The 56,807-nt window shown below is 70.5% G+C and carries 50 protein-coding genes, 1 pseudogene and 1 riboswitch (1 of these 52 running past the window's edge); of the genes and pseudogenes, 39 read left to right on the top strand and 12 right to left on the bottom strand.

Annotated features, from left to right (window positions below; all coding sequences use genetic code 11):
• The 8 genes from lepB to ACIQCZ_RS29100 form a co-directional block, all read left to right on the top strand.
• A protein-coding gene (gene lepB / locus ACIQCZ_RS29135; RefSeq protein ID WP_402286334.1) for a signal peptidase I crosses the window boundary here: on the top strand, positions 1 to 504 show its 3' portion. It extends 243 nt beyond the left edge of the window; 504 of the gene's 747 nt are visible here — the last part of the coding sequence; its start codon lies beyond the left edge, outside the window; it ends in the stop codon at positions 502 to 504.
• Positions 494 to 982, top strand: coding sequence for an NUDIX hydrolase (locus ACIQCZ_RS29130; RefSeq protein ID WP_402286333.1), 489 nt, complete (start codon positions 494 to 496; stop codon positions 980 to 982). The genes lepB and ACIQCZ_RS29130 overlap by 11 nt, the downstream gene beginning before the upstream one ends.
• Before the next feature lie 64 nt (positions 983 to 1,046).
• Positions 1,047 to 1,355 carry a DUF2469 domain-containing protein gene (locus tag ACIQCZ_RS29125; protein ID WP_003965949.1) on the top strand — a complete coding sequence of 103 codons (309 nt, stop codon included), beginning with the start codon at positions 1,047 to 1,049 and terminating at the stop codon, positions 1,353 to 1,355.
• Between the two features lie 127 nt (positions 1,356 to 1,482).
• The gene (locus ACIQCZ_RS29120; RefSeq protein ID WP_365691389.1) at positions 1,483 to 1,842 is read left to right on the top strand and encodes a YraN family protein; all 360 of its coding nucleotides are present in this window, start codon (positions 1,483 to 1,485) and stop codon (positions 1,840 to 1,842) included.
• Positions 1,842 to 3,467 carry a YifB family Mg chelatase-like AAA ATPase gene (locus ACIQCZ_RS29115; protein ID WP_402286332.1) on the top strand — a complete coding sequence of 542 codons (1,626 nt, stop codon included), beginning with the start codon at positions 1,842 to 1,844 and terminating at the stop codon, positions 3,465 to 3,467. Before ACIQCZ_RS29120 ends, ACIQCZ_RS29115 begins: the two co-directional genes overlap by 1 nt.
• A gap of 149 nt (positions 3,468 to 3,616) precedes the next feature.
• Entirely contained in the window at positions 3,617 to 4,726 is a 1,110-nt protein-coding gene (dprA, locus tag ACIQCZ_RS29110; protein ID WP_402286709.1) for a DNA-processing protein DprA, read from the top strand.
• 242 nt (positions 4,727 to 4,968) lie between these two features.
• A complete protein-coding gene (gene whiG, locus ACIQCZ_RS29105) occupies positions 4,969 to 5,805 on the top strand; it encodes an RNA polymerase sigma factor WhiG (RefSeq protein ID WP_402286330.1) in 837 nt (278 codons plus the stop codon).
• 117 nt (positions 5,806 to 5,922) lie between these two features.
• Complete coding sequence (locus tag ACIQCZ_RS29100) at positions 5,923 to 6,489, top strand: TetR/AcrR family transcriptional regulator (RefSeq protein WP_402286706.1); 567 nt, start codon at positions 5,923 to 5,925, stop codon at positions 6,487 to 6,489.
• An 80-nt stretch (positions 6,490 to 6,569) separates the two neighbouring features.
• On the opposite strand, the pseudogene ACIQCZ_RS29095 reads toward ACIQCZ_RS29100, so the two are convergent.
• Positions 6,570 to 7,211, bottom strand: a pseudogene (locus tag ACIQCZ_RS29095) (peptidoglycan DD-metalloendopeptidase family protein); the annotation flags it as partial.
• A gap of 277 nt (positions 7,212 to 7,488) precedes the next feature.
• Between ACIQCZ_RS29095 and rpsB the strand changes: the two are divergent.
• From rpsB to ACIQCZ_RS29045, 10 genes are all read left to right on the top strand, one after another.
• Positions 7,489 to 8,379: a 30S ribosomal protein S2 gene (gene rpsB / locus ACIQCZ_RS29090; protein ID WP_376216917.1), complete on the top strand. Its 891-nt coding sequence runs from the start codon at positions 7,489 to 7,491 to the stop codon at positions 8,377 to 8,379.
• 99 nt (positions 8,380 to 8,478) lie between these two features.
• Positions 8,479 to 9,315, top strand: coding sequence for a translation elongation factor Ts (tsf, locus tag ACIQCZ_RS29085; protein WP_351083129.1), 837 nt, complete (start codon positions 8,479 to 8,481; stop codon positions 9,313 to 9,315).
• 159 nt (positions 9,316 to 9,474) lie between these two features.
• Positions 9,475 to 10,251 carry a UMP kinase gene (gene pyrH, locus ACIQCZ_RS29080; RefSeq protein ID WP_351083131.1) on the top strand — a complete coding sequence of 259 codons (777 nt, stop codon included), beginning with the start codon at positions 9,475 to 9,477 and terminating at the stop codon, positions 10,249 to 10,251.
• A 179-nt stretch (positions 10,252 to 10,430) separates the two neighbouring features.
• Positions 10,431 to 10,988, top strand: a complete 558-nt coding sequence (gene frr / locus ACIQCZ_RS29075; RefSeq protein WP_351083133.1) for a ribosome recycling factor — start codon at positions 10,431 to 10,433, stop codon at positions 10,986 to 10,988.
• Positions 10,988 to 12,073, top strand: a complete 1,086-nt coding sequence (locus tag ACIQCZ_RS29070; protein ID WP_402286327.1) for a phosphatidate cytidylyltransferase — start codon at positions 10,988 to 10,990, stop codon at positions 12,071 to 12,073. The genes frr and ACIQCZ_RS29070 overlap by 1 nt, the downstream gene beginning before the upstream one ends.
• A 101-nt stretch (positions 12,074 to 12,174) precedes the next feature.
• Positions 12,175 to 13,281: a 23S rRNA (adenine(2503)-C(2))-methyltransferase RlmN gene (gene rlmN / locus ACIQCZ_RS29065; protein ID WP_351083138.1), complete on the top strand. Its 1,107-nt coding sequence runs from the start codon at positions 12,175 to 12,177 to the stop codon at positions 13,279 to 13,281.
• A gap of 41 nt (positions 13,282 to 13,322) precedes the next feature.
• A riboswitch (TPP riboswitch) is annotated at positions 13,323 to 13,439 on the top strand.
• Positions 13,440 to 13,512: 73 nt separating this feature from the next.
• Positions 13,513 to 14,625: a thiamine ABC transporter substrate binding subunit gene (locus ACIQCZ_RS29060; RefSeq protein WP_402286326.1), complete on the top strand. Its 1,113-nt coding sequence runs from the start codon at positions 13,513 to 13,515 to the stop codon at positions 14,623 to 14,625.
• Positions 14,626 to 14,780: 155 nt separating this feature from the next.
• Complete coding sequence (locus tag ACIQCZ_RS29055; protein WP_402286704.1) at positions 14,781 to 16,394, top strand: ABC transporter permease; 1,614 nt, start codon at positions 14,781 to 14,783, stop codon at positions 16,392 to 16,394.
• Positions 16,395 to 16,396: 2 nt separating this feature from the next.
• The gene (locus ACIQCZ_RS29050; protein WP_402286324.1) at positions 16,397 to 17,422 is read left to right on the top strand and encodes an ABC transporter ATP-binding protein; all 1,026 of its coding nucleotides are present in this window, start codon (positions 16,397 to 16,399) and stop codon (positions 17,420 to 17,422) included.
• Positions 17,423 to 17,625: 203 nt separating this feature from the next.
• Entirely contained in the window at positions 17,626 to 18,078 is a 453-nt protein-coding gene (locus ACIQCZ_RS29045; RefSeq protein WP_402286323.1) for an SRPBCC domain-containing protein, read from the top strand.
• Between the two features lie 221 nt (positions 18,079 to 18,299).
• Here ACIQCZ_RS29045 and ACIQCZ_RS29040 read toward each other — a convergent pair whose 3' ends face one another.
• From ACIQCZ_RS29040 to ACIQCZ_RS29025, 4 genes are all read right to left on the bottom strand, one after another.
• Entirely contained in the window at positions 18,300 to 19,487 is a 1,188-nt protein-coding gene (locus ACIQCZ_RS29040) for a hypothetical protein (RefSeq protein ID WP_402286322.1), read from the bottom strand.
• Positions 19,469 to 20,206: an ABC transporter ATP-binding protein gene (locus tag ACIQCZ_RS29035; RefSeq protein ID WP_402286319.1), complete on the bottom strand. Its 738-nt coding sequence runs from the start codon at positions 20,204 to 20,206 to the stop codon at positions 19,469 to 19,471. The genes ACIQCZ_RS29040 and ACIQCZ_RS29035 overlap by 19 nt, the downstream gene beginning before the upstream one ends.
• Before the next feature lie 332 nt (positions 20,207 to 20,538).
• Complete coding sequence (locus ACIQCZ_RS29030) at positions 20,539 to 21,918, bottom strand: aspartate aminotransferase family protein (protein ID WP_402286317.1); 1,380 nt, start codon at positions 21,916 to 21,918, stop codon at positions 20,539 to 20,541.
• On the bottom strand, positions 21,903 to 22,394 hold the full coding sequence (locus ACIQCZ_RS29025; protein WP_176740396.1) for an Lrp/AsnC family transcriptional regulator: 492 nt from the start codon (positions 22,392 to 22,394) through the stop codon (positions 21,903 to 21,905). The genes ACIQCZ_RS29030 and ACIQCZ_RS29025 overlap by 16 nt, the downstream gene beginning before the upstream one ends.
• Before the next feature lie 178 nt (positions 22,395 to 22,572).
• Here ACIQCZ_RS29025 and ACIQCZ_RS29020 point away from each other — a divergent pair, with 178 nt between their 5' ends.
• The 3 genes from ACIQCZ_RS29020 (at position 22,573) to ACIQCZ_RS29010 (ending at position 25,955) form a co-directional block, all read left to right on the top strand.
• Positions 22,573 to 24,012: a gamma-aminobutyraldehyde dehydrogenase gene (locus ACIQCZ_RS29020; RefSeq protein ID WP_351083796.1), complete on the top strand. Its 1,440-nt coding sequence runs from the start codon at positions 22,573 to 22,575 to the stop codon at positions 24,010 to 24,012.
• 182 nt (positions 24,013 to 24,194) lie between these two features.
• Positions 24,195 to 25,358 (top strand): PotD/PotF family extracellular solute-binding protein, encoded by a 1,164-nt coding sequence (locus ACIQCZ_RS29015; RefSeq protein ID WP_376463514.1) that lies wholly within the window; start codon positions 24,195 to 24,197, stop codon positions 25,356 to 25,358.
• Positions 25,359 to 25,409: 51 nt separating this feature from the next.
• On the top strand, positions 25,410 to 25,955 hold the full coding sequence (locus ACIQCZ_RS29010; protein ID WP_402286315.1) for a hypothetical protein: 546 nt from the start codon (positions 25,410 to 25,412) through the stop codon (positions 25,953 to 25,955).
• A 1-nt stretch (position 25,956) separates the two neighbouring features.
• Here the strand turns inward: ACIQCZ_RS29010 and ACIQCZ_RS29005 are convergent, their stop codons facing one another.
• The 4 genes from ACIQCZ_RS29005 to ACIQCZ_RS28990 form a co-directional block, all read right to left on the bottom strand.
• Positions 25,957 to 26,130: a hypothetical protein gene (locus ACIQCZ_RS29005; RefSeq protein WP_402286313.1), complete on the bottom strand. Its 174-nt coding sequence runs from the start codon at positions 26,128 to 26,130 to the stop codon at positions 25,957 to 25,959.
• Between the two features lie 145 nt (positions 26,131 to 26,275).
• On the bottom strand, positions 26,276 to 27,109 hold the full coding sequence (locus ACIQCZ_RS29000; protein WP_402286311.1) for an SAM-dependent methyltransferase: 834 nt from the start codon (positions 27,107 to 27,109) through the stop codon (positions 26,276 to 26,278).
• A 37-nt stretch (positions 27,110 to 27,146) separates the two neighbouring features.
• Positions 27,147 to 27,851 carry a glycerophosphodiester phosphodiesterase gene (locus tag ACIQCZ_RS28995; RefSeq protein WP_402286309.1) on the bottom strand — a complete coding sequence of 235 codons (705 nt, stop codon included), beginning with the start codon at positions 27,849 to 27,851 and terminating at the stop codon, positions 27,147 to 27,149.
• 22 nt (positions 27,852 to 27,873) lie between these two features.
• Entirely contained in the window at positions 27,874 to 28,908 is a 1,035-nt protein-coding gene (locus ACIQCZ_RS28990; RefSeq protein WP_402286306.1) for an adenosine deaminase, read from the bottom strand.
• 132 nt (positions 28,909 to 29,040) lie between these two features.
• Here ACIQCZ_RS28990 and ACIQCZ_RS28985 point away from each other — a divergent pair, with 132 nt between their 5' ends.
• Positions 29,041 to 29,751, top strand: coding sequence for a DUF4190 domain-containing protein (locus ACIQCZ_RS28985; protein WP_402286304.1), 711 nt, complete (start codon positions 29,041 to 29,043; stop codon positions 29,749 to 29,751).
• Positions 29,752 to 29,857: 106 nt separating this feature from the next.
• On the opposite strand, the gene ACIQCZ_RS28980 is transcribed toward ACIQCZ_RS28985, so the two are convergent.
• Positions 29,858 to 30,397: an NADAR family protein gene (locus ACIQCZ_RS28980; protein ID WP_402286700.1), complete on the bottom strand. Its 540-nt coding sequence runs from the start codon at positions 30,395 to 30,397 to the stop codon at positions 29,858 to 29,860.
• Between the two features lie 215 nt (positions 30,398 to 30,612).
• Between ACIQCZ_RS28980 and ACIQCZ_RS28975 the strand changes: the two genes are divergently transcribed.
• The 8 genes from ACIQCZ_RS28975 (at position 30,613) to ACIQCZ_RS28940 (ending at position 40,583) form a co-directional block, all read left to right on the top strand.
• On the top strand, positions 30,613 to 32,127 hold the full coding sequence (locus ACIQCZ_RS28975) for a gamma-aminobutyraldehyde dehydrogenase (protein ID WP_402286301.1): 1,515 nt from the start codon (positions 30,613 to 30,615) through the stop codon (positions 32,125 to 32,127).
• Between the two features lie 43 nt (positions 32,128 to 32,170).
• On the top strand, positions 32,171 to 33,421 hold the full coding sequence (locus ACIQCZ_RS28970; protein WP_376284449.1) for a spermidine/putrescine ABC transporter substrate-binding protein: 1,251 nt from the start codon (positions 32,171 to 32,173) through the stop codon (positions 33,419 to 33,421).
• A gap of 52 nt (positions 33,422 to 33,473) precedes the next feature.
• Positions 33,474 to 34,622, top strand: coding sequence for an ABC transporter ATP-binding protein (locus ACIQCZ_RS28965; RefSeq protein ID WP_402286299.1), 1,149 nt, complete (start codon positions 33,474 to 33,476; stop codon positions 34,620 to 34,622).
• Positions 34,619 to 35,548 (top strand): ABC transporter permease, encoded by a 930-nt coding sequence (locus ACIQCZ_RS28960; RefSeq protein WP_402286296.1) that lies wholly within the window; start codon positions 34,619 to 34,621, stop codon positions 35,546 to 35,548. Before ACIQCZ_RS28965 ends, ACIQCZ_RS28960 begins: the two co-directional genes overlap by 4 nt.
• On the top strand, positions 35,548 to 36,348 hold the full coding sequence (locus tag ACIQCZ_RS28955; protein WP_093899058.1) for an ABC transporter permease: 801 nt from the start codon (positions 35,548 to 35,550) through the stop codon (positions 36,346 to 36,348). Before ACIQCZ_RS28960 ends, ACIQCZ_RS28955 begins: the two co-directional genes overlap by 1 nt.
• 186 nt (positions 36,349 to 36,534) lie before the next feature.
• Positions 36,535 to 37,950 (top strand): NAD(P)/FAD-dependent oxidoreductase, encoded by a 1,416-nt coding sequence (locus tag ACIQCZ_RS28950; protein ID WP_402286293.1) that lies wholly within the window; start codon positions 36,535 to 36,537, stop codon positions 37,948 to 37,950.
• Between the two features lie 137 nt (positions 37,951 to 38,087).
• Positions 38,088 to 38,549: a hypothetical protein gene (locus ACIQCZ_RS28945; RefSeq protein WP_402286291.1), complete on the top strand. Its 462-nt coding sequence runs from the start codon at positions 38,088 to 38,090 to the stop codon at positions 38,547 to 38,549.
• A gap of 207 nt (positions 38,550 to 38,756) precedes the next feature.
• Positions 38,757 to 40,583, top strand: coding sequence for a chitinase (locus tag ACIQCZ_RS28940; RefSeq protein ID WP_402286288.1), 1,827 nt, complete (start codon positions 38,757 to 38,759; stop codon positions 40,581 to 40,583).
• Here ACIQCZ_RS28940 and ACIQCZ_RS28935 read toward each other — a convergent pair.
• Together ACIQCZ_RS28935 and gabT are read right to left on the bottom strand one after the other, a co-directional pair.
• A complete protein-coding gene (locus ACIQCZ_RS28935) occupies positions 40,534 to 41,349 on the bottom strand; it encodes a phosphatase PAP2 family protein (RefSeq protein ID WP_402286286.1) in 816 nt (271 codons plus the stop codon). The two genes, ACIQCZ_RS28940 and ACIQCZ_RS28935, sit on opposite strands and share 50 nt — an antisense overlap.
• 148 nt (positions 41,350 to 41,497) lie before the next feature.
• Positions 41,498 to 42,838 (bottom strand): 4-aminobutyrate--2-oxoglutarate transaminase, encoded by a 1,341-nt coding sequence (gabT, locus tag ACIQCZ_RS28930; RefSeq protein WP_351083830.1) that lies wholly within the window; start codon positions 42,836 to 42,838, stop codon positions 41,498 to 41,500.
• 299 nt (positions 42,839 to 43,137) lie between these two features.
• On the opposite strand from gabT, the gene ACIQCZ_RS28925 reads away from it, so the two are divergent.
• From ACIQCZ_RS28925 to ACIQCZ_RS28885, 9 genes are all read left to right on the top strand, one after another.
• Positions 43,138 to 45,531: an ATP/GTP-binding protein gene (locus ACIQCZ_RS28925; RefSeq protein ID WP_402286284.1), complete on the top strand. Its 2,394-nt coding sequence runs from the start codon at positions 43,138 to 43,140 to the stop codon at positions 45,529 to 45,531.
• A 189-nt stretch (positions 45,532 to 45,720) separates the two neighbouring features.
• Positions 45,721 to 47,310 carry a PucR family transcriptional regulator gene (locus ACIQCZ_RS28920; protein ID WP_402286282.1) on the top strand — a complete coding sequence of 530 codons (1,590 nt, stop codon included), beginning with the start codon at positions 45,721 to 45,723 and terminating at the stop codon, positions 47,308 to 47,310.
• A gap of 205 nt (positions 47,311 to 47,515) precedes the next feature.
• On the top strand, positions 47,516 to 48,961 hold the full coding sequence (locus ACIQCZ_RS28915; protein ID WP_402286280.1) for an aldehyde dehydrogenase family protein: 1,446 nt from the start codon (positions 47,516 to 47,518) through the stop codon (positions 48,959 to 48,961).
• Between the two features lie 467 nt (positions 48,962 to 49,428).
• Complete coding sequence (locus ACIQCZ_RS28910) at positions 49,429 to 50,379, top strand: N-acetylmuramoyl-L-alanine amidase (RefSeq protein WP_376221518.1); 951 nt, start codon at positions 49,429 to 49,431, stop codon at positions 50,377 to 50,379.
• A gap of 276 nt (positions 50,380 to 50,655) precedes the next feature.
• On the top strand, positions 50,656 to 51,033 hold the full coding sequence (locus tag ACIQCZ_RS28905; protein WP_402286277.1) for a hypothetical protein: 378 nt from the start codon (positions 50,656 to 50,658) through the stop codon (positions 51,031 to 51,033).
• Positions 51,034 to 51,250: 217 nt separating this feature from the next.
• Positions 51,251 to 53,197, top strand: a complete 1,947-nt coding sequence (locus ACIQCZ_RS28900; RefSeq protein ID WP_402286276.1) for an acyl-CoA dehydrogenase family protein — start codon at positions 51,251 to 51,253, stop codon at positions 53,195 to 53,197.
• Between the two features lie 363 nt (positions 53,198 to 53,560).
• A complete protein-coding gene (gene dxr, locus ACIQCZ_RS28895; protein ID WP_402286274.1) occupies positions 53,561 to 54,814 on the top strand; it encodes a 1-deoxy-D-xylulose-5-phosphate reductoisomerase in 1,254 nt (417 codons plus the stop codon).
• Positions 54,811 to 56,121: a M50 family metallopeptidase gene (locus ACIQCZ_RS28890; RefSeq protein ID WP_402286272.1), complete on the top strand. Its 1,311-nt coding sequence runs from the start codon at positions 54,811 to 54,813 to the stop codon at positions 56,119 to 56,121. The genes dxr and ACIQCZ_RS28890 overlap by 4 nt, the downstream gene beginning before the upstream one ends.
• A 180-nt stretch (positions 56,122 to 56,301) precedes the next feature.
• The coding region (locus tag ACIQCZ_RS28885; protein ID WP_402286697.1) for a flavodoxin-dependent (E)-4-hydroxy-3-methylbut-2-enyl-diphosphate synthase at positions 56,302 to 56,807 on the top strand (506 nt) is incomplete at its 3' end.

Below are 56,807 nucleotides of genomic sequence, written 5' to 3'. Positions count from 1 at the left end.
CCGACCTGGGGCGACATGCCGATGGTGAAGCGGGTGGTGGGAATCGGCGGCGACACGATCGCCTGCTGCGACAAGGGCCGGCTCGAGGTCAACGGCAAACCCATTGAAGAACCGTATCTGCACACGAAGAACCTCGCCTCGATGACCGACTTCACGGCGGACGTGCCCAAGGGACAGCTCTTCCTGCTCGGGGACGAACGCAGCGCTTCGCTGGACTCGCGGGTCCATCTGGACGACCCGGGACAGGGATCCGTGCCGCGCAGCGCGGTGCAGGCCAGGGTGGACGCCGTCGCCTGGCCGCTGAGCGGCATGGTCGGGCGACCGCAGGCCTTCGCCTCCCTTCCCGGTGGGGTGTCGTCGCCCGGACCGCTGCGGCTGCAGCTCGGTGCCGTGGCGGTGGGTGCGGTGCTCATCCTCGGCGGAGCGGCGTACGGTCCGCTCAAGGCGTGGTCCGCGCGGTCGGCACGGAAGAAGAGTGAACGGGTGACCGCCGGTGCGCACTGAGAAACGGAAAGTCGCCCGTGTGGTGCTGCTGGACCCCGACGACCGCATTCTTCTGATGCACGGGTTCGAACCGGAGGACCCTGCAAGCACCTGGTGGTTCACCCCCGGGGGCGGCCTGGAGGGCGACGAGACCCGGGAACAGGCCGCGCTGCGCGAACTCGCCGAGGAAACCGGGATCACCGACGTCGAGCTGGGCCCGCTGCTCTGGCAACGGATGTGCTCGTTCCCGTTCGACGGCCGCCGCTGGGACCAGGACGAGTGGTACTACCTGGCACGTACGACGCAGACCGCCACCGACACGCGCGGGCTGACCGGGCTGGAGCAGCGCAGCGTCGCGGGTCTGAGGTGGTGGACCTCCGCCGAACTGTCGGCGGCGCGTGAGACGGTGTACCCGACCAGGCTCGCCGAGCTGCTGCGCACGCTGCTCGCCGAGGGGCCTCCGCGTACGCCAATGGTTCTGGCCCCCGAAATCGCCTAAGCGCCCGGGGGTGCCCGGGTCTGGCGCACAATGGGGGCACGCACGGCTGAAGGGGAACATGCCAATGAGCGCCGAGGACCTCGAAAAGTACGAGACCGAGATGGAGCTGAAGCTCTACCGGGAGTACCGAGATGTCGTCGGTCTGTTCAAATACGTGATCGAGACCGAACGGCGCTTCTACCTCACCAACGACTACGAGATGCAGGTGCACTCGGTTCAGGGCGAGGTGTTCTTCGAAGTATCCATGGCGGACGCCTGGGTCTGGGACATGTACCGGCCCGCACGCTTCGTCAAGCAGGTACGGGTATTGACGTTCAAGGACGTCAACATCGAGGAGCTCAACAAGAGCGATCTCGAACTTCCGGGCGGCTGAGCCCCGCATTCCGGTGGGGTGATTCCCACTTCCGGGTGGCGCGGTTGTCCACAATCGCGGACTTGTCCACCAAGATCCACCAGCCGGGACCGAACACGCCAGAGTCGGTCCCGGAGGTGGTGCCGATATGAACGCACGGGGGGCACTCGGGCGGTACGGCGAGGATCTGGCGGCGCGGCTGCTGACGGACGCGGGCCTGTCCGTACTGGAACGGAACTGGCGCTGTCGCGCCGGTGAGATCGACATCGTCGCGATGGACGGCGACACACTCGTGGTCTGCGAGGTGAAGACCCGGAGGGCGGGTGCCTTCGAGCATCCGATGGCGGCCGTCACACCGGTCAAGGCGGAGCGGCTGCGCAGGCTGGCTGGGATCTGGCTCCACGGACACGGCGGCCCGCCACCCGGCGGGGTGCGGATCGATCTGGTCGGCGTGCTGCTGCCCAGGCGAGGGGCGCCCGTCGCCGAGCACGCGCGCGGGGTGGCCTGATGGGGTTCGCGCGGGCGTGTTCGGTGGCGCTCGTCGGCGTCGAGGGCGTGGTGGTGGAGGTCCAGGCGGACCTGGAGGCGGGGGTGGCCGCGTTCACCCTGGTGGGGCTGCCGGACAAGAGTCTGGTGGAGAGCCGGGACCGGGTCAGGGCCGCGGTCGTGAACTCCGGGGCCGAATGGCCGCAGAAGAAGCTCACGGTGGGGCTGTCGCCCGCCTCCGTGCCGAAGAGCGGCTCCGGTTTCGATCTCGCGGTCGCCTGCGCGGTGCTGGGTGCCGCCGAGCGGATCGATCCGGCGGCCATCGCCGATGTGGTGATGATCGGTGAGCTCGGGCTCGACGGCCGGGTGCGGCCGGTGCGCGGCGTGCTGCCCGCCGTGCTCGCCGCGGCGGAGGCCGGGTACCGCCAGGTCGTCGTGGCCGAGCAGACCGCGGAGGAGGCGGCACTGGTGCCCGGGGTCTCGGTGCTCGGGGTGCGGAGCCTGCGACAACTGATCGCGGTCCTCTGCGACGAGCCGGTGCCGGACGAAGGGGTGTCCTGCGACGAGGGGCGGCCCGACGCCATGCTGGCCGGGCTGATGGTGCCCGGTGCGGGTATGGGCACCGGGCTCGCCCGGGGGGCCGGACCCGGTGCCGGCGGCCCGCCGGACCTGGCGGACGTGGCGGGGCAGGAGCGGCCGCGCAAGGCACTGGAGGTCGCCGCGGCGGGCGGTCACCACCTGTTGCTCTCCGGACCGCCGGGCGCCGGCAAGACCATGCTGGCCGAGCGGTTGTCGGCGATCCTGCCGACGCTGACCAGGAAGGAGTCGCTGGAGGTCACCGCGGTGCACTCGGTGGCGGGCATCCTGCCGCCCGGGGAACCGCTGGTCACCCGGGCGCCGTACTGCGCACCGCACCACTCGGCGACGATGCAGTCCCTGGTCGGCGGGGGCAACGGGCTGCCGCGACCCGGTGCGGTCTCGCTGGCACACCGGGGGATTCTCTTTCTGGACGAGGCGCCGGAGTTCTCCGTGCGGGCGCTCGACGCGCTGCGCCAGCCGCTGGAGTCGGGGCACGTGGTGGTGGCCCGCAGCGCCGGGGTGGTGCGGCTGCCCGCCAGGTTCCTGATGGTCCTCGCCGCCAATCCCTGCCCGTGCGGACGGCACACCCTCAGCGGCGCCGGTTGCGATTGCCCGCCCTCGACGGTCAGGCGTTACCAGGCGAGGCTCTCCGGGCCGTTGCTCGACCGGGTGGATCTCCGGGTGGGCGTCGCCCCGGTCGGACGTCGTGACCTGATGGGGCAGGGCGGCAGGGGGGAGTCGACGGCCACGGTGGCGGCCCGGGTCCGGGAGGCCAGGGCGCGGGCCGCGGACCGGCTGGCCGGCACCGCGTGGACGACCAACGGCGAGGTGCCCGGCCATGAGCTGCGCACCAGGCTGGCCGCGGCACCGGGCGCACTCATGGAGGCCGAGCGGGACATGGAGCGGGGCCTGCTCACCGCGCGCGGCCTGGACCGGGTGCTCAGGGTCGCGTGGACGGTCGCCGATCTGCGCGGTGCCGACCGTCCGGAAGCCTCCGACATCGCGTTGGCACTGGAACTGCGGACCGGGATTCCACGGGGCGCGGAGGCGAAGGCCGGGGTGTCATGACGCCCCGCGCAGACAGCGGCAGGGAGCGGGAGCCGGGAGACCTTCCTGGGCGGCGCTCGGAGCATGGCACGGTGCCGGGGCCCCCGAGCCAGCCGGGAGCGGCGGTGAGCGATCGGGAACGGGTGGCACGGGCCGCACTGACCCGCGTCATGGAACCGGGGGACGAGCGGGGCGGACGCTGGCTGCGCGAGTGCGGCGCCGTCGAACTGATGCGGCGGATCACCACCCGGGACGGGACCGCGGAGCAACTGAGCAGGATGACGCCGAAACGTCTCGACGGATACCGGTTGCGGGCCGAGAACGTCGATCCCGAACGGGACCTGGCGACGGTCGCCGCGCTCGGCGGTCGGTTCGTCTGTCCCGGCGAGCTGGAATGGCCCAGTCAGCTCGACGACCTGGGGGACGGCAGGCCGATCGGCCTCTGGGTGCGGGGGCCGCGTGATCTGCGGCTCTGGGCGCTGCGCTCGGTCGCCGTGGTCGGCGCCCGCGCCTGCACACCGTACGGCTCGCACATGGCGGCGAGTCTCGGTTCCGGGCTCGCCGAGCTGGGGTGGGTCGTCGTGTCGGGGGCGGCGTTCGGGGTGGACGGGGCCGCGCATCGTGGGGCGCTCGCGGTCGGAGGGGCGACGATGGCGGTCCTCGCCTGCGGGGTGGACGTCGCCTATCCGCGGGGACACGCCGAGCTGATCGGGCGGATGGCGGAACAGGGTCTCGTCATCGGTGAATTGCCACCATCCGATCATCCGACCCGCAGTAGATTCGTTCTTCGGAACCGGGTCATCGCCGCGTTGACGCGCGGGACGGTCGTGGTCGAGGCCCAGTACCGGAGCGGTTCTCTGGTCACCGCGCGCTGCGCGCAGCGGCTCGGCCGGTTCACCATGGGGGTGCCGGGCCCTGCCACCAGCGGTCTGTCGGCAGGGGTGCATGAGCTCCTCCGGGGGGAGGGCGTCCTGGTGACGGATGCCGCGGAAGTCGCCGAGCTGGTGGGTGACATCGGTGAGTTGGCCCCGCCCAGACACGGCCCCGTCCACCCCAGGGACCTGCTGGACGCGGTCTCCGCCAGGGTCCTCGACGCGCTGCCGTCCCGCGGCACCGCCGGCGGGCGGGACGTGGCCCGCGCCGCGGGAACCGGCGCCGACGAAGCGCTCGGCAGGCTGTACGAACTGCACTCACTGGGGTTCGTCGAACGCGATGGCGACGGATGGCGGTTGACGCCGCGACCGACATGCAATGGCGACGCGCGGCGAGGCGGTACTTGACCTGGAGCATTCGGGTGAAAAGGTGATGCCGATGACCTCGGCGGATCCTTCAGCGACGCCTCCGGGGCCGACGCGCGAGGCGGCGGTCCCGGACCCCAGTCATGTCCGACCGGCCGGGATCGCACACCGCCGATCCGCCGTCCTGCGCGGACCGCAACGCCTCAGTCACGCTACGCTCACAAGGATTCCGACTCACACACAAGTCCTCCAGCACTTCACGGCAGAACGGCTCAAGGCACCACATGCCCCAGCACACCTCCGGGTCTGACCGCGCGGCAGTACCAGCGGCTGCGCGTGGCACTGTGCGCCCCGCCGCCCCCTCCTCGCTCGACGAGTTGTGGCGTTCATACAAGTCCACGGGCGACGAGCGGCTGCGGGAGCAGTTGATCCTGCACTACTCGCCGTTGGTGAAGTACGTCGCGGGCCGGGTGAGCGTGGGCCTGCCCTCCAACGTCGAGCAGGCGGACTTCGTCTCCTCGGGGGTGTTCGGACTGATCGACGCGATCGAGAAGTTCGACATCGAGCGCGCGATCAAGTTCGAGACGTACGCGATCACCCGTATCCGGGGCGCGATGATCGACGAACTCCGTGCGCTGGACTGGATCCCGCGCTCGGTGCGCCAGAAGGCGCGGGCGGTGGAGCGCGCCTACGCCACGCTGGAGGCCCAGCTGCGGCGCACCCCTTCCGAGCCGGAGGTGGCTGCGGAGATGGGCATCGCGCTGGAGGAACTGCACGCGGTTTTCAGCCAGTTGTCGCTGGCGAACGTGGTGGCGCTGGAGGAACTGCTGCACGTCGGCGGCGAGGGCGGCGACCGGCTGAGCCTGATGGACACGCTGGAGGACACCGCCGCCGACGATCCGGTGGAGGTCGCCGAGGACCGTGAGCTCAGGCGGCTGCTCGCCCGAGCGATCAACACGCTTCCGGAACGCGAGAAGACGGTCGTCACGCTCTACTACTACGAGGGCCTCACTCTCGCCGAGATCGGCAACGTCCTCGGAGTCACCGAGAGCCGCGTGAGTCAGATCCACACCAAATCGGTGCTGCAACTGCGTGCGAAACTGGCCGACGCGGGGCGCTGAGACCGCGGGCGCCCGACGCGGGCGCGGTCCGCTTCGGCCATCGATCGGAGCCGTACGCCCCCTCGCGAACACGGGTCGCCGTAGAGTGGACGCGTGCCCAGGATTCGAGCGGCCTCGGTGGCCGAGCACCGGACCATGCAGCGCGGCGCCCTCCTGGACGCCGCCCGCTCCCTGCTGTCCGAGGGTGGTACGGAGGCGTTGACCTTCCCCGCCCTTGCCGAACGCACGGGCCTCGCCCGGTCCTCCGTCTACGAGTACTTCCGCTCCCGGGCGGCCGTCGTCGAAGAGCTCTGTGCCGTCGACTTCCCCGTCTGGGCGGCCGAGGTCGAGAGCGCGATGGAGCAGGCCACCACGCCCGAGGGCAAGATCGAGGCCTATGTGCGCCGACAGCTGGACCTCGTCGGGGACCGCCGCCATCGAGCGGTCGTCGCGATCTCGGCGAGCGAACTGGACGCGGGCGCACGCGAGAAGATCAGGGCCGCACACGGCGGGCTGATCGCCATGATCGTCGAGGCGCTCGGCGATCTCGGCCATGAACAGCCGAGGCTGGCGGCGATGCTGCTGCAGGGCTCGGTGGACGCCGCGGTCCGGCGTATCGAACTCGGCGTGGCGGAGGGGCCGGCCGTGATCGCGGACACCGCCGTGGCCATGATCCTGCGAGGCGTGCGAGGCGTGCGGGACTGACGTCGGCGCCCTGCCGCGGCGACGACGGGCAGAGCGCCGGAGACGGCGAGTCCGTTCCCGGCCCCGTCGGTGGAGGGCCGGGGCTCCGGTACGCCGAACACCGGCAGCAGCCGGGACGGCCCCCGCCGCAGCAGCGCGGGCGGCAGCAGCGAGAGCGGATCCAGATAGGTCTCACCGCGCAGCAGCCCCCAGTGCAGACAGCCCGATGTGCAGTGGAAGGGGCCCGGCTCCACGATCGCCACGACCTGCCCCGCCGTCACCCGCTCGTCCTTCGCGACCAGCGCGCGTACCGGCTCGTACGTGGTCCGCAGCGGTGGATCGCCGGTCCCGGCCACTTCGACCGCGACCACCCCGCGCCCCGCCACACGTCCTGCGAAGGAGACCCGGCCCGAGGCCGCGGCGAGCACCTGCGTGCCCGGCCCCGCGGCGAGATCGACCCCGCGGTGGCCCCGCCCATAGGTGCCGACGGGCGGCTCCCACCCCCGAACGACCGCCGGTCGCCCGGCGAGCGGCCACGACCGCGCACCGTCCGGCCGGGGCACCGGTACGGGTACGGGCGCGGGTGAGGGAGCCGGCGTCGGTGGAGGCGCTTCGGCTGCCACGACCCGCGTGCCGCACAGCACCGCGAGCAGGGCGACCACCACGAGCGCGGCCGCCGCGGCCGCACAGGAGCGCAGTCCGTGCCCGAGGCGGGGCACGGTCGGATCGGTTGTGCATCGCATGGCAGAACCGTCCCGCGCCGCACGGAATCGCGGGGATCATGAACCGGATCTGTGGACTACCGACCGGTTGTGGACAGCGCCGTCACCCGGCACCCGACCCGTCCCGTACACTTCCTATGGCGATCCGGGTCACCGGGTCGACTTCGCACGCCCCGCCACCTCCCTCTCTGCGGACGGTGGCCGCGCTCCTCGGTCCCTCGTGGCACGGCGCGTCGGGGCGTCAGGCGCGACAGCAATCCTGCGGTCGCGACAACCGAGCACCTCAAGGAGTACGGCCATGGCCGTCGTCACGATGCGGGAGCTGCTGGAAAGCGGCGTCCACTTCGGTCACCAGACCCGTCGCTGGAACCCGAAGATGAAGCGCTTCATCTTCACCGAGCGCAACGGCATCTACATCATCGACCTGCTCCAGTCGCTGTCGTACATCGACCGCGCCTACGAGTTCGTCAAGGAGACCGTCGCCCACGGCGGCTCCATCATGTTCGTCGGTACCAAGAAGCAGGCCCAGGAGGCCATCGCCGAGCAGGCGACGCGCGTCGGCATGCCGTACGTCAACCAGCGTTGGCTCGGTGGCATGCTCACCAACTTCTCCACCGTCTACAAGCGCCTTCAGCGTCTGAAGGAGCTCGAGCTCATCGACTTCGAGGACGTGGCCGCCTCCGGCCTCACCAAGAAGGAGCTCCTGGTCCTCTCCCGCGAGAAGGCCAAGCTGGAGAAGACCCTCGGTGGTATCCGCGAGATGCAGAAGGTGCCGAGCGCCGTCTGGATCGTCGACACCAAGAAGGAGCACATCGCCGTCGGTGAGGCGCGCAAGCTCCACATCCCGGTCGTCGCGATCCTCGACACCAACTGCGACCCCGACGAGGTCGACTACAAGATTCCGGGCAACGACGACGCGATCCGCTCCGTCACCCTGCTCACCCGCGTGATCGCCGACGCTGTCGCCGAGGGCCTCATCGCCCGTTCCGGTGCCGCCACCGGTGACTCGAAGCCGGGCGAGAAGGCCGCCGGTGAGCCGCTCGCCGAGTGGGAGCGCGACCTGCTCGAGGGCGACAAGAAGGCCGACGCCGAGGTGCAGTCCTCCGCCGAGACCGAGAAGGCCGCGGACGCCGAGAAGCCGGCCGAGGCCGCTGCCGAGGCCCCGGCCGCGGACGCCGAGCAGGCCTGACCTCCGTCACGGCTGATGACGGCGGGGGCCGGTGCCACAAGCACCGCCCCCGCCGTTCACCCGTAGATCTTTCAGACTTCGAGAGAGAAACACAGACTCATGGCGAACTACACCGCCGCTGACGTCAAGAAGCTCCGCGAGCTGACCGGCGCCGGCATGATGGACTGCAAGAAGGCGCTCGACGAGGCCGACGGCAACGTCGACAAGGCCGTCGAGGAGCTCCGTATCAAGGGTCAGAAGGGCGTCGCCAAGCGCGAGGGCCGTTCTGCCGAGAACGGTGCCGTCGTCTCCCTCATCTCCGAGGACAAGACCTCCGGCGTTCTGCTCGAGCTGAAGTGCGAGACGGACTTCGTCGCCAAGGGCGAGAAGTTCCAGACCGTCGCCAACACGCTCGCCGCCCACGTCGCCGCGACCTCGCCGGCCGACCTGGCCGCGCTGCTCGCCTCCGAGATCGAGGCCGGCAAGACCGTCCAGGCGTACGTCGACGAGGCCAACGCCAACCTCGGTGAGAAGATCGTTCTGGACCGCTTCGCGCAGTTCACCGGTGGTTACGTGGCTGCGTACATGCACCGCACGATGCCCGACCTCCCGCCGCAGGTCGGTGTCCTGGTCGAGCTCGACAAGGAGAACGCCGAGGTCGCCAAGGACGTCGCGCAGCACATCGCCGCCTTCGCCCCGAAGTACCTCAACCGTGACGAGGTCCCGGCCGAGACGGTCGAGAACGAGCGTCGTGTCGCCGAGGCCACCTCTCGCGAGGAGGGCAAGCCCGAGGCCGCCCTTCCGAAGATCGTCGAAGGTCGCGTCAACGGCTTCTTCAAGGAGGTCGTCGTCCTGGAGCAGGCGTTCGCCAAGGACAACAAGAAGTCCGTCCAGAAGGTTCTGGACGAGGCCGGTGTCACCCTGAAGCGCTTCTCGCGCATCAAGGTCGGCATCTGAGTCCGTCCGCGAACAACGGTGGACCCCGATAGGGTCTAGTGCAGTCGTCGGCCGCACACATGCCGTACGACCGCAGATCTGACGAGGAGGCCATTGCCGCAGGGGAACACCAGACCCACCGGCAATGGCCTTCTTCGTATGTGCACGAGGAGAATCTCCATGAACAAGGGCGCGGACGCCGCAAAAGGTGACCACAAGCGCGACGACGGCAAGGTGCCCGGACGCTTCATGCTGAAGCTGTCCGGAGAGGCGTTCGCCGGCGGCGGGGGTCTCGGTGTCGACCCCGACGTCGTGCACGCCATCGCCCGGGAAATCGCGGCAGTCGTCCGCGACGGTGCGGAAATCGCGGTCGTCATCGGCGGCGGCAACTTCTTCCGCGGTGCCGAGCTCCAGCAGCGCGGCATGGACCGGGCCCGGTCCGACTACATGGGCATGCTCGGCACGGTCATGAACTGCCTGGCTCTCCAGGACTTCCTGGAGAAGGAAGGCATCGACTCACGCGTCCAGACCGCCATCACCATGGGGCAGGTCGCGGAGCCGTACATCCCGCTGCGCGCCGTGCGCCACCTGGAGAAGGGCCGCGTCGTCATCTTCGGTGCCGGTATGGGGATGCCGTACTTCTCCACCGACACCACTGCCGCCCAGCGCGCCCTGGAGATCGACGCCCAGGGGCTGCTGATGGGCAAGAACGGGGTGGACGGGGTCTACGACTCCGACCCGAAGACCAACCCCGACGCGGTGAAGTTCGACGCGCTCGAGTACAGCGAGGTGCTCGCCCGCGATCTCAAGATCGCCGACGCCACCGCCATCACGCTCTGCCGCGACAACCAGCTGCCGATCCTCGTGTTCGAGCTGACCGCGACGGGCAATATCGCCCGTGCGGTCAAGGGTGAGAAGATCGGCACGCTCGTGAGTGACCAGGGCACCCGGACCTGAGAACCGGGGGGCCTTCCCGGGAAGCGACGGGAGGGTCCGGGGCCTGCCGGGAACACCCCGGTACAGGTCCCGAAGGATGGACAACGGCCTGCCGGTCGGACACCGTGCAGGTGAGGACGCGACGCAGGACCCGCCGGGCCCGAGCAGCCGGGCCCACTCAAGACACGCAGGAGCACGTGGTGATCGAAGAAACCCTCCTTGAGGCCGAGGAGAAGATGGAGAAGGCCGTCGTCGTCGCGAAGGAGGACTTCGCCGCGATCCGTACCGGCCGTGCGCACCCGGCGATGTTCAACAAGATCGTCGCCGACTACTACGGCGCGCTGACCCCGATCAACCAGCTCGCCTCGTTCTCGGTGCCCGAGCCGCGCATGGCCGTCGTGACGCCGTTCGACAAGAGCGCGCTGCGCAACATCGAGCAGGCCATCCGTGACTCGGACCTGGGCGTCAACCCGAGCAACGACGGCAATATCATCCGGGTCACCTTCCCGGAGCTCACCGAGGAGCGTCGTCGCGACTACATCAAGGTCGCGAAGTCGAAGGCCGAGGACTCGAAGATCTCCATCCGGGCCGTGCGCCGCAAGGCCAAGGAGACCCTCGACAAGCTGGTCAAGGACAAGGAGTCCGGCGAGGACGAGGTGCGTCGCGCGGAGAAGGAGCTCGACGACACCACCGCGAAGTACGTCGCACAGGTCGACGAGCTGCTCAAGCACAAGGAAGCCGAGCTGCTCGAAGTCTGATGAACGACTCCTCCCGGGGCGCCCCACAGGGAGCCGGTCGCTGGGGTGCGCCCGAGACGCAGGCCGCCCCGGCGGGTCCTGCATACGATGTGCATGACGCCCAGCAGACTCGGCCCATGCCCATCGTGCCGGACGTTCCCGACGCAGGTAGAGACGCTGACGACCCTGATGACCGGGGCCAGGGGGCCGCACGCCTGAGCGGTGGCCCCCTGTTCCGTGACGAGAAGCCGCAGGAGCCCATGTCCACCGCGCCACCGCCCCCGCAGAAGAAACGTGCGGGCCGTGATCTGCGAGCCGCCATAGGGGTCGGTGTGGGGCTCGGCGCCGTCATCGTCGCCTCGCTGTTCATCGTGAAGGCCGTCTTCGTCGGTGTGATCGCCGTCGCCGTCGTCGTGGGGCTCTGGGAGCTCACCTCGCGGCTGGAGGAGCGCAAGGGCATCAAGGCGCCGCTCGTTCCGCTTGCGGTCGGTGGCGCGGCGATGGTGGTGGCCGGGTACGCCCGGGGCGCCGAGGGTGCCTGGGTGGCGATGGCGCTGACCGCGCTCGCGGTGCTCGTCTGGCGGATGACCGAGCCGCCGGAGGGCTACCTCAAGGACGTCACGGCCGGGGTGTTCGCCGCGTTCTACGTGCCGTTCCTGGCGACCTTCGTCGCGATGCTCCTGACCGCGGACGACGGACCGCAGCGGGTGCTCACCTTCCTGCTGCTGACCGTGGTCAGCGACACGGGCGCGTACGCCGTCGGCTGGCGCTTCGGGAAGCACAAGCTCGCGCCGCGCATCAGCCCCGGAAAGACCCGCGAGGGGCTGTTCGGGGCCATCGCCTTCGCGATGGTCGCCGGGGCGCTGTGCATGCAGTTCCTGATCGACGGCGGTTCCTGGTGGCAGGGACTGCTGCTGGGGCTCGCGGTCGCGGTCAGCGCCACCCTCGGTGACCTGGGCGAGTCGATGATCAAGCGGGACCTCGGCATCAAGGACATGGGCACGCTGCTGCCGGGACACGGCGGCATCATGGACCGGCTGGACTCGCTGCTGCCGACCGCCCCGGTGGTCTGGCTGCTGCTGGTGCTGTTCGTGGGCTCCGGCTGATCTGCGAGATCTATGGTCCTGACCTGGGCATTCACGCGTGAGGGTCCGTCGTCCACAGGGCGGCGGGCCCTCGTCGTTGCGTCTGCGACACTGGATGGACCATGCCTAAGCCCGGAGAACTCACTTTCGTCGCGCCCCGCGGAGCCAAGAAGCCGCCGCGGCACCTCGCCGACCTCACGCCCGCCGAGCGCAAGGAAGCGGTCGCTGCGATCGGCGAGAAGCCGTTCCGCGCCCAGCAGCTCTCGCAGCACTACTTCGCGCGGTACGCGCACGACCCGGCCGAGTGGACCAACATCCCGGCCGGTTCGAGGGACAAGCTCGCCGAGGCGATGTTCCCCGACCTGATGTCCGTGGTCCGCCACATCAGCTGTGACGACGACACCACCCGTAAGACGCTGTGGAAGCTGCACGACGGGACGCTCGTCGAGTCCGTCCTGATGCGTTACCCGGAGCGGGTGACGATGTGCATCTCGTCCCAGGCGGGATGCGGGATGAACTGTCCGTTCTGCGCGACGGGACAGGCCGGTCTCGACCGCAATCTGTCGACCGCCGAGATCGTTCACCAGATCGTGGACGGCATGCGTGCCCTGCGCGACGGGGAGGTCCCCGGAGGCCCGGCACGGCTCTCCAACATCGTCTTCATGGGCATGGGCGAGCCGCTCGCCAACTACAACCGGGTGGTCGGCGCGATCCGTCGCCTGACCGACCCGGAGCCGGACGGCCTGGGGCTCTCGCAGCGCGGGATCACCGTCTCCACCGTGGGTCTGGTGCCCGCGATGCTGCGCTTCGCCGACGAGGGTTTCAAGTGCCGTCTCGCCGTATCCCTGCACGCGCCGGACGACGAACTGCGCGACACGCTCGTCCCCGTGAACACGCGGTGGAAGGTGCGCGAGGTGCTGGACGCTGCGTGGGAGTACGCGGAGAAGTCCGGCCGCCGCGTCTCCATCGAGTACGCGTTGATCCGGGACATCAACGACCAGGCGTGGCGCGGTGATCTGCTCGGCCGGCTCCTCAAGGGCAAGCGGGTGCACGTCAATCTGATCCCGTTGAACCCGACGCCCGGCTCCAAGTGGACCGCCTCGCGGCCCGAGGACGAGAAGGCCTTCGTCGAGGCGATCGCGGCCCACGGGGTGCCGGTGACGGTGCGGGACACCCGCGGCCAGGAGATCGACGGAGCCTGTGGACAGCTGGCGGCGGCCGAGCGCTGAGGCGGGGACGGTCCGTGTAACCTGGGCCTGAAATCAACTTCATATTCCGACAGGGGAGCGCCACAGCGCTGAGAGTGCGGCACCGAGGACAGGTCGTCCGCAGACCCTCTGAACCTCGCCCGGGTCATTCCGGGTAGGAAGTTCGGTCATCAACTCATGCTGTTGCGCCCTGCCCGCATTGTGCGGGCGGGGCCGCGTCTCTTCCTGGCCAAAACCCAGGAGGAATCCACAATGAGCACCACACGCAGAACCAAGCAGCTCGCGGCGACTGCCGCCGCTGCCGCGCTCGGCGTCACGGCACTGGCCGGATGCGGGAGTTCCGACAAGTCCGCCTCCGGTTCCGGCGGCACGAAGGGCTCCGGCTCGAAGACCGTGACGCTCGTCAGCCATGACTCCTTCAACGCCTCCCCGGACGTGCTGAAGGAGTTCACCAAGGAGACCGGCTACACCGTCAAGGTACTGAAGAGCGGCGACGCCGGTGTCGCGCTCAACCAGGAGATCCTGACCAAGGGTTCCCCGCGCGGCGATGTGTTCTTCGGCGTCGACAACACCCTGCTCTCCCGTGCCCTGGACAGCGGGCTCTTCACGCCGTACGAGGCGAAGGGCATCGACCGGGTGGCGGCCGACACCCAGCTGGACGGCGCCGAGCACCGGGTCACCCCGATCGACACGGGCGACATCTGCGTCAACTACGACAAGAAGTACTTCGCCGACAAGAAGCTGGCACCGCCGCGGTCCTTCGACGACCTGGCGAAGCCCGCGTACAAGAACCTCCTCGTCACCGAGAACGCCGCGACCTCCTCGCCCGGCCTCGGCTTCCTCCTCGGCACCGTCGCCACTTACGGCGACAAGGGCTACCAGGACTACTGGAAGAAGCTGAAGAGCAACGGCGTCAAGGTCGTCGACGGCTGGGAGCAGGCCTACAACGAGGAGTTCTCCGGCTCCGCGGGCGGCCGGAAGGCCAAGGCCGACCGGCCGCTGGTCGTCTCGTACGCCTCCAGCCCGCCCGTCGAGGTGCTCTACGCGAAGCCGCAGCCGGCCGAGGCGCCCACCGGCGTCGCCACCGGGACCTGCTTCCGCCAGATCGAGTTCGCCGGTCTGCTGAACGGTGCGAAGAACGAGGCGGGCGGCAAGGCCCTGCTGGACTTCCTGATCAGCAAGCGGTTCCAGGAGGACATGCCGCTCAACATGTTCGTGAACCCGGTCACCGAGGGTGCGAAACTGCCGGAGCTCTTCACGAAGTTCGGCGCGACGGTCGACAGGCCGACGACGGTCGCCCCTGATCGGATCTCCAAGAACCGTGAGCAGTGGGTCCAGTCGTGGTCCTCGCTCGTAGTGAAGTAGCGAAGACTCCCGTACGCGGATCGGACGCGGGCGGGAAGGGCGCGCCCGAGGGGGACGAGCAGCGGACGCGTGGCGAGGAGCCACGCGGCCGCTTCGGGCGCATGAACCCGTTGCGCGCGAAGGCGTGGCGCGGGAGCGCGGTGCGGCTCGGTCTGATGGCCGTGCCCGTCGCGTTCTTCGCGCTGTTCTTCGCCTACCCCGTCACCGCCATCGTCGGCCGCGGGCTGAAGGTCGACGGCGTCTGGCAGTTCGGCCGGATCGGCGAGGTGCTGACCCGGCCGGACATCCGTGACGTCCTCTGGTTCACCACCTGGCAGGCGCTGGCCTCGACCGCGCTCACCCTGCTGATCGCGCTGCCCGGCGCCTATGTCTTCGCCCGCCTCGACTTCCCCGGCAAACAACTGCTGCGGGCGGTCGTCACCGTTCCGTTCGTCCTGCCCACCGTCGTCGTCGGGACGGCCTTCCTGGCGCTGCTGGGGCGCGGCGGGTTCCTCGACCAGCTCTGGGGCGTACGGCTCGACACCACGGTCTGGGCGATTCTGCTCGCCCATGTCTTCTTCAACTACGCGGTGGTCGTACGGACCGTGGGCGGGCTGTGGTCGCAGCTCGACCCGCGGCAGGAGGAGGCCGCCCGGGTGCTGGGCGCCGGACGGTTCGCCGCCTGGCGGCGGGTCACCCTGCCCGCCCTGGCACCCGCCGTGGCCGCCGCCGCGCTGATGGTCTTCCTCTTCACCTTCACCTCCTTCGGGGTCGTGCAGATCCTCGGCGGTCCGGGGTACGCCACGCTGGAGGTGGAGATCTACCGGCAGACCGCCCAACTGCTCGCCCTGCCGACGGCCGCCGTGCTGACGCTGGTGCAGTTCGCCGCCGTCGGAGCGATCCTCGCCGTGCACGCGTGGACCGTACGGCGCAGGGAGACCGCGCTGAAGCTGGTCGACCCGGCACAGACCGCCCGCAGGCCGCGCGGCGCCGGGCAGTGGTCGCTCCTCGGCGGGGTGCTGCTGACCGTGCTGCTGCTGATACTGCTGCCGCTCGGGGTGCTGGTGGAACGCTCGCTGGACACTCCCGGGGGCCATGGCCTGGAGTTCTACCGTGCCCTGCGGTCCGTGGACGCGGGCGGTGGCACGTTCCTGGTCGCGCCGCTCGAAGCGATCTGGAACTCGATCCAGTACGCACTGGTCGCGACGGTCATCGCGCTGCTCGTCGGCGGGCTCGCCGCCGCGGCGCTGACCCGGCGCGCCGGGCGGCTCGTCCGCGGCTTCGACGCGTTGCTGATGCTGCCGCTCGGGGTCTCCGCGGTCACCGTGGGCTTCGGCTTTCTGATCACGCTGGACAAGCCGCCGCTGGACCTGCGGACTTCATGGATCCTGGTGCCGCTGGCCCAGGCGCTGGTCGGTGTGCCCTTCGTCGTACGGACGATGCTGCCGGTCCTGCGGGCGGTGGACGGCCGGCTGCGGGAGGCGGCGGCGGTGCTCGGGGCGTCCCCGCTGCGGGCCTGGCGGGAGGTCGATCTGCCCTTGGTGCGGCGGGCGTTGCTGGTCGCGGCAGGCTTCGCGTTCGCCGTGTCGCTGGGTGAGTTCGGCGCGACGGTGTTCATCGCGCGGCCCGACCGCCCGACGCTGCCGGTCGCCGTGGCCCGCCTGCTGGGGCGGGCCGGGGAGCTCAACTACGGCCAGGCGATGGCGCTGAGCACCATTTTGATGGTGGTCTGCGCCGTCTCGCTGCTGCTGCTCGAACGTATCCGTACCGACCGATCCGGGGAGTTCTAGGGATGCTGACACTGGAATCGGCCACGGTTCGCTTCGGTGAGCGGGCGGCACTCGACAGGGTGGACCTCGACGTCGCCGAGCACGAGATCGTGTGCGTGCTGGGGCCGAGCGGCAGCGGCAAGTCGACCCTGCTGCGGGTGGTCGCCGGGCTGCGTCCGCCGGACGCCGGCCGGGTGCTGCTGGACGGCGCGGACCAGGCCGGGGTGCCGGTGCACCGGCGTGGTCTCGGCCTGATGTTCCAGGACCACCAGCTGTTCCCGCACCGGGACGTCGGTGCGAATGTCGCCTTCGGGCTGCGGATGCGCGGGGTCTCGCGGCGGGACCAGGAGCTCAGGGTCGCGGAACTGCTGGGCCTGGTGGGCCTGCCCGGCGCGGAACGCCGGGCCGTCGCCGCGCTGTCCGGCGGCGAGCAGCAGCGAGTGGCCCTCGCGCGGGCCCTCGCCCCGCGACCGAAACTGCTGATGCTGGACGAGCCGCTCGGCCAGCTCGACCGCGGCCTGCGCGAGCGGCTCGTCGTCGAACTGCGGACGCTCTTCGGGCGGTTGGGCACGACGGTGCTCGCCGTCACCCATGACCAGGGCGAGGCGTTCGCCCTGGCCGACCGGGTGGTGGTGATGCGCGAAGGGCGGATCGCGCAGGTGGGCACCCCGCTGGAGGTCTGGCAGCGGCCGGCGTCCGCCTTCGTCGCCCGGTTCCTCGGTTTCGACAACGTGGTGGAGGCGACGGTGTCCGGTACGGCCGCCGACACGGTGTGGGGCAGGATCCCGGTGGCCGAGGGCTCGCCGCAGGGGGCGTGCGACCTGCTGGTGCGCCCTGCCGGGGTGCGGATCGGTGCCCCGGACGAGGGGCTGCGCTGCACGGTCGGGACGCGTACGTTCCGGGGCAACCACGTCGCCGTACGGCTGACGCCGCCGGGCGGTCCGGTCCTGGAGGCGGAGTGCGCGCTGCGGGACGCGCCGGAGGAGGGCGCGAGCGTGGGGGTCGGCTTCGACGCGGCGGAGACCGTCGTCCTGCCCGCCGTTCTCTGACCGGTCGTGCGGCCGTCGCGGGCCGCACCGCGTTCACTGGACCGGCCGAGGCGCATCCGGCGCTCCGGCCCGCCCTTTCCCGGCGCCCGGAACCGCCGGAGCGCGCCGGGGGACGGCGCGCGCCGGGTCGGCGCAGTGGTCTGCGTGCAAGCTGGGGGAGGAGACGCGCAAGGTCCGGAAGGACTCCGGGAAGGACGGGAACAATGACCGAGTCAGCACGCGAGGGCATCGACATCACCCGCGTCCTCGACGCCCCGCGGGAACTGGTCTTCGAGGCCTGGACGACCCCCGAGCACTTCGCCGCCTGGTACGGCGGGGACGCCGAGGTCCCGCTCGACCGGGTGTTGATGGACGTCCGGCCGGGCGGTGCCTGGAGCCTGGTCATCGTGGTGCCGGGTACCGAGATGCCCTTCCACGGGGTCTACCGAGAGGTGGTCGCCCCCGAGCGGCTGGTCTTCACGCTGAAGGACGCCACCGCGCCCGCCGACGTCGAGGGCGAGACCGTCACCGTCACTTTCACCGACCGCGGCGACAAGTCCACCGAAATGGTCTTCACGCAGCGCGGCGGCAACCTCACGGCCGAGCAGTACGCGGCGGCCGAGGACGGCTGGCACGCCTTCTTCGACGCGCTCGTGAACCGGTTGGCCTCGCTCTGAACCGGCCCCGGCCGCCGGTGCGCCGGGCGGGCGGTCACGGGGCCGGGCGGCCGTCGTCCCGTCCGTGACCGGCGGGGTGGACGAAGGCCCGGTGGCCCGGAACCGGCTGGACGACGGCGGTTCGAGGTCACGACTTCGCCGAACGTGGCGAGCGACTCGGTCCCGGGGCAGGGCAGTGCCGATGTCCACGTCTCCCGGCCGATGTTCCGGGAGACGTGGACTCAGGCCGTCAGCGGCAGCGCCGCCAGCTCGGCGATCAGCCAGGTCAGCGGGGCGAAGACGACCAGCAGGGCGGCGGCGCGCAGCGCCGTCGCGAACCGCAGGGCCGAGACCGGGGCGCCGAGCCGCAGCACCGCGCGCGTCGTCCGGGTGCGGTCCTGCCTCGCCTCCAGCGCCGAGGTCAGCAGCGTCGCCGTCGTACAGCCGAGGACGAGCACCGCGCCGAGCGCCGTGAGCGGACCGAAGGGGCGCGGCCCCGTTCCGTACAGCGCGTAGGCGGCGATCACGGCGGAGAGCACCGCACAGACCACCCCGAGCGGCCCGCCGATCCGGCGCGCCTCGTCCATCAGCACCCGTCCCGCCAGCAGGCGCACGGCACCGGGGTGCACCGCCTGCAGCAACCGCCCGCAGTGATACGCCAGGCCGGGGCCGGCCATGGCCAGGCCGATCGCCGTCAGCGTCCACCCCGCCAGGACTCCGGCCGGGGTGGCGTCCAGCCTGCCGGGGAGCGGGAGCAGGCTCCGGCCCTCGCCGCCGCTCATGTACGCCTCGACGGCGAGGCCGACCGCGGTCAGCGCCACCCCCCAGGGCAGTCCGGTCGGGGGCGCGGCCGGAGCGGGCGGTTCGGCCTCCGGCGGGGTCTCCGCAAAGGCGTCGTCGTCCCCGGCCGCCGTCGCGAACGGCCGGCCGCGCAGCGCCAGCCCGCTCGCCGTCGCCGCGGCCACCGGGACCAGGGCCAGCAGCACGAGCACGGCCGCGAGTGGCAGCGGGGCGTCCGCGTCGAGCATCCCGGCCGCCGCGCCGTCGAACGGCAGCCCGGACAGATCACCGCGCAGATGCAGGAAGAGCAGCAGCGCCACCATGGACCCGAGAGTGCAGGAGACGGCGGTGGAGACCGCGGCGAGCACGGTGAGCCTCACCGGTCCGAGGCCCACGGCGGACAGTCCGGTGCGCGGCCGGGTACTCGGGTCCGTACGGGCCACCGCGACCGCGAACTGCACGGTGGCGGCCAGCGGGACGAAGCACCACAGCAGTCGCAGCACGGCCCCGGTGGAGTGCGCGGGGTGCCCCGACGCGTAGCCCAGGGCGCACAGCAGCAGGAAGCCGACTCCGGCGGAGGCGGCCGCGACCAGCAGCCGCCGCATCAGGACCAGTGGGTGGGAGCCCCGGGCTAGACGGAGAGCGAGCACGCCGAGCGGCCCTCCGCATCGGATACGGCGGGCAGGGCGACGGTGGCGACGCGGCGGCCGTCCAGCAGCGGGACGGTGCGGTCGGCGAGGGTGGCGACCTCCGCGTCGTGGGTGGCCAGCACGATGGTGATGCCGTGCGAACGGGCCGCGCTGGTGAGGGTGCGCAGCACATGGGCCCGGTCGGTGCGGTGCAGGGTCGCGGTCGGCTCGTCGGCGAAGATCACCGCAGGTGAGGCGGCCAGTGCGCGGGCCACGGCGATCCGCTGGCGCTGTCCCTGGGGCAGGGTGTGCGGTCGCTGTTTGGCGCACCCGCCGATGTCCAGCCGTTCCAGCCACTCCAGGCCCGTCCGCTTCGCCTCCCGGTGCGAGGCGCCGCGCAGCAGCAGCGGAAGAGCGACGTTCTCCCAGGTGTTCAGCTCCGGCACCAGCTGGGGCTCGGGGGCGATCCAGCCGAACCTGTCGCGGCGCAGCCGCTCGCGCAGCCGGGGGCCCATGGTGTGGACGGGGACGCTGTTGAACCACACCTCGCCCTGCTGGGGCACCAGTTGACCCGAGAGGCAGTGCAGCAGGGTCGTCTTGCCGCTGCCCCGGGGGCCGGTCACGGCGAGGATCTCGCCGTCCCGGACACCCACGGAGACTCCGCCGAGCGCGGGTGAGCCGTTGTGGGAGTGCTGCAGGGAACGTGCCCAGATCACGTCGTTGTCCGGCGGGGCCACCATGGCGTACACCTCGGTTCAGATCGTAATTCCCGTCCCCCGTACGGGGGAACGAAGAGGGGGCCGATCGGTCACTCGGCACCGTAGGGATTCGAACCGCGGTGTGGGCACAGCACACGGCCCGGATGCGCCCCTTCCCACTCGAATGGGCTCATCCGGGCCGTGTGGACCGTATGGAACGACCGGCGGAGGCCGGTCATGTGGTGGTCAAGCGAGGGTCAAGCCCCGGGGGCCGTCCGGCCGGTCGCGGCCGGACGGCCCCCGTTCCGCCGACAGGCGGCCGGGCCGTCGACCGGATGCCCGATCCGTGGTCGGACAGCCGGTCGAGGCGTCGGTCAGAGCTTGGTCCACGCCTCGGTGAGGACGGTCCGCAGAATGCCCTCGATCTCGTCGAACGTCGACTGGTCCGAGACCAGCGGCGGCGCGAGCTGGACGACCGGGTCGCCGCGGTCGTCGGCCCGGCAGTACAGGCCGTTGTCGTAGAGCGCCTTGGAGAGGAAGCCGTACAGGACGCGCTCGGTCTCCTCGTCGGTGAAGGTCTCCTTGGTGACCTTGTCCTTCACCAGCTCGATGCCGTAGAAGAAGCCGTTGCCGCGGACGTCGCCGACGATGGGCAGGTCGAGCAGCTTCTGCAGCGTCGTGAAGAAGGCGTTCTCGTTGTCCAGGACGTGCTGGTTGAGGCCCTCGCGCTCGAAGATGTCGAGGTTGGCGAGGCCCACCGCCGCGGAGACCGGGTGGCCACCGAAGGTGTAGCCGTGCAGGAAGGTGTTGCCACCCTCGTAGAACGGCGCGGCGATGCGGTCCGAGACGATGCAGGCACCGATCGGGGAGTAGCCCGAGGTCATGCCCTTGGCGCAGGTGATCATGTCCGGCACGTAGCCGAACTTGTCGCAGGCGAACATCGTGCCCAGACGGCCGAAGGCACAGATGACCTCGTCGGAGACGAGCAGCACGTCGTACTTGTCGCAGATCTCGCGCACGCGCTGGAAGTATCCGGGCGGCGGCGGGAAGCAGCCACCGGCGTTCTGCACCGGCTCCAGGAAGACCGCGGCCACGGTGTCCGGGCCCTCGAAGAGGATCTGCTGCTCGATCTGGTCGGCGGCCCAGCGGCCGAAGGCCTCCGGGTCGTCGCCGTGTATCGGGGCGCGGTAGATGTTGGTGTTCGGCACCTTGTGCGCGCCGGGGACCAGCGGCTCGAAGGGGGCCTTCAGGGCCGGCAGGCCGGTGATCGACAGGGCGCCCTGCGGGGTGCCGTGGTAGGCGACCGCACGCGAGATGACCTTGTACTTGGTCGGCTTGCCCTGGAGCTTGAAGTACTGCTTGGCCAGCTTCCAGGCGGTCTCGACGGCCTCGCCGCCACCGGTGGTGAAGAAGACCTTGTTGAGGTCGCCCGGCGCGTAGTCGGCGAGGCGCTCGGCCAGCTCCACGGCCTTCGGGTGGGCGTAGGACCAGACCGGGAAGAAGCCCAGCTCCTGGCCCTGCTTGTACGCCGCCTCGGCGAGCTCGTGACGGCCGTGACCGGCGTTGACCACGAACAGGCCCGACAGGCCGTCGAGGTAGCGCTTGCCTGCGTCGTCGTAGATGTAGGTGCCCTCGCCACGCACGATGGTGGGAACGGGCGCGGTCTCGTAGTCCGACATGCGGGTGAAATGCATCCACAGGTGGTCGTACGCGGTTCGGCTGAGGTCCTTGCTCACGGCTATCGGGTTCCCCACATATAGGTCTGCTTCTTGAGCTTCAGGTACACAAAGCTCTCGGTGGAGCGCACACCGGGGATGGCCCGGATGCGTTTGTTGATCGTTTCCAGCAGGTGGTCGTCGTCCTCGCAGACGATCTCCACCATCAGGTCGAAGGAGCCCGCGGTCATCACCACGTACTCGCATTCGGCCATGGCCGACAGCGCCTCGGCGACGGGATCGAGGTCGCCGTCGACATTGATGCCCACCATCGCCTGCCGCCGGAATCCCACGGTGAGCGGGTCCGTGACGGCGACGATCTGCATCACGCCCTGGTCGAGCAGCTTCTGGACGCGCTGCCGCACGGCCGCCTCGGAGAGGCCGACGGCCTTGCCGATCGCGGCGTACGGACGACGCCCGTCCTCCTGGAGCTGCTCGATGATTGCGAGGGACACGGCATCGACCGCTGGGGACGATCCGTTCCCTGTCCTGGAGTCTGCGCTGCGACTGGCCACGCATCCACTCTGCACCGGGACTCGTCTGTCTGGCAACCCCAGATCGATGAAATTCGTTGTCTGAGGGTCTCGATATCACTGAATCCGAAGTTCGCGGCGGGTAGGCATGTCGAAAGCGACACCCGAGCGACTACGCTGGTCATCTCATCCACTGGACGTGTCGACAGGAGGGGTGGTTGTGACCACCGAGGTGCGCCGTCTGCGCAACTACATCAACGGAGAATTCCGGGACGCCGCTGACGGGCGGACCATCGACGTGGTCAACCCGGTGACGGAAGAGGTCTACGCGACCTCGCCGCTCTCCGGCCAGGCCGATGTCGATGCCGCGATGGACGCCGCCGCGGCCGCCTTCCCCGCCTGGCGGGACGCCACGCCCGCCGAGCGCCAGAAGGCCCTGCTGAAGATCGCGGACGCCTTCGAGGAGCGCGCCGAGGACCTCATCGCCGCCGAGTCGGAGAACACGGGCAAGCCGATCGAGCTGACCCGCACCGAAGAGATCCCGCCGATGGTGGACCAGATCCGCTTCTTCGCGGGCGCCGCGCGCATGCTCGAAGGCCGCTCGGCCGGTGAGTACATGGAGGGTCTCACCTCCATCATCCGCCGCGAGCCGGTCGGCGTCTGCGCGCAGGTCGCGCCGTGGAACTACCCGATGATGATGGCCGTCTGGAAGTTCGCCCCGGCGCTCGCCGCGGGCAACACCGTCGTCATCAAGCCGTCCGACACCACCCCGGCGTCGACCGTGCTGATCGCCGAGATCATCGGGCAGATCCTCCCCAAGGGCGTCTTCAACGTCATCTGCGGCGACCGCGACACCGGCCGTGCGATGGTCGAGCACGCGACCCCGGCGATGGCCTCCATCACCGGTTCGGTACGGGCCGGCATGCAGGTCGCCGAGTCCGCCGCCAAGGACGTCAAGCGGGTCCACCTGGAGCTCGGCGGCAAGGCCCCGGTCGTCGTGTTCGAGGACACCGACATCGCCAAGGCCGTCGAGGGCATCTCCGTCGCGGGCTACTTCAACGCGGGCCAGGACTGCACGGCCGCGACCCGGGTCCTGGTCCACGAGTCCATCCACGACGAGTTCGTCACCGCCCTCGCCAAGGCCGCCGCCGACACGAAGACGGGGCAGCCGGACGACGAGGACGTGCTGTACGGCCCCCTCAACAACGCCAACCAGCTGAAGCAGGTCAGCGGCTTCATCGAGCGGCTCCCCGCCCACGCCAAGGTCGAGGCGGGTGGCCACCGGGTCGGCGAGAAGGGCTACTTCTACGCCCCGACCGTCGTCTCCGGCCTCAAGCAGGACGACGAGATCATCCAGAACGAGGTCTTCGGCCCGGTCATCACCGTCCAGAAGTTCACGGACGAGGCCCAGGCCCTGGAGTACGCCAACGGCGTCGAGTACGCCCTGGCCTCCTCGGTGTGGACCAAGGACCACGCACGGGCGATGCGGATGTCCAAGAACCTCGACTTCGGCTGCGTGTGGATCAACACCCACATCCCGCTCGTCGCCGAGATGCCGCACGGCGGATTCAAGAAGTCCGGCTACGGCAAGGACCTCTCCGCGTACGGCTTCGAGGACTACACCCGCGTCAAGCACGTCATGACCTCGATCGAGGACTGACCCTCGGTCAGCTGTCGCGCACGGCCCCGGGCTCGTTCCCGGGGCCGTTCCCGTGTCCCGGAACCCGCGGCGGAATCGACAGGGTGTGCGGACGGAGCGGCTGCCGCTGGACGGTTGGTCCATTGCCCGCGACGTCGCCCGACCGGCATCCTGCGCAGGTGCGAGCAACCCCGAAGAACCCCATGTCCCGCCGGTCCCTGCTGCGCGCCTTCGGGGCCACGGCAGCCGGTGTCACGATGGCCGGCTGCGGAGTGCCCGCCGCCTACGTGGCGCCCGGTGACCGCGCCGGACGCGACACCTCCGCGAGCGACCACTCCCTGCACTTCGCGAACTGGCCCCTGTACATCGACACCGATGACAAGAACGCTTCGAAGCGGCCCACCCTCGACGCGTTCGGCAAGCGCACCGGGATCTCCGTCACCTATACCGAGGAGATCAACGACAACGACGAGTTCTTCGGGAAGATCAGCCCGGCGCTGATGAACCACCAGGAGACCGGCCGGGACCTGATCGTCATCAGCGACTGGATGGCCGCCCGGTTCGTACGGCTCGGCTGGGTGCAGGAGATGGACCGGGCCAAGCAGCCCAACGTCGCCAAGTACCTGGATCCGCAGCTGCGTTCGCCCGCCTTCGACAAGGGCCGGACGCACAGCGTGCCCTGGCAGTCCGGGATCACCGGCATCGCGTACAACCGCAAGAAGCTCGGCCGCGAGATCAAGCACCTGAGCGACCTGTGGGCGAACGACCTGCGCGGCAAGGTGACGCTGCTGTCCGGGCTCGACGAGTCCTTCGCCCTCCTGATGCAGGGCAACGGCGTCGACATCACCCGCTGGAAGCGGGACGACTTCTACCAGGTGTGCGACCAGGTGGAGAAGCTGGTGAGGACGAAGCACATCCGCCGCTTCACCGGCAACGACTACATCAAGGACCTGTCGACCGGTGATGTGCTCGCCTGCCAGGCCTACTCCGGCGACGTCATCCAGCTCCAGGCCGACAATCCGGAGATCGAGTTCGTGGTGCCCGAGGAGGGCGCGGAGCTCTGGGCGGAATCGCTCATGATTCCCAACCTCGCCCGCCACAAGCGCAATGCCGAGAAGCTCGTCGACTACTACTACGAGCCGGAGGTGGCGGCGGAGCTGGCGACCTGGGTCAACTACGTCTGCCCCGTCCCGGCCGCCCGCGAGGTGCTGGCCTCCTCCAAGGACGAGGAGACCGCCGCGCTCGCCGAGGACCCGTTGATCTTCCCCGACGACGCGATGCGGCGACGGCTGGCGATCGCCCGCGACATCACGTCCGACGAGCGCACCGAGTTCGCCAAGAAATGGAACGCCGTCGTCGGACTGTGAGCCGACCGGGGCGGCGAGAACCGCCGGTGGACACGGGCGTACGCTGCGGACATGAGCGAGCGAAGAGCCCTGCTGAGGCGCATACGCGTGTGGTTGGCCGTCTTTGTCGTGTGTCTGGCGCTGAGCGGGCTGACCGCCTTCCCGCTCGTCCATGAACTCCACTGGGCCGAGGACCTGTTGAGGTCCTCGGCCTCTCCGGTTCCCGAGCACTTCCCGGCGCTGATGGAGTGGATCACCCGGGTCCGCACCGGTCTCGACGAGGCCGACGCGAAGTATCCCTTCGTGCTGTACGGCACCGACTGGCTGGCCTTCGCGCACCTCGTCATCGCAGTCGCCTTCTACGGCCCCTACCGCGACCCGGTCCGCAACATCTGGGTCATCGAGTTCGGCATGATCGCCTGCGCGGGGATCATCCCGCTCGCCCTGATCTGCGGGCCGATCCGCGGCATCCCCTTCTGGTGGTCCGTCATCGACATGTCGTTCGGGGTCTTCGGAGTGATCCCGCTGCTCCTCGTGCGACGCATGATCAAGCGGCTGGAGGCACTGCCGCGGACGCCGGACTTGGTCGTCGGACCCGCGGCCGCGGCAGGGGTCTGATTCACCCGGCCGACGGGGCGCCGAAGGCGGCCGCCACGATGTTCATCGCTGTGGCGTTCGTGCCCTCGCCCTTCGCGTCCGTCGCCCCCCGCACCGACACATCGCGTGGTGCGCGGCCCGCCGCCGGGCCACCGGCGGCAGCACGGTCGGCGTGGTCAGACCGTACGCCGCCCACGTCGCCTCCGGCAGCTCCGGGGCGCGAGGGACGACGAACGGCATGGCCACCGCGGCCAGCACCGGCAGCGCGACGGTGAGGTCGACGGCCCGGGGACCGACGCTGCGCGGCCCCCGGGCGCGGTCCCACATCCCCCGTATGCCCACTACGGCTTCCGCGCCACCGCGCCGAACTGGGCGACCTCCGCCGCGCCGGGCTCCGCGCGCCAGCGCGCGCAGGACACGATGCCCGGCTCCACGAGTTCGAGCCCGGTCAGGAACGAGGCGAACTCGGACCGGCTGCGCGCGGTGATCGCAGGGGTGGCGTTCTCGTTCCAGAAACGCATCGCCGCCTCGTTGCCCTCGCCGCCCAGTTCCAGCGTGGGATGGGTCAGCACCAGATGGCTGCCGGACGGCATCGCGTCCATCAGCTTCCGCACGATGTCCCGTGCCTCGCCGGTGTCGAGGACGAAATTGAGGATGCCGAGCAGCATGACCGCGACCGGCTTCCTCAGGTCCAGCGTCGGCTCGACGGCCCGCAGGATCTCCTCCGGGCGGCGGGCGTCCGCGTCGATGTACTCGGTCGCGCCCTCGGGCGAGCTGGTGAGCAGCGCGCGGGCGTGCGCCAGCACGATCGGGTCGTTGTCGACGTACACGACGCGGGAGTCGGGCGCGGTGTGCTGGGCGACCTCGTGCGTGTTGTCGGCGGTCGGCAGGCCGGTGCCGATGTCCAGGAACTGGCCGATCCCGGCCTCCCCGGCCAGATACCGGACGGCCCGCCCCAGGAACGCCCGGTCGGCGCGCGCCACTTCGCCGATGCTCGGATACATGCCGGTGACCTGGTCGCCGACCGCGCGGTCCACGGGGTAGTTGTCCTTGCCGCCGAGCCAGTGGTTCCAGACCCGCGCGTTGTGGGCGATGTCGGAACGGATCCGGTCGGGGACGGGGGCGGTGCTCTCTTCGGTCACGTCTCTGCTCCTCTGGCTCCGGGCGCCTGACATCACGCAGGATGCGGCGTGGTCCATGATGCCGGACCGATCAAGAGGGGCCGGTGGCACCGGAGTTGCCGAGGAGCGCGCGCAGGGCGTCGACCCGGTTGGTGGTGATCGAGTCGACGCCCTGGCGGACGAGGCGGCGCATGGTGCGCCTGGTGTCGACGGTCCAGGCCGAGACCAGCAGCCCGTCCGTGTGGAGACGGTCCGTCAGCTCCCGGTCCACCAGGCCGAACCGGTAGTTCAGCCACCGGGGCCTCACCGCGTCGAGCAGCACGGCGCGCGGCGGCGCGAGCGTCGTCCAGGTCAGCGCGATCTCGGCGGAGGGATCGGCGGCGCGCACCCGCAGCATGGCATCGGCGCCCGCGCAGTAGTACGCGCGCTCGCCGGCCCCGCAGTCGCGCACCACACCGACGGCCCTGCGCACGGAGTCGTCGGTGGAGTCGGGCAGATCGACCATGACGCGGTGCGTTCCGGCGGCGAGCAACGCCTCGCGCAGTGTGGGCACACCGCCCCCGGTCAGCTCGTCGAGCTCCTTGTGGGTCAGCCCGTCGAGCCGCAGGTCGTGGCCCCACAGCCGCTTCAGCGTGGCGTCGTGCAACAGCACCGGCACGCCGTCGCGGGTGACCCGGACATCGACCTCGACCGCGTCCGCCCCCCGTTCGAGGGCGGAGCGGATCGAGGGGAGCGTGTTCTCGCGGACACGGTAGGGATCCCCGCGGTGGGCTACGGCGGTGACAGTGGTGGCCATGGGGCCATTGTCGCCACCGGGGTCAGCGGCCCGCGCGTTCCAGCCAGTTCGCCGTGTACGTGTCGATCTCGGCTGCCAGCGCCCGCTTGCCGGCCGCGTCGAGGTACGACGCCTCGACCGCGTTCTTCGCCAGCGCCGCGAGACCCCGCTCGTCCAGACCGAGGAGGCGGGCGGCCACGCCGTACTCGTTGTTGAGGTCCGTGCCGAACATCGGCGGGTCGTCGCTGTTGATGGTGACCAGGACCCCGGCTTGCACCATCTCCTTGACGGGGTGCCGCTCGATGTCGGTCACCGCGCGGGTCGCGATGTTCGAGGTCGGGCAGACCTCCAGCGGGATGCGGTGCTCGGCGAGGTGGGCCAACAGCCTCGGGTCCTGGACGGAGTTGGTGCCGTGGCCGATGCGCTCGGCGCGCAGATGGGTCAGGGCGTCCCAGACGGTCTGCGGCCCGGTCGTCTCCCCGGCGTGCGGCACGGAGTGCAGGCCCTCGGCGATGGCCCGGTCGAAGTAGGGCTTGAACTGCGGGCGCTCCACGCCGACCTCCGGACCGCCGAGCCCGAACGAGACGAGCCCCTCGGGCCGCAGGTCCACGGCGAGCCGGGTGGTCTCCTCGGCCGCTTCGAGCCCGGCCTCGCCGGGAATGTCGAAGCACCAGCGCAGGACGACCCCGAGCTCGGCCTCGGCGGCCTTGCGGGCGTCCTCTATCGCCTCCATGAACCCCTGCTCCGGGATGCCGCGCCGGGTCGAGCTGAACGGGGTGACGGTCAGCTCCGCGTAACGGATGTTCTGCCGGGCCATGTCACGGGCGACCTCGAAGGTCAGCAGCCGGACGTCCTCCGGGGTGCGGATCAGGTCCACGACGGAGAGGTACACGTCGATGAAGTGACCGAAGTCGGTGAAGGTGAAGTAGTCGGCCAGCGCCTCGGGGTCGGTGGGCACCTTGGAGTCGGGGTGGTGCGCGGCCAGCTCGGCGACGATGCGCGGCGAGGCCGAGCCGACATGGTGGACGTGCAGTTCGGCCTTGGGCAGCCCCGCGATGAACGGGTGCAGATCGGGCATCGGATTCTCCGGAGGCGTGGGCGGTGCGGGTGCCGGCACGGTCGGCCGGGCAGCGGACGGGGATCATCGTAGGCCGGGTCCGGCGGCGGGGGGACGGGCCGTAGCATGACGGGACCACGATGGGGGAGGCCCATGTCAGACAACACAGAGCAGCCCGCGGGCGGGGCCGCGTCGCGCGATCCATGGGCTCTGCCGGACAGCAGGGTGCCACTGGAGAAGCCGGCCGGCGATCCCCGGCCGCCCGCTGTGCACGATCAGCAGACGGTGACGTCGATGCCGGGCGTCGGGGACGGCCCCGCGCCGGCCGTGGCACCGGGATTCGGCGCACCGGAGCAGACCGGGCCGGTGCCCGGACCGGGCCCCGCGTTCGGCCCCGGAGAAGTGCCGCCACCGCCCGTCGCACCGAACGGACCGGGCCAGCCGGTCCCGCCGGCCGCGGGGCAGTACGGCTACCCGGCCGCACCGGCCGCGCAGTACGGCGGCTACCCGGGATACCCCGGCTACGGCCAGACGTCATGGGGCGGGCCGGCGCCCGCGAACGGTCTCGGCATCGCAGCGATGGTGCTCGGCATCATCGCCGTCGCCGGGTTCTGCATGTGGGGCCTGGGGCTCGTTCTCGGTGTCCTCGCGCTGATCTTCGGCATCATCGGCCGAGGCCGGGTCAGGCGGAACGAGGCGACCAACGGCGGCATGGCGCTCGCCGGAATCATCCTCGGATCGATCGGCATCGTCATCAGCGGAGCGTTCCTCGCATTCATGATCTGGGGCATAGCGAGCGGCAACTTCGAGGAGGGCGGCACGACCGGCGACCAGACCGGCTACGAGGAGCCCTTCGCGTCGTAGCCCGTCGGTGTTCCTGCACCGAACCCTGCACTGACGACAGCAGTTCCCACCCGAGGGCCGGGTGGTCCGGACTCCGGACCACCCGGCCCTCGGGCATCCGGCCGTCTCATGCGGCGCGCAGGTGTGCCCGCGCGTCCATCAACGCGAAGCCCAGCAGATTCAGCCCCCGCCAGGTCGCCGGATTCTCCGCACGCGGGTCGTCCGCCGCCAGCCCTATGCCCCAGATCCGGTCCATGGGGCTCGCCTCGACCAGGACCCGGTCCCCGGTGTTCAGCAGGAACTCCCGCAGCTGAGGGTGGTGGCCGAACTTGTGGACACTGCCGGCCACCACCAGGGCGTACCGCTCGCGCACCCACACCGCCTCGTCGAAACCCCGGACCAGCCGCCCCACCTTCTTCGCCTGGGCCGGACTCTTCGCCGACACCGCCCGCTCCTGTGACTCCGTGTCGCCGAAGAGCCGTGCCTTGGCCGCCATCATCCAGTGCTCGGCCGACGCGTACGTCACGCCGTCGACCGTGAAGGGCGCCGGCCACCACTGACTGAGGCAGCTCGCACCGATGCGGCCGTCGGGCAGCGGGCGGTGCCCCCAGAAGCGCAGGTACTTCACCTTCTCGCCGCGCCCGGTCCGTGCCAGGAGATCCTTCATGTGTTCCATGACACGCGAGTCTGGCATCCGCCACGGACACTCCGTACGGGGAATTCCGCGCCGACGCGACACATGGTCGAAGGATTCCGTCGCGTAACCAAAAGGCAACAACGGAATCACTTGTTGGGGTCGATCCCCTCTGTCAGGATCGGCACTCAAATCGAGCAGAGACTACGCCGCCCCGCACTCCGGGGAACGCGGCGGAGGAGAACGTCATGGGCAACGGCATCCAGGTGCGGGACCGCTTCGCGGACGGCGCACAGTACATCGGCGGAAGGCTGCGGTCCGGTACATCGGGACGTCACCACGACGTGGTGGACCCGGCCACGGGCGAGACCGTCTACACCTACGAGCTGGCGGGCACCGCCGACGTCGACGCGGCCGTGGCCGCCGCACGGGAGGCGTTCCCCGGCTGGTCGGGCGCGACTCCCGCCGAGCGGGCCGAGGCGATGCACCGCTTCGCCGCCATCCTCGCCGAGCAGGCCGACGACTTCGCGTACGTCGAGTCCCTCCAGTGCGGCAAGCCGATCAAGCTCTCCACCGAGTTCGACGTGCCCGGCACCGTCGACAACACCTCCTTCTTCGCGGGTGCCGCCCGTCATCTGGAGGGCAAGTCGGCCGCCGAGTACGACGGCGACCACACCTCGTACGTACGCCGTGAGGCGATCGGCGTCATCGGCTCCATCGCGCCCTGGAACTACCCGCTCCAGATGGCCGCCTGGAAGGTCCTCCCGGCCGTCGCCGCGGGCAACACGATCGTGCTGAAGCCCGCCGAGATCACCCCGCTCACCTCGCTGATGTTCGCCCAGGCGGCCACCGAGGCAGGCATTCCGGACGGTGTGATCAACATCGTCACCGGTGCGGGCAAGGACGCCGGCGAGCACCTCGTCGGCCACCCGGACGTCGTCATGACCTCGTTCACCGGCTCCACCGCCGTCGGCAAGCGCGTCGCGGAGATCGCCACCTCCACCGTCAAGCGTCTCCACCTCGAACTCGGCGGCAAGGCCCCCTTCGTGGTCTTCGACGACGCCGACCTCGAAGCCGCCGTCCACGGCGCGGTCGCCGGAGCGCTCATCAACACCGGCCAGGACTGCACCGCCGCCACCCGCGCCTACGTCCAGCGCCCGCTGTACGACGCCTTCGTGCAGGGCGTCGCCGAGCTGATGGAGACCGTCCGGCTCGGCGACCCCTTCGACCCGTCGACCGACCTCGGCCCGCTGATCAGCCACGCCCAGCGGGACCGGGTCGCCGGATTCGTCGAGCGAGCCCGCGCCTACGCCACCGTCGTGACCGGCGGCGAGGCCCCAGGCGGCGAACTGGCGAACGGTGCCTACTACCGGCCGACCCTGGTCGCCGGAGCCGCCCAGGACAGTGAGATCGTCCAGTCGGAGATCTTCGGCCCGGTCCTGGTCGTGCTGCCCTTCGACACCGACGACGAGGGCATCCGCCTCGCCAACGACACCCCGTACGGACTCGCCGCCTCCGCCTGGAGCCGCGATCTGTACCGGGCGAACCGCGCCACGCGGGAGATCAAGGCCGGCTGCGTCTGGGTCAACGACCACATTCCGATCATCAGCGAGATGCCGCACGGCGGATACAAGGCCAGCGGCTTCGGCAAGGACATGTCGTCGTACTCCTTCGAGGAGTACACGCAGATCAAGCACGTCATGTACGACAACACCGCGGTCGCCCGCAAGGACTGGCACCGCACGATCTTCGGGGACCGATAACCCGGCCGACCCCCGGCCACACCCACCCGAAAGGGCAACGCGCATGGAGCAGTACGAGCCCGAGCGCCTCTCCGCGGCCCAGCTGGCCGCGATGCGGCGCAGCCTGACCAGTGGCCGGGGCGCCTTGACCCGCCGATCGCTGCTTCGCGCCTCCGGCCTGGGGGCGCTCGCGATCGGCGGGCTGGGCACGCTGAGCGCCTGCGGCATCCCGCCCGCCAAGCGGGAGGAGGATGCCGCGGCGGCCTCGGACGACCACTCGGCCCGGGAGAAGCAGATCAACTTCTCCAACTGGACCGAGTACATGGACGTCACCGACGACGGCAAGCACCGGCCCACCCTGGAGGCGTTCACCGAGCGCACCGGGATCCAGGTCAAGTACACCGAGGACATCAACGACAACGTCGAGTTCTTCGGCAAGATCAAGCCGCAGCTCGCGGCCGGCCAGGACACCGGCCGCGACCTCATCTGCGTCACCGACTGGCTGGCCGCCCGCATCGTCCGCCTCGGCTGGGCGCAGAAGCTCGACCCCTCGAACCTGCCGCACGCCTACGCCAATCTCTCGGGCCAGTTCCGCTCCCCGGACTGGGACCCCGGCCGCGCCCACTCGTACCCCTGGGCGGGCATCCCCACCGTCATCGCCTACAACTCCAAGGCGACCGGAGGCCGCAAGGTCGATTCCGTCAGCCAGCTGCTCGACGACCCGAAGCTCAAGGGGCGGGTCAGCTTCCTCTCGGAGATGCGCGACTCCATCGGGATGACCCTGCTCGACATGGGCAAGGACCCCGGCTCCTTCACCGACGCCGACTACGACGCCGCGATCGGCCGGCTCCAGAAGGGCGTCGACAAGAACCAGATCCGGCGCTTCACCGGCAACGACTACACGGCCGACCTCGACAAGGGCGACATCGCCGCCTGTGTCGCCTGGGCGGGCGACATCATCCAGCTCCAGGCCGGCAACCCGGACATCAAGTACGCCATCCCGGCCGCCGGTTACGTCATATCCAGCGACAACCTGCTCGTCCCGGTGAAGGCCCGGCACAAGACCAACGCCGAGAAGCTCATCGACTACTACTACGAACCGCCGGTCGCCGCCAAGCTCGCCGCGTACATCAACTTCGTCTGTCCGGTCGACGGGGTCCGCGACGAACTGGCACGGATCGACCGTGCGATGGCCGACAACGTCCTGATCCTTCCGGACAAGCAGATGGCGGCCAAGTCGCGAGCCTTCCGGTCCCTGACCGCCGAGGAGGAGACGGCGTACGAAGAGAAGTTCGCCAAGCTCATCGGCGCCTGACCACCTCGCCCTTCCTCCACGACCTCCCCTGACACCACTGGGACTGCGACCCATGACACAGCAGCAGACAGGCGGCGACGTCCGCCTCACCGGGATCAGCAAGACGTACGGCTCCTTCACCGCCGTCCAGCCGCTCGATCTGACCGTTCCGCAGGGCTCCTTCTTCGCGCTGCTCGGCGCGTCGGGCTGCGGCAAGACCACCACCCTGCGGATGATCGCGGGCCTGGAGGAGGCGACCACCGGCACCGTCTCGCTCGGCGGCCAGGACATCACCGACCTGCCCCCGTACAAGCGGCCCGTCAACACGGTCTTCCAGAGCTATGCGCTCTTCCCGCACCTCGACATCAGCGAGAACGTCGCCTTCGGCCTGCGCCGACGCGGCATCAAGTCGGTGAAGAAGCAGGTCGACGAGATGCTGGAGCTCGTCCAGCTCGGAGACTTCGCCAAGCGCAAACCGCACCAGCTCTCCGGCGGCCAGCAGCAGCGCGTCGCCGTCGCCCGCGCCCTGATCAACCACCCGCAGGTGCTCCTGCTCGACGAGCCGCTCGGCGCCCTCGACCTCAAGCTGCGCCGCCAGATGCAGTTGGAGCTCAAGCGCATCCAGACCGAGGTCGGCATCACGTTCATCCACGTCACCCACGACCAGGAGGAGGCCATGACCATGGCCGACACCGTCGCGGTGATGAACGGGGGCCGGGTCGAGCAGCTGGGCGCCCCCGCCGACCTGTACGAGAACCCGAGGACGACCTTCGTCGCCAACTTCCTCGGCACGTCGAACCTGATCGAGGGCGAGATCGTCTCCGCGGACACGGACGTCGTCGTGACGGTCGGCGGCGGAAAGCTGCGGCTGCCCACCGGGCGATGTACGGCCCCGACCGCGAACGGCGGCAAGCTGCTGCTCGGCGTACGCCCCGAGAAGATCTCGCTCGCGCACGCCGACGACGCGGACGCGATAGCCGACGGCCGCAACCGGGTCACCGGCCGGATCGTCGACTCCAGCTTCATCGGTGTGTCGACGCAGTACGTGGTGGAGAGCCCGGCGGGCAAGGCGCTCCAGGTGTACGAGCAGAACATCGAGAGGGACGCCCGTCTCGTCCCCGGTGCCGAGGTCGTCCTGCACTGGAACCCGGCGCACACGTTCGGTCTGGACGCCGCCCAGGACATCGACGCCGGTGTGGAGACGGTGGAGGACGCGGCGTGACCGTCACCAAGGAGGCGCCACCCGCCGCGCCCGTCACGGAACCGAAAGTGCGCAAGGCCTCCACCCGCAAGCGCCTCGTCCCCTACTGGCTGCTGCTCCCCGGCATTCTGTGGCTCGTCGTCTTCTTCGCGCTGCCGCTGGTCTACCAGGCGTCGACCTCCGTACAGACCGGATCCCTGGAGAAGGGATTCGAGGTCACCTGGCACTTCCAGACGTACTGGGACGCGCTGAAGGACTACTACCCGCAGTTCATCCGGTCCCTGCTGTACGCGGGCACCGCCACGATCCTGTGCCTGCTGCTGGGCTACCCGCTCGCGTACCTCATCGCCTTCAAGGCCGGGCGCTGGCGCAATGTCGTCCTCGTGCTGGTCATCGCGCCGTTCTTCACCAGCTTCCTGATCCGTACGCTCGCCTGGAAGACGATCCTCGCGGACGGCGGCGCGGTCGTCGACGTACTGAACACCCTGCACATCCTGGACGTCACCAGTTGGCTGGGCTGGACCGAGTCGAACCGCGTCCTGGCCACGCCGATGGCGGTGGTCTGCGGTCTCACGTACAACTTCCTGCCGTTCATGATCCTGCCGCTCTACACCTCGCTGGAGCGGATCGACGGCAGGCTGCACGAGGCGGCCGGCGATCTGTACGCCACACCCGCCACCACCTTCCGCAAGGTGACCTTCCCGCTCTCGATGCCGGGCGTCGTCTCCGGAACGCTGCTGACGTTCATTCCGGCCAGCGGTGACTACGTCAACGCGGAACTGCTGGGCTCCACCGACACCAAGATGGTCGGCAGCGTCATCCAGACCCAGTTCCTGCGCGTCCTCGACTATCCGACGGCGGCCGCGCTCTCCTTCATCCTCATGGCGGTCGTCCTGATCATGGTCACCGTCTACATCCGCCGCTCCGGGACGGAGGACCTGGTCTGATGCCCGTACTGCGCTGGATCCGCCGGAATCTGATCGTCATCGCGGGTCTGCTGACCCTCGCCTACATGATCCTTCCGAACATCGTCGTGATGGTGTTCTCGTTCAACAAGCCGAAGGGGCGCTTCAACTACGCCTGGCAGCACTTCTCGCTGGACGCCTGGAAGGACCCCTGCGGCGTCGCCGACATGTGCGGCTCGCTCTCCCTGTCCCTGCAGATCGCCACCTGGGCCACCGTCGGCGCGACCGTCCTCGGCACGATGATCTCCTTCGCGCTGGTCCGCTACCGCTTCCGGGCGCGCGGCGCGATCAACTCGCTGATCTTCCTGCCGATGGCGATGCCCGAGGTCGTCATGGCGGCCTCGCTGCTCACGCTCTTCCTCAACATGGGCGCACAGCTGGGCTTCTGGACGATCCTCATAGCGCACATCATGTTCTGCCTGAGCTTCGTCGTGACGGCCGTCAAGGCACGGGTGATGTCGATGGACCCGCGACTGGAGGAGGCGGCCCGCGATCTGTACGCGGGCCCCGTGCAGACCTTCCTGCGGGTGACGCTGCCGATCGCCGCCCCCGGAATCGCGGCGGGAGCGCTGTTGGCCTTCGCGCTCTCCTTCGACGATTTCATCATCACCAATTTCAACGCGGGCTCCACCGTGACCTTCCCCATGTTCGTCTGGGGATCGGCACAGCGCGGCACGCCCGTGCAGATCAACGTCATCGGTACGGCGATGTTCATCATTGCGGTACTGGTGGTTGTCGTCGGCCAGCTCATCGCGAACCGGCGGAAGAACACCGCACGCTAAGGGCTGTCCCGTGATCCCCGGCGGGCATGCGACGACGGCTACGGCACCTCGCCGCGTTGTCGGAACGTCCACATACATCCAGTACGCGGACGCCCCTCCGCCTTGCGATGCACCGCATCCGACCGCGCGCTGCTCCACCGCGGATTGCGGGACAGCCCTTGGAAAGCCCTGAAGGAGTTGGAAACCATGGCCCCAGCTGCCATGCGTACTGCTGCACGATCACTCTCCGACGCCAAGCCGGTCTCGTTCTGGCTGGACGACCCCGGCAGGCCCGACGCGCTCCCCGCGCTCACCGGCGACGAGCACTGCGATCTCCTCGTCATCGGCGGCGGCTACAGCGGGCTGTGGACCGCGCTGATCGCCAAGGAACGCGACCCGGAGCGGGACGTCGTACTGATCGAGGGGCACGAGGTGGGCTGGGCCGCCTCGGGCCGCAACGGCGGATTCTGTGCCGCTTCCCTCACCCATGGTCTGCCCAATGGTCTGGAGCGCTGGCCGGACGAGATCGCGAAGCTGGAGGAGCTGGGCGAACGGAACCTCGACGCCATCGAGGCCGCCGTCGCCCGCTATTCCATCGACTGCGAATTCGAGCGGACCGGCGAAATCGATGTCGCCACCCAACCGCATCAGCTCGAAGAGCTTCAGGAATGGCACCAGGAGGCAGAAAAGCTCGGCTTCACCGGGCTGGAATTCCTGGACCGGGACGCGCTGCGCGCCGAGGTCGACTCGCCCACGTTCCTGGGCGGTCTCTGGGACCGGCGCGGGGTCGCCATGCTGCATCCCGCCAAGCTGGCCTGGGGCCTGAAGCAGGCCTGTCTCGACCTCGGGGTGCGTATGTACGAGCACACCCGGGGCCTCGAACTGGCCAGGTCCACCACCTCGATGGCGGTCCGCACGCCGTACGGGAGGGTCTTCGCGCGCCGTGTCGCGCTCGGCACGAACATCTTTCCGTCGCTGGTCAAGCGGGTACGCCCGTACACCGTGCCGGTCTACGACTACGCGCTGATGACCGAACCGCTCACCGCCGACCAACTGGCCTCGATCGGCTGGCAGAACCGGCAGGGGCTGGGCGACAGCGCCAATCAGTTCCACTACTTCCGGATGTCGGCCGACAACCGGATTCTGTGGGGCGGCTATGACGCGATCTATCCGTACGGGGGCCGGCTGAGCGCCGATCTCGATCAGCGTCCGGAGACCTTCCTCAAGCTCGCGGGCCAGTTCTTCGATTGCTTCCCGCAGCTTGCCGGGGTTCGTTTCAGTCACGCCTGGGGCGGGGCGATCGACACCTGTTCCCGCTTTTCCGCATTCTTCGGTACGGCCCATCAGGGCCGGGTCGCCTATGCCGCCGGATACACCGGGCTCGGTGTCGGAGCCACCCGTTTCGGGGCCGATGTGATGCTCGATCTGCTGGCGGGCGAGAAGAATGAGCGGACCACTCTGGAAATGGTCCGCAGCAAGCCGATGCCCTTCCCGCCGGAGCCCTTCGCCTGGGCCGGGATCGAACTCACCAAGAGGTCCCTCGCCCGGGCGGACGACAACGGCGGGCACCGCAACCTGTGGCTGCGGACGATGGACCGGCTGGGGCTCGGCTTCGACAGCTGAGCACGGACCGGCGCGACGTGACCAGGGTCACCCCGGACGGGTGGCCCGAAGTCGCGTAATAGATCATCACCACCCCTCTCTCCCGTGTGAACGCACCGGCAACGCATGGCCGGTGCACACGGGATTGGAGGCCGGTCATGGCTTGCGCGGGGGCCGAAGCAGCAGTCGAGTGGCTCGCATCGGTGGCACCGGACCCCGACGCCTGCCGGAAGGAGTGGGAGCGCGATCCCCGGGGGATCGCGCTCCTTCCCGCGGGCAGGCGCTGGGACGTACTGATTCTCCCGGGGGAGCTGGGTCATCCCACGCTCGATGTGCTCACCCGGCTCGTCGACCGGCCCGGGCCGGTCCTCTCCGATCTGAGCGAAGCCCGCATGGGCTTCTTCGTGCCCCCGGGCACCGCCGCCCGCTGGGTCGGCACAGGCGTACGGGGGGCGGGGCAGGGGACCTGGATCGTGGCGCCGTACCCCGGGCGGGAGGCCGCCGGTGCGGTGCGCTGGCTGATTCCGCCCGACGGCACGGGCACGCTCAACGACGCCATGGTCCTGGAGCTCGCGATGCATGAGGCGGCGGCCGCACGGGCCGAGATCCGCGGGGACTGACGGGCCCTGAACGAGGGACGCCGAGAGCGAGGGCGGCCGGGTCCGGCTGTGGGCGGACGCCGACGGCCGGACCCACCGCGGCCGGGGAGCGGCGACGCGGACCGGGACCCGGGTGCGGCCGGGCCACTGACAGAGGTCTTGACAACCTGATTGGTCTGGACCATGTTGTGGCCGCCGCACTCAATTCCCCCATGCACGGAGGCCGTTGTGGAACGCACGGGACCCCCCGCCCGATTTACCGGATTTCTGGCCGCCTTCTCGGCCGCCCTGCTCGCCGCGGGCGGCCTCGCCGCCACCGCACCGTCCGCCGCCGCCGCGGACTCCGATCTGATGCGCAACGGCGGCTTCGAGGCGGGCCTGGACGGCTGGAACTGCACCGGCGGCAGCGGAGCCGTCGTCAGCACGCCTGCCCACAGCGGGACTTCGGCGCTCAAGGCGACCCCGGCCGGCAGCGACAACGCCAAGTGCACCCAGTCCGTGACGGTCAAGCCGGACTCCACGTACACGCTGAGCGCCTGGGTGCAGGGCAGTTACGTCTACCTCGGCGCCGACGGCACCGGCACGACCGACGTGTCCACCTGGACGCAGTCGGCGGCCGACTGGAAACAGCTGACCACCACGTTCAGGACCGGCCCGGCCACCACCTCCGTCACCGTCCACACCCACGGCTGGTACGGCACCCCCGCCTACTACGCCGACGACGTCAGCCTGGTCGGACCGGGCGGCGACCCGGTCGCGCTCCCCGCCGTCCCCGCCGGGCTGAAGGCCGGCACGGCCACCGCCTCCTCGGTCGACCTCTCGTGGGCCGGTTCCTCGGGGGCCACCGGCTACAACGTCTACCGGGGCGGCACGAAGGTCCTCTCGGTCACCGGCACCTCCGCGACCGTCACGGGGCTGGCCGCCTCGACCGCGTACAGCTTCCAGGTCGCCGCGACCAACTCCGCCGGTGAGTCCGCCAAGTCCGCCGCGGTCTCCGTCACCACGACGGCGGGCGGGGGCGGCGGCACCGGCGGCGGCCTGCCCGCGCACGCACTCGTCGGCTACCTGCACTCCAGCTTCGCCAACGGCTCCGGCTACACGCGCATGGCGGACGTGCCCGACTCCTGGGACGTCATCGACCTCGCCTTCGGCGAACCGACCTCGGTCACCTCGGGCGACATCCGCTTCTCGCTCTGCCCGGTCACGGAGTGCCCGAACGTCGAGTCCGTGGCCGAGTTCAAGGCGGCCATCAAGGCCAAGCAGGCCGCGGGCAAGAAGGTGCTGATCTCCATCGGCGGCCAGAACGGCCAGGTGCAGCTCTCCACCACCACCGCCCGTGACACCTTCGTCTCCTCGGTCAGCAAGATCATCGACGAGTACGGTCTCGACGGCCTCGACATCGACTTCGAGGGTCACTCGCTCTCGCTGAACACCGGCGACACCGACTTCCGGAACCCCACCACTCCGGTCATCGTCAACCTGATCTCCGCGGTGAAGACGCTCAAGGCGAAGTACGGCGACAAGTTCGTCCTCACCATGGCCCCCGAGACCTTCTTCGTGCAGCTCGGCTACCAGTACTACGGCTCGGGCCCCTGGGGCGGCCAGGACCCCCGCGCCGGCGCCTACCTCCCGGTCATCCACGCACTGCGCGACGACCTGACCCTGCTGCACGTCCAGGACTACAACTCGGGCTCGATCATGGGCCTGGACAACCAGTACCACTCGATGGGCGGCGCGGACTTCCACATCGCCATGACCGACATGCTGCTCGCCGGATTCCCGGTGGCCGGGGACCGGACCAAGGTCTTCCCCGGGCTCCGACCCGACCAGGTCTCCATCGGCCTGCCGGCCTCCACCCAGGCGGGCAACGGCTACACCGCCCCCGCCGAGGTGACCAAGGCGCTGAACTGCCTGACGAAGAAGACCGACTGCGGTTCGTACGCCACCCACGGGACATGGCCCGGGCTGCGCGGACTCATGACGTGGTCGATCAACTGGGACCGCTTCAACAACGGGGAGTTCGCGAAGAACTTCGACGCCTACTTCGGCAGCTGAGGGCCCACGGCAGGAGCAGCGGGCCGCACAGGAACCAGCTGCCCAGCACGTCCAGCGGCCAGTGATAGCCGCACAGCACCAGACCGATGCCCGTCGCCGTTGTCAGCGAGACAGCGGCGACGGGCATCATCCACGGCCGGCGCACATACGGCGCGACCAGCAGCGCCGCCGTCCCGTACGCCACCGCGGCCGTCGCCGCGTGGCCGGACGGGTAGTAGCCGGTGGCGTCGGTCAGCGGTCCCGGACGGGCGATCCAGGCCTTCAGAGGGACGATCAGCAGGGGCACCGTCGCCATGGTGAGCGCCGCGCACAACGGCTCGCGGCGTGCGCCGCGCACCAGGGCCCAGACGATCGCGCAGCCCAGCACCGGGAGCGCGAGCTGCATATTGCCGAGATCGGCGAGGAGTTCGGTCAGCCGGCCGGGGCCGTGTCCGACGACGGCACGTCCGGTCCGCTCGTCCAGGCCGCGCAGCGGACCGGCGGCCGCGACCTGCCAGGTGGTGAGCGCGAAGAGAGCGAGGAAGGACGTCACCAGAGAGACGAGAAGAGCCGGCCGCCCGAGAACAGGGGGGGTGGTTCCGGGGCGGCCGGTCGGATCGGTTTGCCGCGCGCCCCGGGGGGTTTGGGGCGAGCGGCCATCCGATCGGTGAGGAGTTCCGGAGCCGAAGGCCCCAGTGGTGTGCGCGAAGGCACGGCCGGGAAGGTGCTGGGGAAGCTCCGACCCGGCGTCGCCGGCAGTCCCCTGCGGGCGGGGTGTTTCTCTCATCTGCAGAAACCGTACGTCAGCCGATGGGGGACCGACAGACGGAAACGGATCCCGCCATCGGCCCCCCACACACTCTTCACAGGCCCACACGCGGCCCCCCTGCAACCCCGACGGAACGGCTTCTGCCACCGCCGGGGGTTCGTACAGATCAGATCTGGCCGAAAGCCTGCTCGATGACGTCGAGGGCCTCGTTCAGCAGATCCTCGCCGATCACCAGCGGCGGGAGGAAGCGCAGGACGTTGCCGTACGTGCCGCAGGTGAGGACCAGCACGCCCTCCGCGTGGCAGGCCTTGGCGAGCTTGGCGGTGGCCTCCGGGTTCGGGTCCTTCGTGCCGGACTTCACCAGCTCGATCGCGATCATCGCGCCGCGGCCGCGGATGTCACCGATGACATCGCCGTTCGGCAGCTTCGCCTGCATCTCGGCGAGGCGGCCCTTCATGACCTCCTCGATGCGCTTCGCCTTCCCGTTCAGGTCCAGCTCGCGCATCGTCTCGATGGCACCGAGCGCGCCCGCGCAGGCCACCGGGTTGCCGCCGTAGGTGCCACCGAGGCCACCGGAGTGCGCGGCGTCCATGATCTCGGCGCGGCCCGTCACGGCGGAGAGCGGGAGACCGCCCGCGATGCCCTTGGCGGTGGTGATCAGGTCCGGGACGATGCCCTCGTCCTCGCAGGCGAACCACTGGCCGGTACGGCAGAAGCCGGACTGGATCTCGTCGGCGACGAAGACGATGCCGTTGTCCTTGGCGAACTGGGCGATCGCCGGGAGGAAGCCCTTGGCCGGCTCGATGAAGCCGCCCTCGCCGAGCACCGGCTCGATGATGATCGCGGCGACGTTGTCCGCGCCGATCTGCTTGGTGATCTGGTCGATGGCCTGGGCGGACGCCTCCGCACCGGCGTTCTCGGCACCGGTCGGCCAGCGGTAGCCGTACGCCACCGGCACCCGGTAGACCTCGGGCGCGAACGGCCCGAAGCCCTGCTTGTACGGCATGTTCTTGGCGGTCAGCGCCATCGTGAGGTTGGTGCGGCCGTGGTAGCCGTGGTCGAAGACGACGACCGCGGAGCGCTTGGTGTAGATGCGGGCGATCTTCACCGCGTTCTCGACGGCCTCGGCGCCCGAGTTGAACAGCGCGGACTTCTTGGCGTGGTCGCCCGGCGTCAGCTCGGCGAGCTGCTCACAGACCTCGACGTACCCCTCGTACGGCGTGACCATGAAACAGGTGTGGGTGAAGTCGGCGAGCTGCGCGGACGCACGGCGTACGACGGCCTCGGCGGAGGCGCCGACCGAGGTCACGGCGATGCCGGAACCGAGGTCGATCAGACGGTTGCCGTCCACGTCCTCGATGATCCCGCCACCGGCGCGGGCGGTGAACACCGGCAGGGTGGAGCCCACACCAGCGGCCACCGTCGAGAGGCGGCGGGCCTGCAGCTCCACCGACTTCGGGCCGGGAATGGCAGTGACGACGCGGCGCTCCTGCGGAATTGCGGTCATGAGGGGCTCCTGTGGGGTGTTTCGGACGCTTCTCTGTCTGCAGGCTATGGGCGGGGCCCGGGGTCCGGCATGTTCCGTTCGGGAGTGGTGGCCGGACGCGGTTGTCCGTCACGGACATAGCGAGGGGGTTTCGGGCCGGGCCGCGGCGGTGCGCGGACGGGACGACGGCTCCCCGGGCGCGCCGAAGACATCCCGCCGGACCGCGTCCGACGGGGTGGCACGGGGCACTAGATTGATGACTTCGGGCGCGTGCGCCCGGAGTTACCGGTCGGCGCTGGTCAGGGGACGAGGGACAGCACATGGACACCGAGGGCACGTACGACTCGCGCGGCACCCGCTCCGGTCCACCGGTGCCGCGCCCGGCCGGCCCGCCACCGCCCGAGCTGCCCCCGAGGCCGGGATACGCCCCCGCGTCCGGCCCCTCCCTGGGGGACTGGCTCCGCACCCCGAGGCCCGCCGCGGAACCCGGTGTCTGGCGGCTCGGCCACACCCCCCGGCCCGCCGAGGAGAAGGAGCGCCCCCCGGACCGCGCGCTGGTGAGCGGCGCGGTGATCTCGCTGCTGGCCTGCGTCCTCGTCTGGTCGCTCCTGCGCAACAACTACATCCCGTACTGGCGGGTTCCGCTGAAGCTCTTCACCCCCGGCGACTGGTGGGGACCGTTCGACGACCGGCCGCAGACCCGCGGAGCGGTCCGCGCGCTCGACATCTACCGCCTGCTGATCATCGGGGGCCTCGTCTACGGATTCGGCCGCCTGGGCAACTGGCCGACCGCCTTCGAACGGTGCGTTGCGGCCAGGGGCGCCGCGGCGCGGGCGGGCGGCGCGGCGATCGGCGCGCTGCTGGTCTGGATCCTCGTCTGGAACGGGACGGTGCCCGGGATGGGACTGGCCTTCGGCCTGGTTCCCGGCTCGTGGCTCGGACCCGACCGGCCGCTGTCCCCGGTGATCAGCTACGGACTGTACGTCCTGCTCACCCTGGTGATCGTGTGGCCGTTCGCCAGGCTCGGGGGCTGGGCCGAGGCATGGCGCGCCCGCGGGCCCGCGCGGTCGGCGCCGGGCCGGGAACAGCGCGACCCGTCGAAGCCGACCGCGCCCGGCGGCGCGGACGCCGTCGAGGTGGGCGGCGAGGACGACCCGGCCGAATGGCCCGACCTGCGCGCCGCAGGACAGCAGCGGGTCGCCGCCGAGCTCGCGAAGGAGACCCGTTCCGGGCGGATGAACGACGTCGACTACGTCCGCATCCGCCGCGCCTGGACCTCCGTGCGCGCCGACCACTCCCGGCTCCCCGCCTTCGCCGACACCGTGCTGCGCAACGGCTCCGCCGCCTGCGCCCACCCCTCCGGCGCACGCGACCTCCCGGTCCGCGCCGCCCGGCACGATCTGCTGGTCCAGCAGGTCAGGCTCGGCGCAGTCGAGGACGGCGAGCGCAATCCGTACGCCCGCCGAGGCAGCGGCATCGCCCTCGACCCCGGACTGCTGGGCACCTCCCTGCTCGCCGTCGGGCCGCCGGGAGCGGGCAAGAGCCGGGCACTGGTCCGGCCCGTCGTCGAGGCCCTCGCACTGCAGGCACTCGCCGGACAGGCCGCCGTCGTCGCCGTGTGCGCGGCCGGTACCCGGCTCGGCGGCGACCAGGGCTTCGACGTCGTCATCAAGATCGGCGACGCGTCCTCCGTCCACGACCTCGATCTGTACGGCGGCGCCAGCGACCCCGACGAGGCCGCGACCGTCCTGGCCGAGGGCCTGGTCGGCGACCTCCCCGAGGTGGACAGCAGGCGTGCGGCCACGGCCCTCGCCCAGCTCCTCGGCCCGTTCCGGGCGGCCCACGGACGCTTCCCCTCCGTGCCGGAACTGCGGGAACTCCTGGACGGGGTGCCCGAGGCCCTCACCGCTCTGCGGGAGGCGCTCGACGTGAGCGGTCACCCCGGCATGCTGCGCGAGCTGGATGCCCGCGCACGCCAGTCCGGGTCGACCGGCGACCCGGGCCCCGCCCTGGCCGACCGGGTGGCGCTGCTCGACCGGCCGGCCTTCGCGGAGTTCTTCGACACCACGGGCAAGTCCCGCCCCTTCTCGCCGCGGGCCCTGGAACACCCGCTGCGGGTCCGTATCGATCTGCCCGAACGCGGCCACGCCGAGGCGTCCCGGGTGCTGGCGCGCCTCGTCCTCGCCCAGTTCACGGCGAGCGCCGCGGCCCGTACCGACCGTTCCCTGTTCGCCTGTCTGGTCCTCGACGACGCGACCCACACCCTGACGCCCGACACCGTCCGCGGAATCCAGCGGCTGCGCTCCGCCCACGCCGGGGCCGTACTCACCCTGCGCACCCTCGACGACGTGCCGGAGCAGTTGCACACGGCGCTGCTCGGCGCGGTCGGCTGCCGGATGGCGTTCTCCGGGATCACGACGTGGGACGGGAAGAAGTTCGCCGAGGCCTGGGGGACGGAGTGGGTCGAGACCCGCGACGTCACCCAGCGCACGGTCTTCGCCGACCAGCCCATGACGCGGGCCATCCACGCCTTCCGCAAACTGGTCACCGGCAAGGCGGTCACCACCGACGCGGTGACCGTGCGGCAGGTCGAACGGGAACGCTGGTCGGCCTCCGAGCTGGCCCACCGGGTACCGGCCGGACACGCGGTCCTGTCCCTGACGACCGTACGGGGGGAGCACGCGCCGCCCCTGCTGGTGGACCTGAACGGCTGAGAGCCCGTCGGGTGGCCTCCGACCGGGCGGACGCGGTCCGGTCCGAGATCACCCGACAGGCTCTGAGCGGTGCGGGGGCGGGGCCCGCGGTGTGAGAGCGGTTACCCCGGACCCTGCCGCCCTGGCAGAATCGAGAGGAGTCGTTCATACGGGACGGCGAAAATCGATTTCTGAGGTCCCACGGTCCCCATGCCCCCCACTCTCGCCTCGCTCGTCCAGCATTCGGCGCTCAAACTCACGGTGCGTGCGGGGGCGGACCGGCTCGATGCGCCCGTGCGCTGGGCCCACGCCAGCGAGCTGACCGACCCCGTCCCGTACATGGAGGGCGGTGAGCTCCTGCTGGTCACCGCCACCAACCTCGACGCCGAGAATCCCGAGGCGATGCGGCGGTACGTGCGGCGGCTGGCCGGGGCCGGGGTCGTCGGTCTGGGGTTCGCCGTCGGCGTCAACTACGACGACGTGCCGCAGGCGCTCATCGACGCCGCCGAGGAAGGGGGACTGCCGCTCCTCGAAGTGCCGCGTCGCACGCCGTTCCTCGCGATCGCCAAGGCCGTGTCGTCGGCGATCGCCGCCGATCAGTACCGGGCGGTGACAGCGGGGTTCGAGGCCCAGCGGGAGCTGACGAAGGCCGCGCTCGCGGGCGACGGCCCCGGTGAACTCCTGTGTCGGCTCGCCACGCACGTCGACGGCTGGGCGGCGCTGTACGACGCCTCCGGCGCGGTCGTCGCCGTGGCCCCCGAGTGGGCCGCGCGCCGGGCCGCCCGGCTCACCCCCGACGTGGAGCGGCTGCGGGAGCGTCCCGCCCCGGCCAGCGTGGTCGTCGGCGACACCGACGACCGGGTCGAGCTCCAGTCCCTGGGCACCGGCCGCCGCGTCCGGGGCGCGCTGGCCGTCGGCACCGGCGCGGCACTGGGTACCGCCGAGCGGTACGCCGTGCACTCGGCGGTCGCCCTGCTGACCCTCACCACCGCCCGTTCCCGGTCCCTCCAGGGCGCGGAGCAGCGGCTGGGTGCGGCGGTGCTGCGCATGCTGCTCGCCGGCCAGCCCGACCACGCGCGGGCCGTCGCCGGGGATCTGTACGGGGGGCTGCTCGATGCCCCGTTCCGGCTGCTCATCGCGGAGGCGTCGGCCCCCTCGGCGACCGCGTCGCTGGGCGAGGCGATGGAAGCGGCGGCCTTCCGGACCGGAGAGGCCCTGCTGAGCGTGGACGAGGGCGAGCGGCTCGTCGTCCTGGCCGCGGACGGCGGAGCGGCGGTCGCCGCGTGCGCGGCGTACGCGCAGGCGCAGGAGGCCCGGGAGGCACGGCCCGTGCGTGAACCGGCGACGGCGGAGGAGGAGGCGCAGGTGGTCGTGGGCCTGTCGGCACCGGTGGGCCCCATCGCCGTCTCCGCCGCGTACAAGCAGGCCGAGCAGGCCTTGTCGGTGGCCCGCCGCCGGGGCAGGGCGCTGGTCGAGCACGAGGAGCTGGCGGCAGGTTCGGTGCTCCCGCTGCTCGCGGACGACGCCGTGCGGGCCTTCGCCGACGGAATGCTCCGCGCCCTGCACGAGCACGACGCCAAGGGCCGCGGCGACCTGGTGGCCTCGCTACGGGCCTGGCTCGCCCACCACGGCCAGTGGGACGCGGCCGCGGCGGACCTGGGCGTCCACCGCCACACCCTGCGCTACCGGATGCGTCGCGTGGAGGAGATCCTGGGCCGCTCACTGGACGATCCGGACGTCCGGATGGAGCTGTGGCTGGCCCTGAAGGCCACGGGCTCCCCCGCGACGCCGGAGCCGTAGCGGCCGCCCGGAGGGGCGGGCCGCCCGTCGGCTCCGATCCGTACCCGCTGCTTGCACGGCCCCGCCCCCGCGATCCCGTCGGTGCATCCGACAAAGCGGCGTGTCCCCGTCGCGCTCTGCTCCACCTCGGACAAACGCCAGGTCGGCCGCGCGGCCCTACGGTGGGGGGCAGCACACCCCACGACTTCGAAGGGCCGGACCCGCCATGACTTCCACCCACGCCTTCTGGCTCGCCGGCCGCCAGGCCACCGGCGAGGACAGCTTCGACGTCACCAACCCCTGGGACGGCCGTCTCGTCGGCACCGTCAGCGTGCCGACCGACGCGCAGATCGAGGAGGCCGTCGCGGCCGCGCACGCCGTGCGCGAGGAGTTCGCCGCGACCCCGGCGCACGTCCGGGCCGCCGCCCTCGATCACGTCGTACGGCGTCTGGTGGAGCGCACCGAGGAGATCGCCCAGCTGATCTCCGCCGAGAACGGCAAGCCCATCAAGTGGGCCCGTGGCGAGGTCGGCCGTGCCGTCTCCGTGTTCCGGTTCGCCTCCGAGGAGGCCCGTCGCTTCAACGGCGGCGACGCCCAGCGCCTCGACACCGACGCCGGCGGCACCGGCCGTCTCGGTCTGACCCGGCGCTTCCCGCGCGGCACGGTCCTCGGCATCGCGCCGTTCAACTTCCCGCTGAACCTGAGCGCCCACAAGGTGGCCCCGGCCATCGCCGTCGGTGCCCCGATCATCCTGAAGCCCGCCCCGGCCACCCCGATCTCGTCGCTGATCCTGGGTGAGCTGCTGGCCGAGACCGACCTGCCGGCCGGTTCGTGGTCCGTGCTGACGGTCCCGAACGACCGGATGCCCGCCCTGGTCCAGGACGAGCGCCTGCCGGTCATCTCCTTCACCGGTTCCGGCCCGGTCGGCTACTCGATCATGGAGTCGGTGCCGCGCAAGCACTGCACCCTGGAGCTCGGGGGCAACGGCGCCGCCGTCGTCCTCGGCGACTACGCCTCCGAGGAGGACCTGGACTGGGCCGCGAACCGCATCGCGACCTTCTCCAACTACCAGGGCGGCCAGTCCTGCATCTCCGTGCAGCGCGTCATCGTGGACGCCTCGGTCCACGACCGGCTCGTCCCGAAGATCGTCGCGGCCGTCGAGGCCCAGGTCACCGGCGACCCGTCCGACGCCGCCACCGATGTCGGCCCGCTGGTCAGCGAGGACGCCGCCAAGCGCGTCGAGTCCTGGGTCGACGAGGCCGTCCAGGCCGGCGCCCAGCTCCTCACCGGCGGCAAGCGGGACGGTGCCACGTACGCCCCGACCGTGCTCGCCGAGCTCCCGGACGACGTCACCCTCTCCTGCGAGGAGGTCTTCGGACCGGTGCTCTCCGTGCAGAAGGTGGACGGCGAGGCCGAGGCATTCGCGGCGGTCAACTCCTCCAAGTACGGCCTGCAGGCCGGTGTGTTCACGCACGACCTGCAGACCGCCTTCCGCGCCCACCGCGCCCTTGAGGTCGGCGGCGTGATCATCGGCGACGTCCCCTCCTACCGCGCGGACCAGATGCCGTACGGCGGCGCCAAGCAGTCCGGCGTCGGCCGCGAGGGCGTCCGCTACGCGATGGACGACTACACCTACGAGCGCGTGCTGGTCCTCACCGGCCTCGCCCTGTAGGACCGCGAACCGGATCGAACCGATCCACCAGCGTCGCCTGTGATCCGCCTTGGACAGCACGACAACAGGCGGCAGAGAGACGGCCGGTGCCCACTGTGCGGGGGCACCGGCCGTTTCTGCGTTTCTCCGCATCGGCCCGCGGGAACTGCCGGGACACGGGTCCCGCACGTGGACGCGGACCAGGGACGAACACCGACCCCCCGTCAGGTGCCGTTCTCCGGGTGGAGAAGATGGAGGAGACCGACGGGGGTCGAACGGCTTCGAGGGGAAGTTCCGTGACGTCGTGTACGACGCGGGCCGAAGGGGAACACCATGGCCGCGGACGGATGCCGGTACGGGCCGATGAAGGACGAGACCGCCGGCACGCATCCGTGCCTCGTTCCGGCGCCGAACTCGCGTCCGATCAGCAACGAAGGACGACCCTGTTCCAGGCCCCCGTGTCCGCCCTCAGTGACCAGGAGGTTTGAATGGCCACTCCTTTGACGGCCGCCGCCGTCCTCACCGCCCTCCGCGCCGAAGGTGTGCGCGTGGTGGAGGTCGGCAACTGGACCACCCACAACCGCAATTCGAAGGGGGCTTGGGGACCGGTCAACGGGTCGATCGTGCACCACACGGTCACCAAGGGCACCGCTGCCACGGTCGCGACCGTGCGGGACGGCTACGCAGCCCTGCCGGGACCGCTGTGCCACGGGATGATCGCGAAGGACGGCCGTGTGCACATGGTCGGCTGGGGCCGCGCGAATCACGCGGGCGGTGGCGACCCGCGCGTGCTGGAGCAGGTCGTCTCCGAGTCCTACGGCACCCGCCCGACCCCACCGACCCGCGGCAACAGCAACGGTGTCGACGGCAACAGCCGGTTCTACGGGTGGGAGTGCGAGAACCTCGGCGACGGCAAGGACCCCTGGCCCAAGGCCCAGTACGACGCGATAGTCCGCGTCCAGGCCGCGCTCTGCCGGAAGCACGGCTGGTCCGCGAAGTCCGTGATCGGCCACCTGGAGTGGTCCAGCGACAAGATCGACCCCCGCGGCTTCACCATGGCCGGGCTCCGCGCCGATGTGGCCGAGCGGCTGAAGCACCCCGCGAGCTGGAACCCCGGCTCCGACCACGAGGAGGACCCCATGGCAGGAATCACCAAGAAGGACATCTTCGACGCCGTGTGGAAGACCGATGCGATCGGCGGCCCGGCAGACGCCGCGGACCACAGCACGAATCCGACCTGGCAGGCGCAGTCCATCCTGAAGGACGTCCAGGCCCGCATCCGCCGCATGGACAAGACCCTGGCCGCCCAGTCCGCCGCGATCACCGCACTCGCGGGGCAGGTCGGCACCGGCGCCGACACCAAGACCATCGTCGCCGCGGTCGAGAGGGCCATCAAGAACGCGGTCATCGACGTCAACATCAACACCAACGGGGCCTGACCGCCTCGATGCTCGCGGCAGGGTCCGGGGCTGCCGCGGCAAAGCGCCCCGTGCGGACGCCACGCGGGCCCTGAACGCGAGGCCCGGCCCCGGCACCACCGGCCGCACCGGTGGTGCCGGGGCCGGGCCGCCTCGGGCCGCGTGGTCGGGGAGCTGCAGGACGGACCTCCGGCGATCCCTGGTCCGGCGCAGAAATTCCGACCCGGGTCACCAGAGCTCGGCCGGCCGATCACGAGGTTGCCGGGAAGCGTGTGGACGCGCGGTACGGCGGGTGTCATGATCACGCGGGGCGTCCGGCGCGGGTCCGGCGCGAAGGGAGTGACCATGATGCTCTACCTCGCCGTACTTCTTGCTCTGCTGGCACTGCTCTTCGCCGCCTCCGGCGTGGCGGCGCTCACCCGTGGCTGGGTGCTCCCCGTGAACCGGCGACCGGTGCACCGCCCTCGCGTCTTCGGCTGGGGCCAGTTGGTGGCTGCCGCCGCCCTGTGCTGGCAGGTGCTCTTCTTGCTGGTGCTCAACGACCCCGACATCCTCGGCCCCGACATCCGGGGGTGGGGGAGCCTGCCGGGCAGCGCGCTTCTGCTGACCGGTCTCATTCTGATGACGCTGAGCCGGCGCCCGGGCGGCGACCGACAGGGCAGCGGCACGCCCTGAGCCCGTGGCGTCCGACCACGGCCCGGCCGCCGTGTCACCGCGGGGCTGGCCAGTGGAGTGGCTGTCGACCCGATCGGCGTTCCGGGGATGGTGGGCGCGCCGGGAATCGGGTACATCAGGACAAGTAGCACCGGTTGGTACGGCTCGGCAGGCGCGCATGCCTCCGCGCGTTCCGGCCGTGTCCGCCCATCCCACGACGCGGCGAGGTGAGCTCCTCATGTCCGCACCATCCGCCCCGAAGAACACGCCCAAGGTCACCGAGCGTGAAGCGCGCCAAGTGGCCGAGGCCGCGCGCGAACAGGACTGGCACAAGCCGAGTTTCGCCAAGGAACTCTTCCTCGGCCGCTTCCGGCTCGACCTGATCCATCCGCATCCGCTGCCGCCCGCGGACGACGTCCGGCGCGGCGAGGCATTCCTCGCCCGGCTGCGCGCCTTCTGCGAGACCAGGATCGACAGCGCCCAGATCGAGCGTGAGGCCAGGATTCCCGACGAGGTGATCAACGGGCTCAAGGAGCTCGGCGCGCTCGGGATGAAGATCGAGCCGAAGTACGGCGGGCTGGGCCTGACCCAGGTCTACTACAACAAGGCCCTCGCCCTGGTCGGCTCCGCCAGCCCCGCCCTCGGTGCGCTGCTCTCCGCCCACCAGTCCATCGGCGTGCCGCAGCCGCTGAAGCTCTTCGGCAGCCAGGAGCAGAAGGACGCCTTCCTGCCCCGGCTGGCCAGTACCGACATCTCGGCGTTCCTGCTCACCGAACCAGACGTCGGCTCCGACCCGGCCCGGCTCGCCACCTCGGCCGTTCCGGAGGGGTCGGACTACATCCTCGACGGTGTGAAGCTGTGGACGACCAACGGGGTCGTCGCCGACCTGCTCGTCGTGATGGCCCGCGTCCCGAAGTCGGACGGTCACAAGGGCGGCATCACGGCCTTCGTCGTCGAGGCGGACTCCCCGGGCATCACCGTCGAGAACCGCAACGCCTTCATGGGTCTGCGCGGCCTCGAGAACGGCGTCACCCGCTTCCACCGTGTCCGGGTCCCGGCCGCCAACCGCATCGGCCCCGAGGGTGCGGGGCTCAAGATCGCCCTCACCACGCTCAACACGGGACGGCTCTCGCTGCCGGCCATGTGCGTCGGCGCCGGGAAATGGTGCCTGAAGATCGCCCGCGAGTGGTCGGCGGTGCGCGAGCAGTGGGGCAGACCGGTCGCCCGGCACGAGGCCGTCGGTGCCAAGATCTCCTTCATCGCCGCGACCACCTTCGCGCTGGAAGCGGTGGTCGACCTCTCCTCCCAGATGGCGGACGAGAACCGCAACGACATCCGTATCGAAGCCGCCCTGGCCAAGCTGTACGGCTCCGAGATGGGCTGTCTGATGGCCGACGAACTGGTCCAGATCCGGGGCGGCCGGGGCTTCGAGACCGCCGAGTCCCTCGCCGCCCGCGGCGAACGGGCCGTACCCGCCGAGCAACTCCTGCGCGACCTGCGGATCAACCGGATCTTCGAGGGCTCCACCGAGATCATGCACCTGCTGATCGCGCGTGAGGCCGTCGACGCCCATCTGAAGGTCGCCGGAGACATCATCGACCCCGACAAGCCCCTCTCCGCCAAGGCGCGAGCGGGCGCCAACGCGGCTGGCTTCTACGCCCGCTGGCTGCCCAAGCTCGTCGCGGGGCCGGGACAACTCCCGCGTACCTACGGGGAGTTCAACCCGGCCGGGCACCCGGACCTGTCCACCCACCTGCGATATGTCGAACGTTGTGCCCGCAAGCTCGCGCGCTCCACCTTCTACGCCATGTCGCGCTGGCAGGGCCGGATGGAGACCAAGCAGGGCTTCCTCGGCAGGATCGTCGACATCGGCGCGGAGCTCTTCGCGATGAGCGCCGCCTGTGTCCGCGCCGAACTGCTGCGCTCCTCCGGCGACCACGGCCGCGAGGCGTACCGGCTCGCCGACGTCTTCTGCCACCAGTCCCGTGTCCGGGTCGAGGAGCTCTTCACCCGCCTGTGGTCCAACACCGACGACCTGGACCGGCGCATGGTCGACGGCGTGTTGTCCGGTGCGTACACCTGGCTGGAGGACGGCATCATCGACCCGAGCGGCGAAGGGCCGTGGATCGCCGACGCCACCCCGGGGCCGTCCACCCGGGACGATGTCCACCGCCCCATTCGCTGACCCGTTGTCCACCGCGTGCGCACGCCCCCTCGTCGGCCGTACCCCGCCCCACCGGGCGGAGTACGGCCGACGGGCGTGCGGGGCGGGCGAGTGCCGCGCCTCGCCGTGCTGTCGCCGGTCGGGTGCCGCCGGCTCGGGCGGCAGGGACGGTGACGGCGAACCGTCGGTGACGGCCCGGGGACGGACGCGTCCGGCGAGGTACGGCTCCCGGCCGCCGCCTTCGCCGGTGCGCCGCGGGAGGTCCTGGCCGCCCGGCGGAACGGGTCCGCGCCACGGGCCGAGCACGGCTTCGCCGTCCCCGCGTCGACCCGGCGCGGGGACGCACTGTCCACACTCACAGCCGATGCGGCAACAATGGGGGGCATGAGCGACAGCCCTGCCCCCCTCGCCGACCCGCACCTCGTCTTCGACGCCGCGGAAGGCCGCCGGGATCTCGTCATCCTCGGCTCCACCGGTTCCATCGGCACCCAGGCGATCGACCTGGTGCTGCGCAACCCCGACCGCTTCCGCGTCACCGGACTCTCCGCCGCGGGCGGACGGGTCGCACTCCTTGCCGAGCAGGCGCGGCAACTGCGGGTGCGCACCGTGGCCGTCGCCGCACCGGACGCCGTACCCGCGCTCCGGGAGGCGCTGCGCGAGCAGTACGGGACGGGCGAGCCGCTCCCCGAGATCCTGGCCGGGCCGGACGCCGCCGCGCAGCTGGCGGCGAGCGACTGCCACACCGTGCTCAACGGAATCACCGGCTCGATCGGACTCGCCCCCACGCTCGCCGCGCTGGAGGCGGGCCGCACGCTCGCCCTGGCCAACAAGGAGTCGCTGATCGTCGGCGGCCCGCTGGTCAAGGCGCTGGCGAAGCCCGGCCAGATCATCCCGGTCGACTCCGAGCACGCCGCGCTCTTCCAGGCACTGGGCGCCGGCACCCGCGCCGACGTACGCAAGCTCGTCGTCACCGCCTCCGGCGGCCCCTTCCGGGGACGGACGAGGAGCGAGCTGGCGGACGTCACACGCGAGCAGGCCCTCGCCCATCCGACCTGGGCCATGGGACCGGTCATCACGATCAACTCGGCCACCCTGGTGAACAAGGGACTGGAGGTCATCGAGGCGCATCTCCTCTACGACATCCCGTTCGACCGGATCGAGGTCGTGGTCCACCCCCAGTCGTACGTCCATTCCATGGTGGAATTCACCGACGGCTCCACCCTCGCCCAGGCCACGCCCCCCGACATGCGGGGCCCTATCGCCATCGGCCTCGGCTGGCCCCTGCGCGTCCCGGACGCCGCACCCGCCTTCGACTGGTCGAAGGCGTCCAGCTGGGAGTTCTTCCCCCTGGACGACGAGGCCTTCCCGTCCGTGGGGCTCGCCAGGCACGTGGGCACGCTCGGTGCCACCGCCCCGGCCGTGTTCAACGCCGCGAACGAGGAATGTGTCGACGCATTCCTGGCAGGGCTGCTGCCGTTCAACGGAATCATGGATACGGTCACGGCGGTGGTCGCCGAACACGGCACCCCCGCCACGGGAACTTCGCTCACGGTCGCAGACGTCCTCGAAGCGGAGACCTGGGCACGCGCCCGGGCCCGTGAACTCTCGGCGAAAGCGACAGCGGAGGCGCGCGCATGAGTATTACGACGGTCCTGTTGACGATTCTGGGCATCGTCGTCTTCGTCATCGGCCTGCTGTTCTCCATCGCCTGGCACGAGCTCGGACACCTCTCGACCGCGAAGCTCTTCGGCATCCGCGTTCCGCAGTACATGGTCGGCTTCGGGCCGACGATCTGGTCGCGGAAGAAGGGCGACACCGAGTACGGGATCAAAGCCATCCCGGCCGGCGGCTACATCCGCATGATCGGCATGTTCCCGCCGGGACCGGACGGGCGCCTGGAGGCGCGGTCCACTTCCCCGTGGCGCGGCATGATCGAGGACGCCAGATCGGCAGCCTTCGAAGAGCTCGAACCCGGTGACGAGAAGCGGCTCTTCTACACGCGCAAGCCGTGGAAGCGCGTCATCGTGATGTTCGCCGGACCGTTCATGAATCTGGTCCTCGCCGTCGCGATCTTCCTCGGCGTGGCGATGACCTTCGGGTTCCAGACCCAGACCACCGAGGTGGCGGGGGTCCAGAAGTGCGTGATCGCCCAGAGCGAGAAGCGCGACACCTGCAAGAAGTCCGACCCGGTCTCGCCCGCACAGGCCGCGGGACTGAAGAAGGGCGACAGGATCGTCGCCTTCGACGGCCGGAAGGTCGACGACTGGGCCACGCTTTCCGACAAGATCCGCGACACCATCGGCCCCGCCACCGTCACCGTCCTGCGCGACGGCCAGGAGAAGACCCTCCACGCCGTGCTCCAGGAGAACTCGGTGGCCGAGAAGGACTCCAAGGGCGAGGTGATCCCCGGGAAGTTCGTCCCGGCCGGCTACCTCGGCTTCGCCGCCCAGACCGAGATCGTCCCGCTCTCCTTCGGCGACTCGGTCGTCCGCATGGGAGACATGATCGAGAACGGTGTCGACTCGATCATCGCCCTCCCGTCCAAGATCCCGGACCTGTGGAACGCCGCCTTCGGCGACGCCCCGCGAGCGGCCGATTCCCCGGTGGGCGTCGTCGGCGCGGCCAGGATCGGTGGCGAGGTGATGACGCTGGACGTACCGGCGCAGAACCAGATCGCGATGATGCTGTTCCTGCTGGCCGGCTTCAACCTCTCGCTGTTCCTCTTCAATATGCTGCCCCTGCTGCCGCTCGACGGCGGGCACATCGCCGGAGCGCTCTGGGAGGCCCTGCGCCGCAATGTGGCACGGGTCTTCAAGCGCCCCGACCCGGGCCCCTTCGACGTGGCCAAGCTGATGCCGGTCGCCTATGTCGTCGCGGGCGTCTTCATCTGCTTCACGCTGCTCGTGCTGGTCGCCGACATCGTCAATCCGGTCAAGATCTCCTGATCTCCCGACCGGTCCGGTGAACCAAGGGTGACGGCCCGGCACACAGCGTGTGTCCGGGCCCGCCCTCCGCGCGGCGCTCCCGGACGCGGTGTGCGCCGGGCCGCCGCCGGTGACGTAACCTCGAAGCCCGGAGCCCGCCGATCTCGGGACCTCGATCCACACCTTGGGGATGCTCAGCGCATGACTGCGATTTCTCTCGGAATTCCGTCCGTTCCGATCAAGCTCGCCGACCGGAGGGTCAGTCGAAAGATCCAGGTCGGGTCGGTGGCGGTGGGCGGGGATGCGCCGGTGTCGGTGCAGTCGATGACCACGACGCGTACGTCGGACGTGGGTGCGACGTTGCAGCAGATCGCGGAGTTGACGGCGTCGGGCTGTCAGATCGTGCGGGTGGCGTGTCCGACGCAGGATGATGCGGATGCGTTGGCGGTGATCGCGAAGAAGTCGCAGATTCCGGTGATCGCGGATATTCATTTCCAGCCGAAGTACGTGTTCGCGGCGATCGACGCGGGGTGTGCGGCGGTGCGGGTGAATCCGGGGAACATCAAGCAGTTCGACGACAAGGTGAAGGAGATCGCGCGGGCTGCGAACGACGCGGGTACGCCGATCCGGATCGGTGTGAACGCGGGTTCGCTGGATGCGCGGTTGCTGGCGAAGTACGGGAAGGCGACTCCGGAGGCGTTGGTGGA

It is taken from the genome of Streptomyces sp. NPDC093149, assembly GCF_044754145.1.
GTDB lineage: Bacteria > Actinomycetota > Actinomycetes > Streptomycetales > Streptomycetaceae > Streptomyces.
The sequence above is the reverse complement of the archived record's forward strand: the minus strand, read 5'-3'. Positions and strand labels throughout refer to the sequence as shown.

Coding starts and splice junctions, on each gene's coding strand:
- ACIQCZ_RS29125 (WP_003965949.1), top strand. CDS start 1,047: ATGAGCGCCGAGGACCTCGAAAAGTACGAGACCGAGATGGAGCTGAAG.
- ACIQCZ_RS29120 (WP_365691389.1), top strand. CDS start 1,483: ATGAACGCACGGGGGGCACTCGGGCGGTACGGCGAGGATCTGGCGGCG.
- ACIQCZ_RS29115 (WP_402286332.1), top strand. CDS start 1,842: ATGGGGTTCGCGCGGGCGTGTTCGGTGGCGCTCGTCGGCGTCGAGGGC.
- dprA (WP_402286709.1), top strand. CDS start 3,617: ATGGAACCGGGGGACGAGCGGGGCGGACGCTGGCTGCGCGAGTGCGGC.
- whiG (WP_402286330.1), top strand. CDS start 4,969: ATGCCCCAGCACACCTCCGGGTCTGACCGCGCGGCAGTACCAGCGGCT.
- rpsB (WP_376216917.1), top strand. CDS start 7,489: ATGGCCGTCGTCACGATGCGGGAGCTGCTGGAAAGCGGCGTCCACTTC.
- tsf (WP_351083129.1), top strand. CDS start 8,479: ATGGCGAACTACACCGCCGCTGACGTCAAGAAGCTCCGCGAGCTGACC.
- pyrH (WP_351083131.1), top strand. CDS start 9,475: ATGAACAAGGGCGCGGACGCCGCAAAAGGTGACCACAAGCGCGACGAC.
- ACIQCZ_RS29070 (WP_402286327.1), top strand. CDS start 10,988: ATGAACGACTCCTCCCGGGGCGCCCCACAGGGAGCCGGTCGCTGGGGT.
- rlmN (WP_351083138.1), top strand. CDS start 12,175: ATGCCTAAGCCCGGAGAACTCACTTTCGTCGCGCCCCGCGGAGCCAAG.
- ACIQCZ_RS29060 (WP_402286326.1), top strand. CDS start 13,513: ATGAGCACCACACGCAGAACCAAGCAGCTCGCGGCGACTGCCGCCGCT.
- ACIQCZ_RS29055 (WP_402286704.1), top strand. CDS start 14,781: ATGGCCGTGCCCGTCGCGTTCTTCGCGCTGTTCTTCGCCTACCCCGTC.
- ACIQCZ_RS29050 (WP_402286324.1), top strand. CDS start 16,397: ATGCTGACACTGGAATCGGCCACGGTTCGCTTCGGTGAGCGGGCGGCA.
- ACIQCZ_RS29045 (WP_402286323.1), top strand. CDS start 17,626: ATGACCGAGTCAGCACGCGAGGGCATCGACATCACCCGCGTCCTCGAC.
- ACIQCZ_RS29035 (WP_402286319.1), bottom strand. CDS start 20,206: ATGGTGGCCCCGCCGGACAACGACGTGATCTGGGCACGTTCCCTGCAG.
- ACIQCZ_RS29015 (WP_376463514.1), top strand. CDS start 24,195: ATGTCCCGCCGGTCCCTGCTGCGCGCCTTCGGGGCCACGGCAGCCGGT.
- ACIQCZ_RS29010 (WP_402286315.1), top strand. CDS start 25,410: ATGAGCGAGCGAAGAGCCCTGCTGAGGCGCATACGCGTGTGGTTGGCC.
- ACIQCZ_RS29000 (WP_402286311.1), bottom strand. CDS start 27,109: ATGTCAGGCGCCCGGAGCCAGAGGAGCAGAGACGTGACCGAAGAGAGC.
- ACIQCZ_RS28995 (WP_402286309.1), bottom strand. CDS start 27,851: ATGGCCACCACTGTCACCGCCGTAGCCCACCGCGGGGATCCCTACCGT.
- ACIQCZ_RS28990 (WP_402286306.1), bottom strand. CDS start 28,908: ATGCCCGATCTGCACCCGTTCATCGCGGGGCTGCCCAAGGCCGAACTG.
- ACIQCZ_RS28985 (WP_402286304.1), top strand. CDS start 29,041: ATGTCAGACAACACAGAGCAGCCCGCGGGCGGGGCCGCGTCGCGCGAT.
- ACIQCZ_RS28980 (WP_402286700.1), bottom strand. CDS start 30,397: ATGAAGGATCTCCTGGCACGGACCGGGCGCGGCGAGAAGGTGAAGTAC.
- ACIQCZ_RS28975 (WP_402286301.1), top strand. CDS start 30,613: ATGGGCAACGGCATCCAGGTGCGGGACCGCTTCGCGGACGGCGCACAG.
- ACIQCZ_RS28970 (WP_376284449.1), top strand. CDS start 32,171: ATGGAGCAGTACGAGCCCGAGCGCCTCTCCGCGGCCCAGCTGGCCGCG.
- ACIQCZ_RS28965 (WP_402286299.1), top strand. CDS start 33,474: ATGACACAGCAGCAGACAGGCGGCGACGTCCGCCTCACCGGGATCAGC.
- ACIQCZ_RS28955 (WP_093899058.1), top strand. CDS start 35,548: ATGCCCGTACTGCGCTGGATCCGCCGGAATCTGATCGTCATCGCGGGT.
- ACIQCZ_RS28950 (WP_402286293.1), top strand. CDS start 36,535: ATGGCCCCAGCTGCCATGCGTACTGCTGCACGATCACTCTCCGACGCC.
- ACIQCZ_RS28945 (WP_402286291.1), top strand. CDS start 38,088: ATGGCTTGCGCGGGGGCCGAAGCAGCAGTCGAGTGGCTCGCATCGGTG.
- ACIQCZ_RS28935 (WP_402286286.1), bottom strand. CDS start 41,349: ATGAGAGAAACACCCCGCCCGCAGGGGACTGCCGGCGACGCCGGGTCG.
- gabT (WP_351083830.1), bottom strand. CDS start 42,838: ATGACCGCAATTCCGCAGGAGCGCCGCGTCGTCACTGCCATTCCCGGC.
- ACIQCZ_RS28925 (WP_402286284.1), top strand. CDS start 43,138: ATGGACACCGAGGGCACGTACGACTCGCGCGGCACCCGCTCCGGTCCA.
- ACIQCZ_RS28920 (WP_402286282.1), top strand. CDS start 45,721: ATGCCCCCCACTCTCGCCTCGCTCGTCCAGCATTCGGCGCTCAAACTC.
- ACIQCZ_RS28915 (WP_402286280.1), top strand. CDS start 47,516: ATGACTTCCACCCACGCCTTCTGGCTCGCCGGCCGCCAGGCCACCGGC.
- ACIQCZ_RS28910 (WP_376221518.1), top strand. CDS start 49,429: ATGGCCACTCCTTTGACGGCCGCCGCCGTCCTCACCGCCCTCCGCGCC.
- ACIQCZ_RS28905 (WP_402286277.1), top strand. CDS start 50,656: ATGATCACGCGGGGCGTCCGGCGCGGGTCCGGCGCGAAGGGAGTGACC.
- ACIQCZ_RS28900 (WP_402286276.1), top strand. CDS start 51,251: ATGTCCGCACCATCCGCCCCGAAGAACACGCCCAAGGTCACCGAGCGT.
- dxr (WP_402286274.1), top strand. CDS start 53,561: ATGAGCGACAGCCCTGCCCCCCTCGCCGACCCGCACCTCGTCTTCGAC.
- ACIQCZ_RS28890 (WP_402286272.1), top strand. CDS start 54,811: ATGAGTATTACGACGGTCCTGTTGACGATTCTGGGCATCGTCGTCTTC.